This is a genomic window from Polynucleobacter sp. HIN7 (assembly GCF_030297595.1).
Classification (GTDB): Bacteria; Pseudomonadota; Gammaproteobacteria; order Burkholderiales; family Burkholderiaceae; genus Polynucleobacter.
In genome coordinates, this window is record NZ_AP028138.1 from 740987 (window position 1) to 795957 (window position 54971).

Sequence of the window (54971 nt, forward strand, 5' to 3'; positions counted from 1 at the left end):
TGATTCCCATGCTGTTCTCCGGCGGCCCGGGATCGGAGGTCACAAGACCTCTTGCTATTGTGGTTATTTCAGGTCTAATTACTTCAACGGGCTTAACATTATTGGTATTGCCGGTTTTATACGGTTGGTTTGAAGAGAAAAAGGTTGAAGCGTGATTGAAATAAAGGCAGTGATTCGTCCGAATAAATTACCCATGGTGCGGGCCGCACTGATGGACACCCCCGGTTTTCCTGGAATGACAGTAACAAAAGTCGAGGGTTGCAGCGCACCGAACCGAGTCGAAAAAACCACCATTAAAGATGAGTTAACCGATTACTCAGCAAAAGTTCGGATTGAGATCGTTTGCAATGATGAAGTGGCTGATACGATCATGGATCGCTTAGTCCAAGCGTGCCAGACTGGGCAGGTGGGCGATGGGATTGTCTGGAAGGTGAATGTTGAGCGTGCCTTCTTTATTGCGAAGAACTATCCAAACCCAATTAGTTAAGCGCGCGGCTACTAATGGCTTTGCCTTGGGAATTCACTTTCACAAGCAGCATTTGACCTACGCCAACTGACATACCTGTATAGGCATAGGTATTGACCTGATGGGTCACCAAAATCAGCGGTAACTTATTGGATTTAGAAAGTTGCTGTCGCACAAATGCCTCAAGCTCTCTAGTCTGTTTGCCGCTCTCGCTCATTTCATTAAAGAAGGAACCGAGTGAACGCTCCGTTGTAACTGGACCTTTATTAAGTAACACTGCCGTATCGAGACAGCGGCACCAGGGGCTACTGAACATACGAGCCTCACTAATGCCTTGCTTACTTAGCCATGTACCAATCTCTTTGGCTTGCTGACGTCCATACTCACCCAGATTACGCTGGGTCGAACAATCGCCAATGCGATAACCTGGGGGATCGCCGATCCCAGGGGCATCGGCATGACGCATGATGATGAGACTTGAGCCTGATTGAAGTTCAGAGAGCAGGTTGGCATTTGCCAATGGCATGAACACCAGCCACGCCCAGAGTGCAACAAGGATTCGGATCAAGGTAATACCTTACCTGGGTTCATGATGTTCTTGGGGTCTAGAGCGGATTTAATAGAGCGCATCAGTTGGTGCGCCACCGATCCACGATGAGCCTCTAGGTCGGGGAGTTTGAGTTGCCCAATGCCATGCTCTGCCGAAATGGAGCCATGGTGTTTCTCGACCTGAGAATAGACCACATCATGAATGGCTGCTTCATGAGCGCGATTGAACTCGCTAGGATTTATCCCAAGTGGCGGAGCAATGTTGTAATGCAAATTACCGTCACCCAAATGCCCAAAATTGATAATACGCACCCCAGCAAATTGATCCCGAATCAGTCGATCAGTCTCAGTGATAAAGGCATCAAGACCTGAGATTGGTAGCGAGATATCGTGTTTTAGATTGGCGCCTTCTTGCGCTTGTGCCATCGTGATGTGCTCACGCATGGTCCAAAACGATTGGGCTTGCGAGAGATTGCTCGCAATCACCGCATCACTCGCAATACCTGCTTCAAAGGCAGACTCAAGAACCTGTTCCATCAAGTTACGCGCATGTTCTTCACCTTCATGATCCGATAACTCGACTAAGACCGTATAAAGAGGGTCATTGGCAAGAGGGTTTTTCATGTGGGGAAATTGCTTGGCAGTGAGGTCCAAGGAGTCCTTTGACATCATTTCAAAGCCAGTGAGTAGGGCGGCAGTGCGTTTCTGAAAAAGACTGAGCAACTCAATCGTCGCCGGAATATTTGGGACAGCTACTAAAGCAGTCCATTGGGTCACTGGCAAGGGATATAGCTTCATCACCGCGGCGGTAATGATGCCAAGACACCCCTCGGAACCAATATATAAATCACGCAGATCAAATCCGGTGTTGTCCTTGCGTAAGCTCCGCAGACCATGCAGGATCTCACCTTGGGCAGTGACTACTTCGAGGCCTAAACACAGTTCGCGGGCATTGCCATAGCGCAGCACATTAGTACCACCCGCATTGGTGGCCAGATTGCCACCAATTTGACAGCTTCCTTGAGCACCAAGACTGAGCGGAAACAAAAATCCCTGTGTCTTGGCAGCCTCTTGTAAGGTTTGCAAAATGCAACCTGACTCGACCACCATGGTTTGGTTGCTCGGATTAATTTCACGGATCGTATTCATCCGCTTGAGATTCAAAACTATTTGCTGGCCCGAGTCATTGGGGGTTGCCGCTCCGCACATACTGGTATTGCCGCCTTGCGGAACAATGGAAATCGACGCTTGATCGCACGCTTTGACGATCTTGGCAACCTCTTCGGTTGTTTTGGGAAGTAAAACAGCGAGTGCTTTGCCGTGATAGCGATTGCGCCAATCACTCAGATAGGGCGCTTGATCATTGGGGTCGACCAATACATAAGCATTTCCAACAATCGACTGACAGTGTGAAATGAATTCGGAGTGATTCATGGGATGATTCTAGTGCTTTGCTTCATCAGCCGCTTTTGCCTTAGCCGCCGCCTTAATGGGTTTGAGATACAACAGTAAGGCAATAAAAACCGTTACCGATAGGATGAGTTCCAGGATGGCCATCCACATATTCCAACCGGGTTCGGTAATCCGGGTTAAGGCTTCGGTGGTGTAAATCAGAATCGCCATGCTGCTCCATTGCATGGTGTACACATTCGCGCGCCATACCCCTGGCAACATGATGATTAAAGGTACTGCTTTTAGCACCAACCATGAGCCCCCGGGACGCAGCGGTGAAATGATCCATTCCCAAGCAACGCACAACACAATTAAATCAACGATTGCGGCACTGGCAATCAGCACATACTTATTTTTTTTCAGTAATCCACTCAGCATGATTTATTTGCCACCGTGAAGACGTAAAGCGACTTCAGCCAAACGCTTACCTTGGGCAATGGCTAAGCGAGATTCATCTGCACTAATCGGGGCGCTACCATCAGCGTGGGCAAGGTGCGATACACCATACGGTGTTCCACCACTCGTGGTGTTCATGAGTTCGGGATTGCTATAGGGTAGACCAAGCAACACCATGCCATGATGAAAAAGAGGAATCATCATGGAGAGGAGGGTGGTTTCCTGACCGCCATGCAAACTACCGGTACTGGTAAATACACAGGCGGGCTTCCCTTGCAGTGCGCCGCCTAACCATTGCGAGGTACTACCGTCCAAAAAATACTTGAGCGGTGCAGCCATATTGCCAAAGCGGGTCGGTGAACCCAGTGCTAGACCAATGCATTCCTCCAAATCAGAGTACTCGACATACGGAGGCCCATCCTTCGGTACGGGCGGTTCGCTAGCTTCACAAACGGTTGACACTGCAGGCACCGTTCGCAGACGTGCGCCAACTCCGGGCACGCTCTCAATTCCTTGGCCAATCAGTCGAGCAAGCTGCTCGGTCGCGCCGTAGCGGGAGTAGTACAACACCAAGATCTCGGATGAACGCATACGCTGCACTTTCTTTGGAATTTCAGTCAGATCCCCTATGATACGGTCATGCCATTATCTTTTCCGATCGAGCGTTGGTTGCCCTTAGGCAAAGAGCTCTGGGATCGCAATCAACATTTACGCTTGAGCCAGGTGTCGGCTAGCTTGGCCTTCACCACGATTTTGTCCTTGGTACCGATGCTCACCATTGGGTCGATCTTGCTGAGCCAATTCCCGGCCGTGATTAATCTACGTAATGCTTTTCAGACCTGGCTATTAAAAAACTATTTCCCAGGCGGCATCAGCCAACAAGTATTTAGTTACTTTAACCAGTTCTCTGCCAAAGCCAAGGGATTAACGATTGTGGGCTCGCTTGGGCTAGTGATTACGACGATTTTGACCATGGTGGTCATTGAGCGTGCCTTTAATGAGATCTGGAGGGTCAAAGAGCGTCGACCCTTCCTAAAAAAGCTCATCATCTATTTGGCAGCAACCGTGATCGGCCCCATCCTCTTAGGTCTGGGAATTTATCTCAGCGGTATATTGTTAGGTTCTGCTAGTGGCTGGTTCCCCACCTTATCGGCAGGATTTAAATTCATCAGCACGATTATTCCTAGCGTATTGGCACTCATTGTTTTTGCTCTGGCCTACCGAATCCTGCCTTATGCCCCAGTGACCTGGCGTGATGCATTTGTGGGGGCTGCTTTTGTGGCCGTTGCTTACGAGATCACCAAGTTTGGTTTTGCCTATTTCGTGACCCAGGCGGCCTTTTATAAAACCGTTTATGGAACCTTTGCGATCGTGCCCCTCATGTTGATTTGGATCTATATCACCTGGTGGCTTACCCTTGCCGGTGCAGTGATTGTGGCGAACTTGCCAACCATTCGGCAAAACCGTCAGCGGGAACAGGCGCCTGCCTAATGCCATAATGATGGTATGTCTGGAAATACGTTAGGTCTTCTATTTACTGTAACCACCTTTGGTGAGTCGCACGGTCCTGCAATTGGTGCGGTGGTGGATGGTTGTCCCCCAGGAATGGAACTATCGGTCGATGATATTCAGGTGGATCTGGATCGTCGCAAGCCAGGTACCTCGCGCCATGTAACCCAACGCAAAGAAGAGGACAAGGTCGAGATTTTGTCTGGCGTCTTTGAAGGCAAAACCACGGGTACCCCCATTTGTTTGTTGATTCGCAATACCGATCAACGCAGCCAAGATTACAGCGAGATTTTGCAGACCTTTCGTCCAGGTCACGCTGATTACACCTATCACTATAAATATGGCTTTCGAGACCCGCGCGGTGGCGGGCGCTCCTCAGCACGTTTAACCGCCCCCGTGGTTGCAGCCGCAGCAATCGCAAAAAAATGGTTGCGGGAACACTACGGTACTCAAATCGTGGCACATATGAGCCAACTGGGTGAAATTGCCATTCCATTCGAAGATGCAAAAGAAATTGCTCGCAATCCATTCTTTGCCCCGAATGCCAGCATCATTCCGAAGCTCGAAGAGTATATGGATCAACTCCGTAAAGCCGGGGATTCGTGTGGAGCCAAAATTGAGGTTGTGGCTCACCAAGTACCCATTGGTTTGGGCGAGCCGCTTTTTGATAAGTTAGACGCCGATATTGCCCATGTGATGATGGGTATTAATGCCGTTAAGGGCGTGCAGATTGGCGAAGGATTTGGGGTGGTGGCCCAAAAGGGGAGTGCACACGGTGACGAGATGCATCCGGATGGCTTTGCTAGTAATAATGCCGGTGGTGTTCTGGGTGGTATTAGTACTGGGCAAGATATTCGTGTATCAATTGCGATCAAGCCAACCTCAAGCATCATGAGTCCCAAAGAGACCATTGACTTGCACGGTAAGCCCGCAACGATTCAGACCAAAGGGCGTCATGATCCCTGCGTCGGAATTCGTGCTGCGCCAATTGCTGAAGCGATGTTGGCATTGGTGCTGATGGATCATGCCTTGCGTCATCGTGCTCAGTGCGGTGATGTCGCGGTAAGCCCCCCCGCTATTGCTGGCTCTCGTAGCACTTAAGGATTCATGACAGCGTCTTCGCGTTGGGCCTTCGGGGCCTTTTTCTTTTTGTACTTCGCCTACATTGGCCTCATGTCGCCGTATGCAAGCTTGTACTTCTCGGAACTGGGGTTTGGGGCAATCGAAATTGCTGCTTTGATGTCGATGTTGCAGGTAACCCGCATCTTGGGGCCGTTCTCTTGGGGATGGCTCTCGGATTATTTATCCAACCGGGTGGGCATCATGCGCTTTTGCGGAGTCCTGGCGGTTCTGTGTTTCTTGGTCATTTTCTATTTGGAGCAGTACATCCCATTTTTAATCTGGATGTTTATTCTGCACACTATTCTCAGTAGCATGGTGCCCTTAGGGGAGGCGGCAACTGTACACGCCTTATTTAAAGATAACTCGTTTGACCATCGCTATGGACGGCTGCGCCTATGGGGATCGATTGGCTTTATTGCCATGGTCTTACTCGCTGGTGAAGTATTTCAATGGTGGGGTATCGAAGTCTTCCCTTGGTTAGGCTTAGGTGTATTAATTGCACTGGCGATCGACACCTTTTTAATTCGAGAGCCTAAGATTGAGCGTCAACCCTTGGTGCGTGGTGAGCTCCGTACGGTATTGCGGCGGGTAGAGGTGCGCTGGTTTTTAGTCTCCGCATTTGCCATGATCTTTGGCCATGCTGCACTCTATGTGTTTTATTCCCTTTACCTTGCAGATCTAGGTTACAGCAAATCCGAGATCGGGTTTTTCTGGACATTGGGAGTGACCGCAGAAGTAATGTTCTTTTATTTTCAAAGTAAGGTCATGTCACGATACTCACCAACGAGTGTGTTGCAAGCAACATTCATGATTGCGGTGATCCGCTTTGTATTAATCGGCTACTTTGCCAGTACTAGTCTATTAATCTTAGCGCAGCTAATGCACGCCGCGACCTTTGCAGCACACCATAGTGCGAGTACCAAATTAATTCAGGGTTGGTTCAGCGGTCCCTTGCAAGCGCGTGGTCAGGCACTCTTTACGACGGTTGCTTATGGTTTTGGTGGAACCTTGGGTGGCTTATGCGCAGGCTGGATTTGGGATCATTGGGGCCCCAATCAAGTGTTTGGTATGGCAGCGGTGGCGTGCGCCTTGGCCGGTGTTGCGATTGCGCAGGTTAAAACCAAACAAACTGCTTTACATTCCTGAGTAATTCGGACCACCGCCTCCTTCAGGGGTGACCCATACAATATTCTGGGTAGGATCTTTGATGTCACAGGTTTTGCAATGCACGCAATTTTGGGCATTGATTTGGAGCTTGGGCTTACCTTCCACTTCGATGTATTCGTAAACACCGGCAGGGCAGTAGCGTTGCTCAGGGCCCGCATAGATATCCAAATTAATGGCTACTGGCACACTTTCATCCTTGAGGGTTAAGTGAGCTGGTTGATTCTCCTCATGATTGGTATTGGAGATAAATACCGAGGAGAGTCGATCAAAAGTAATTTTGCCATCGGGTTTTGGATATTCAATAACCTGATGAAGGCGCGCCGGTTCAAGATATTCGTAGTCAGCTTTTTTCTGATGAATGGTCCATGGCACATTTCCACCAAACACTTTTTGTTCAATACCAACCATGAGGGTGCCGAGATATAAACCTTTAGACATCCATGCTTTAAAGTTACGCGCCTGCTTGAGTTCGGTATACAGCCAACTATTTTTAAAGGCACTGGGGTAAGCGCTCAAAATATCATTGGCCCGATTTTCAGAGAGCGCAGACATGGCTGCCTGGGCCGCTAACATGCCGGATTTAATCGCTGCATGACTGCCTTTAATGCGGGATGCGTTGAGGTAGCCCGCATCGCAGCCAATCAGGGCGCCGCCAGGGAACACCGTTTGCGGCAAACTATTTAAGCCGCCAGCGGTAATGGCACGTGCACCATAGGCCAAGCGCTTACCACCCTCAAACGTCGGACGAATCGCAGGATGCAATTTATAGCGTTGGAACTCATCAAAGGGACTAAGATAAGGGTTGCGGTAGGAGAGGCCAACCACCATGCCGACGGCTACCTTGTTTTCACCAAAGTGATACAAAAAAGATCCGCCATAGGTCTGACGATCTAAGGGCCATCCTGCCGTATGAATCACTAAACCCGGGCGATGGTTCTGGGGCGTTACTTCCCAGAGTTCTTTAATGCCAATACCGTAACTCTGTGGATCGGACTCACGATCGAGTTGGTATTTAGTGATCAGTTGTCTGCCGAGATGACCGCGTGAGCCTTCAGCAAATAAGGTGTATTTGGCTCGCAATTCCATGCCAAGCTGAAACTGTTCTGAGATCTGCCCATCTTTATGAATTCCTAAATTACCGGTAGCGACTCCGCAAACCGCACCCTGGGCATTAAACAAAATTTCTGCCGCAGCAAACCCTGGAAAAATATCAACGCCCAGTTGCTCTGCTTGGCCACCGAGCCAGCGCGTGAAATTACTTAAACTCAAAATGTAATTACCGCGGTTGTTAAAGCACTCTGGTAGCAAAAGATGGGGTACCGTGAACGAGCTCGATTCGGTCAAAAAGATGAATTCATCTTTACTAACTGGTGTCTCGAGCGGAGCCCCCAGTGCTTGCCAATCAGGAAATAATTCCGTGAGGGCGCGTGGATCCATGATGGCGCCCGACAAAATATGAGCGCCGACCTCAGAACCCTTTTCTAATACGCAAACGGAGATCTCACGACCCTCGCGTTGGGCAATTTGTTTGGCGTGGATTGCTGCCGATAGCCCAGCGGGGCCACCCCCGACGATCACGAGGTCATAGTCCATGGCCTCGCGCGGGCCGTATTGAGCAAGTAATTCCTCGGTATTCATCACTCTAGTTTAGTGCTTTTAAGCCATGAATCGGTCATGCAGAGCGGTTATCATTTAGGTGATATCCGGTATTGATTAAAGAACGTGAAAGAAAGTTAGGCGAATGAACAAGATATTTCCCAATGCCCGCGCTGCTCTTGAGGACATTATGAAAGATGGGCAAACCATCGCGGTTGGCGGTTTTGGTTTGTGTGGCATTCCAGAGGCACTGATTGCTGCGGTTAAAGACTTGGGTACCAAAAATCTCACAGCAATATCTAATAATGCTGGAGTAGATGATTTTGGCTTGGGGATTTTGCTGGCGACTCGGCAGATCAAAAAAATGATTGCCTCTTATGTTGGAGAAAACAAAGAGTTTGAGCGTCAATATTTAGCTGGTGAACTCGAATTGGAATTTACCCCTCAAGGTACGTTAGCAGAGAAGTTGCGAGCAGGCGGTTGCGGTATCCCAGCGTTTTATACCAAGACCGGCGTTGGAACGATTGTGGCTGAAGGTAAGGATGAGCGTGAATTTGATGGAGAAAAGTACATCCTAGAGCGCTCATTGGTTGCCGATGTCTCGCTCGTTAAAGCATGGAAAGCGGATAAAGCAGGTAACTTGCTTTATCGCTTAACAGCACGCAACTTTAATCCAGTTGTCGCGATGGCAGGAAAGATCACTGTGGTGGAAGTCGAAGAGATCGTGGAAAACGGAGATCTCATTCCAGATCAAATTCATACCCCTGGTATTTATGCCCATCGGATTGTGCTCAACCCTCAACCGGAAAAACGGATTGAGCAACGCACGCTATCTAAATAAGCATTTATTTGAAAAGATTACACAGAGGAAATTGCAATGCCTTGGAATCGTGATGAAATGGCAGCCCGTGCTGCAAAAGAGTTAAAAGATGGTTACTACGTCAATTTAGGTATTGGCATGCCCACCTTGGTGGCAAACCATGTTCCCGCTGGGATGGAGGTTTGGTTGCAGTCTGAGAATGGCTTGTTGGGGATTGGACCATTTCCCACCGAAGCACAAGTGGATGCCGATATGATTAATGCCGGCAAGCAAACCGTGACCACTTTGCCAGGGTCCGCTATTTTTTCATCGGCGGACTCCTTTGGAATGATTCGGGGTGGCAAGATCAATATTGCGATCTTGGGCGCAATGCAGGTCAGCGAGCATGGCGATTTAGCCAACTGGATGATTCCCGGAAAAATGGTGAAGGGCATGGGTGGTGCCATGGATTTGGTTGCCGGCGTGAAACACGTCGTGGTATTGATGGAACACGTGGCCAAGAAAAAAGACGGTACCGAAGAAATCAAAATTCTGCCCAAGTGCACCTTGCCATTAACCGGATTAGGTGTGATTGATCGCATCATCACCGATTTGGGTGTACTCGACATCACACCCAAAGGATTGAAGTTGGTGGAATTAGCGCCTGGTGTAACCAAAGAAGAGATTCAGGCGAAGACCGGCGCCCCTATTGATACTAGTGCAGTTCATTGAATAGCGCCCCATTACATGCTCATAAACGTGGGGATGCAAGCCATACCCACGCGGTAGCTGATCGAAAGCAATCCTTTTTGTGGATTGCTATGCTCTTTACACTTGGATTTGCATGCGTTGAGTTCTTTGCTGGTCTAATTTCAGGTTCCTTAGCACTGATGTCCGATGCCGGACATATGGTGACTGACTCTGCTGCACTGGGTCTTGCTATTCTGGCGCAATACATTGCCAGACGTCCGCCATCTGCCAAGCATTCCTTTGGATTTGGTCGTGCCGAAGCACTTGCAGCTTTTGTGAACAGCTTGGTGATGGTTGGTCTAGTCATATGGATTGTGATTGAGGCCGTGAGTCGCATTCAGGATCCGCACCCAGTGGCTGGGATGACCGTGACGATTGTGGCTGCTCTGGGTCTTGCTGTAAATCTGATCGTTGCTTGGGTGCTGTCACGCGATCAAAAGAGCGTCAATACCCGCGCCGCACTGGTGCATGTGATGGGCGATCTCTTGGGATCGATTGCTGCCTTGGTAGCGGGAGTGGTGATTCAGCTCACAGGGTGGATGCCGATTGACCCTATCTTATCGATCTTTGTAGCACTCTTGATCTTAAAGTCCACGGCAGCCATTCTCAAGGAGTCGTATCACTTCTTGATGGAAGGTGTGCCGCTGCATATTGACTATGTAAAGGTCGGTGAAGACTTATCCCGTATTGAAGGGGTTATGGCAATTCACGATCTGCATGTATGGGAGATGAGCCCTGGTCACCCTGCATTAATCGCCCATGTGGAGATCAAACAATTCAAGCAATGGCCGCGGATCCTCGCAAATTTAACCACCATGTTGCGAGAGTCATACGGTATTGACCACATTACGCTACAACCCGAAGAAGCTGGCAAACAAGAACTTGAATCGCCTCCAGTCAGCGTTGAGCAGGCGCGTCATACCGCTTTACTCAATCGTGACCATCATGGCCACACGGATTATGTGCAATGCACCAGTCCAGCTGGATCGCACCGTATGGCGTTTCATACTTGGGGGGATCCACAAAATCCGAGCGTGCTGTATTGCGTGCATGGCCTATCGCGCCGGGGTAGTGATTTTCGGGCAATGGCTGAGGCTTTGTGTGATCGCCATTTTGTGGTTTGCCCAGACATCGTTGGGCGAGGAGATTCTGACTACTTAAGTAATCCGATGTTCTACACAGTCCCTCAATATGTGACTGATATGACCGCCCTAAGCGCCAAATTGAAAGTTCAAACGGCCAATTGGTTTGGAACCTCGATGGGCGGCTTAATTGGCATGGTGTATGCAGCTATTCCTGGTAATGGCGTTAAGCGACTATTACTCAATGATGTCGGACCACGAATCGAGCCGGCCGCATTGATTCGGTTGGCGAGTTATGTTGGTAAACCGTTTTCTTATGTCAATCGTGTTGTAGCGATGGATAAACTCAAATCGATTTGCGCTCCCTTCGGAAAACATACAGATGCCGAATGGGAGCTTCTCAATGGACCGATGCTGATTCAGAAAGATCAGCAGTGGGTCTTGCACTATGACCCAGCCATCTCGGTGCCATTTGCCTCAGTGACGCCGGCCCTAGCTCAAGCAGGTGAGCTAGCGATGTGGCAAAGTTTTCAGCAAATCGAATGCCCCATTTTGATTGTGCGGGGTGCGGATTCGGATTTACTTTCTCCGCAAACGGTCGATGAGATGTGCCAATTAAATCCGCATGCAAAGAGTATTGAGATCCCGAATACCGGACATGCCCCGGCCTTTATCAAAAAAGAGCAAATTGACATTGCGCGCCAATTTTTTCTATAGTGGCTTATCCGCTAATCAGGATTGATTGCTGTGAGTCCTCACGAGTCGGTATTGCCGCTGTCGACAAATCCCATGCAAGCGCTGGAGGGCGATGCCTGGTTTGGCGAGCCTGAGGAGGCTCACTCTCATGCTGTCGCAGAGATTTTACAAACACTACGTTTGGATGAGGCAAGTATCGTTGCTGCTCGTCATTTACACAGCACCTTAGGTAAAGAAGCTTTAGTCAAGCAACTCGGGCAAGATGCCACCACCTTATTGATTGGTTACCGCGGTCTGCGTCAGGCTCAAGCAAAGCTCACTAAGCACGACGGAAAGTTGCGGGTAGCAGGCCAAGAAGAGATCTTGCGCAAAATGCTGTTGGCATTCGGTAACGATCTACGCGTGGTACTCATTTATCTAGCATCGCGCTTACAGACCCTTCGATGGATTGGAAAGAATCGCGTCAAAGTAAATCCGTCTTGGGCTCAAGAGATTTTAGATATCGATGCAAGCTTAGCTAATCGCCTGGGTATCTGGCAAATGAAGTGGGAGATGGAGGATCTGGCGTTTCGGGTTGTTGCGTCTGATACCTATAAAGAAATTGCGGGCCTATTGGATGCCAAACGCGTAGAGCGTGAGCAATTCATTGCCGATGTTATCAAGCGCCTCAATCACGAGCTATCGCTTGCCCAGATTACAGCTGATGTCCAAGGAAGACCCAAGCACATCTACAGCATTTGGAAAAAAATGCAGGGCAAATCATTGGAGTTTGCCAATCTCTATGATGTGCGGGCATTTCGGGTGTTGGTTAATGATGTCAAGGCCTGTTATGCGACTCTGGGCTTAGTGCACAACATTTGGCAACCGGTGCCAAAAGAGTTTGATGACTATATTGCTAGGCCCAAACCAAACGGTTATCAATCCCTGCATACTGTTGTGATTGATGAGAATGGGATTGCATTTGAGATTCAGATTCGCACGCAAGAAATGCATCGTCAGGCGGAGTATGGCTTAGCAGCACATTGGCGCTATAAAGAGGGCGCGTATGCCGCGCAAGCAAAGGATCTCGGAACCCATAGTGCCGCAGTAGCTTATGAGCGCCAAATCGCTTGGGCGCGGCAATTAATCTCATGGAAAGAGGATGCTTGGGAACAGCTCAAACATCATGAGATTGATGATCATATTTATGTTCTCACTCCACTAGGAAAAGTAATCGCTTTGGAGAAGGGTTCGTCGCCGATCGACTTTGCGTATGCAGTGCATACCGATCTTGGCCATCACTGTCGTGGTGCTCGAATTGATGGAGCTATGGTGCCGCTCGATACCCCCTTACTCAATGGCCAGACCGTAGAAATCATTTCGGTGAAGCAAGGTGGGCCCTCAAGGGACTGGCTAAACCCTGAGCGTGGCTATTTGCGTTCACAGCGCGCGCGGGCGCGGGTACGTGCGTGGTTCAATGCACTTGATGATGAGGCGAGTCAAGCTCCGAGTAAGGCAAGTGATAGCAAGCTCGATAAGAGTGTTGATAAGTCACTTGATAAGAAGGAAGAGATTCAGATTCGCACGCGCGCGAGTGCAGCCAATCAGCGCGGAGATGTATTGGTCGTGGGAGTGGATTCTTTACTGACGCAATTGGCCAAATGCTGTCGACCGGTTCCCCCCGATCCAATCGCTGGATTTGTGACCCAAGGCCGTGGGGTATCGATTCATCGACGCAGTTGCAGAACTTTTCGAGGGCTCCTAGAGCGCGCACCAGAGCGTGTGATCCAAACGGCGTGGAGTGCCAAGTTAGATCCAGAGCAGGGCAGTAATAAAGAACGAGTTTTCCCTGCCGATTTATCAATCATTGCCCTTGATCGACCTGAGCTGATGCGGGAACTCTTTGAGATTACTTCCAAGATTGGCGTCCATGTGATTGATCTCAAAAAATCGGTTCGCAAAGGCGTGGCGCATATTCAATTAACCGTTGAAATCTCGAATGCGGAGGCACTCCGTTTAGTACAAACGGGGCTTGAGGGATTGCGCGGCGTCACCGAAGTACGCCGGCGGTGATAAACTCTTGATAAATATAGGCTCGTAGCTCAGCTGGTTAGAGCACCACCTTGACATGGTGGGGGTCGTTGGTTCGAGTCCAATCGAGCCTACCAACGAAACAGATCGGATGCGCGTTGTGTTCATAGTGTTTGGGACGAACGCGCATTCTCTTTTATGCATGGAGTGTGTATGGTTGCGGTTACTCTTCCTGATGGTTCGAAGCGCGAGTTTGCTGCGTCGGTGACCATTGCTGAAGTTGCGCAATCGATTGGGAGCGGTTTAGCCAAAGCTGCCCTCGCCGGCTCTGTGGATGGCCGTCTAGTGGACCTGAGTCACACGATCGACCATGATGTGCAATTGTCCATCATTACCGATAAAAACCCCGAAGGCCTGGACATCATTCGTCATTCCACTGCCCATCTACTTGCATACGCTGTTAAAGAATTGTTCCCCGATGCGCAGGTCACGATTGGCCCAGTCATTGAGAACGGCTTCTATTACGACTTTTCGTATCATCGACCCTTCACTCCAGATGATCTCGCTGCGCTTGAGAAAAAAATGCTGGAGTTAGCCAAGAAGGATGAGCCAGTCGTTCGTCAAGTGATGCCCCGAGATCAAGCGGTTGAGTTCTTCAAAAAGCAAGGCGAAATTTACAAAGCCGAGATTATTGCGAGCATTCCGCAAAATGAAGAGGTCTCGCTTTACACCGAGGGCAAATTTACCGACCTCTGCCGCGGCCCTCACGTGCCCTCGACTGGAAAACTCAAGGTATTCAAACTCATGAAGCTCGCCGGTGCGTATTGGCGCGGTGATAGCAAGAATGAGATGTTGCAACGGATTTATGGCACCGCTTGGACCAAGAAGGAAGATCAAGACGCCTACTTACATATGTTGGAAGAGGCTGAGAAGCGCGATCATCGCCGCCTAGGCAAACAGCTTGATTTATTTCATTTCCAGGATGAGGCGCCAGGCCTCGTGTTCTGGCACCCCAAAGGTTGGGCCATTTGGCAAGAGGTGGAGCAGTACATGCGCGGCGTTTATCAGCAAGAGGGCTATCAGGAGGTCAAAGCTCCGCAAATCCTCGATCGCGGTCTTTGGGAAAAATCCGGCCACTGGGATAACTACAAAGAGAACATGTTCACGACCGAGTCGGAAAACCGGGCCTACGCATTAAAGCCCATGAACTGCCCAGGCCATGTGCAAATCTTTAATTCAGGCTTGCATAGTTATCGTGAGTTACCGCTGCGCTTTGGTGAGTTTGGACAATGCCATCGCAATGAACCCTCAGGCGCACTTCACGGATTGATGCGGGTACGCGGATTTACCCAAGACGATGGTCACATTTTTTGTACCGAAGATCAGATTCAGGCAGAGGTTGCCGCATTTGACCAAGCAGTTCGAGCGGTCTATCGCGATTTTGGTTTTACAGAAGTGGCTGTGAAATTAGCCCTGCGTCCTGCTAAGCGGGTAGGGGATGATGCCATTTGGGATAAGGCCGAGGCATCACTGAGGGGGGCACTCAAAGCCTCCGGTCAAACGTGGGAAGAGCTGCCTGGTGAGGGTGCTTTCTACGGGCCCAAGATTGAATACCACCTCAAGGATTCGATTGGGCGTTCTTGGCAGTGCGGCACCATGCAGGTCGACTTTTCTATGCCAGCCCGCCTAGGGGCTGAGTATGTAGCCGAAGATAACAGTCGTAAGGTCCCAGTCATGCTGCACCGAGCGATAGTGGGCTCCTTGGAGCGTTTTATCGGGATTTTGATCGAAAATCATGCCGGCGCCATGCCGGTTTGGCTCGCTCCAACCCAGGCAATTGTGTTGAATATTTCTGAAAATTCCGCCGAATATGCCCAAAAAATCCAGCAAATGCTGAAAAAACAAGGGTTTAGGGTGGAATCTGATTTGCGAAACGAGAAAATTACGTATAAAATACGCGAGCACGCATTACAAAAACTGCCTTATTTGCTTGTTGTTGGCGATAAAGAGCGTGAAAGTAATACGGTGGCCGTTCGTGCCCGTGGCGGAATTGATTTAGGGGTTATGCCCGTAGATGCCTTCGTCACCCGACTCCAGCAGGATATTGCCCAGAAAGTCGGACCCGAGCCTAGCTAGGGGGTGTGATGGCTTTTGATTGTTTTTGAGAGAGGAATTAGAAGATCGCTACTGAAAAATTGCAACGCATCAATCAGGAAATTACTGCCCCTGTAGTGCGTTTGATCGGATCCGACGGCAATGTGGTCGGTGTAGTTAAGTTGAACGAAGCCTTACGGTTGGCTGAGGAAGAAGATACCGACTTAGTCGAGATTGCTCCTAATGCTGATCCACCTGTAGTCCGAGTGATGGACTTTGGTAAGTTCAAATACCAAGAAGCCAAGCGTCAGCACGAAGCTAAGCTGAAGCAAAAGGTGATTCAGGTAAAGGAAGTGAAATTCCGGCCTGGTACCGATGATGGTGATTATGGTGTGAAGCTACGGAATCTGATTCGCTTTTTAGAAGACGGCGATAAAACAAAAATTACGCTTCGGTTTCGGGGTCGCGAAATGGCCCATCAAGAAATCGGTGCAAAGATGTTGGATCGACTGAAGGTGGATTTAGAGCCTTATGGTCAAGTCGAGCAGTTTCCCAAGATGGAAGGCCGACAAATGGTGATGGTCTTAGCGCCCGCCAAAAAGAAGTAAGAGTTTGTAGTTGCAGTAGGTAGCACTAAGTAGCGAATCATCGGTACAGGAAGAGCAGCCGTCGGTTGCCACCGTAATCGCACAGAGAAGAAAAGGGAGCAGTCATGCCCAAAATGAAGACCAAAAGTGGCGCAGCCAAGCGCTTCAAGGTCCGCGCGAGCGGATCGATCAAGCGAGGACAGGCGTTTAAGCGTCACATCCTCACCAAGAAAACCACCAAGAACAAGCGTCAGTTGCGGGGTTCCGCTCCGGTCGCGAAATCGGATGTCAAGTCGATTCGCGCCATGATGCCTTACGCATAAATCTTAGGAGAGCACAATGCCAAGAGTAAAACGTGGGGTTACAGCGAGAGCCCGTCATAAGAAAGTCACCGATGCCGCAACCGGCTATCGTGGACGTCGTAAAAACGTATTCCGAATCGCTAAAGAAGCGGTTATGCGCGCTGGGCAATACGCCTATCGCGATCGTCGTAACAAGAAGCGCGTATTCCGTGCTTTATGGATTGCCAGGATCAACGCTGCTGTGCGTGAACACGATATGACCTATAGCGTATTCATGAATGGCATGAAGAAAGCGTCGATCGAACTCGATCGTAAAGTTCTATCGGATATGGCTGTGTTTGACAAGGACGCGTTTGCTGCCTTGGTCACACGTGTCAAATCAGCCGTAGCACACGCTTAAGTTCCTGCAGCCATGGTTTCTCTCGACCAACTTGTCGAGGATGCCAAACGCGATTTCTCCAAAGCCAGCGACTCTGCTGCTTTGGAGGATGCAAAAGCTCGGTATCTCGGTAAATCAGGACTTTTAACTGAGCGCTTAAAGGCGCTCGGTGGAATGTCGCCTGAAGAGCGCAAAAGCGCAGGCGCGGAGATTAACCGAGCCAAAACAGCCGTTGAGGACGCCTTAAACGCCCGTCGTCAAGCCTTAGCTGATCAAGTATTACAAGCCCGACTTGCCGCCGAAGCAATTGATGTCTCATTACCAGGTCGTGGACAGGCATTTGGTAGTCTGCACCCTGTGATGCGAACCTGGGAGCGGGTTGAAACCATCTTTCATTCGATTGGTTTTGATGTCGCCGATGGCCCAGAGATTGAAACCGATTGGTTTAATTTCACGGCCCTCAATAGCCCTGAGAATCACCCTGCACGTTCCATGCAAGACACCTTTTATGTTGACGGCAAGGATGCGCAAGGCAAACCGCTTTTGCTCAGAACGCATACCAGTCCGATTCAAGTGCGTTATGCAAGTGAGCACGTAAAGCGTTATGGTCAAGACAATATGCCGCCAATCAAAGTGATTGCGCCGGGCCGGACCTACCGCGTCGATAGTGACGCAACGCATTCACCCATGTTCCATCAGGTGGAGGGTTTATGGATTGCGAAGGATGTTTCCTTTGCTGATCTCAAAGGCGTTTACACCGATTTCTTGCGGACCTTTTTTGAAACCGATGCCTTGCAAGTACGCTTTCGGCCATCGTATTTTCCATTTACCGAGCCCTCAGCTGAGATTGATATGGCCTTTGCGAGCGGTAAATTAGCGGGTCGATGGTTGGAGATTTCGGGGGCGGGCCAAGTTCATCCTAATGTATTGCGTAATATGGGCATCGATCCTGAGCGGTATATGGGCTTTGCCTTTGGATCGGGGCTCGAGCGTCTAACCATGTTACGTTATGGTATCGACGATCTGCGTCTTTTCTTTGATAACGATCTGCGCTTTCTTGCGCAATTTCCGGCCTAGTTCCCATCATGCAATTTTCTGAATCCTGGTTACGCCAGTTCGTTAATCCACCCATTGATAGTGAGGCACTGTCGCATGCTCTGACCATGGCCGGTCTTGAGGTTGAGGAGCGACGCTCACTAGCACCGCCATTCACTAAGATCGTGGTTGCTGAAATTATTTCAGCAGAACAGCACCCCGATGCTGATCGCTTACGGGTATGCCGCGTGAATGCAGGACCCGATCATCCCAACTTGCAAATTGTGTGTGGCGCACCGAATGCACGTGCTGGCATCAAAATTCCCTGCGCCTTGGTTGGGGCTGAGTTGCCGCCGAGTGAAGTTGGTGGAAAACCATTTCAGATCAAGGTTGGCAAGTTACGTGGTGTGGAAAGTAATGGCATGTTATGTTCGGGACGCGAGTTGGGTCTCGGCGAAGATCATGCCGGGATTTTGGAGCTGCCCAGTGATGCGCCGATCGGGCAAGATCTGCGAACCTATTTGCACCTAGACGATCAACTTTTTACGATCAAATTAACTCCCAATAAGGCCGACTGTTTATCCATCATCGGGATTGCGAGAGAAGTTGCTGCGATTACAGGCGCTGCTCTTTGTGTTCCAAAGCGCGAGCCACTTGCGTCAACAATTAACGACCGTGTGTCGGTCAAAATAATGGATTCAGATCTATGCGGTCGCTTTGCCGGTCGCGTGATCCGTGGAGTGAACGTCAGGGTAGAGACGCCAGCTTGGATTAAAGACCGCCTAGCGAGCGCGGGTCAGCGTAGTATTTCGCCATTGGTAGATATCTCCAATTATGTGATGCTCGAGATCGGTCAGCCTAATCACATATTCGATCTTGATCAACTCAAGGATCCGATTGAAGTCCGCTGGGGTAAGCCCGGCGAGTCATTGAAGTTGCTCAATGATCAAACCGTGGAAGCGTATTTAGAAGGACTACGCGTTGGAGTGGTTGCGGATCAAGAAGGCCCCATCAGTCTTGCTGGCATCATGGGCGGGGATCGTACCGCAGTGAGTGATGCAACTCAGAACATTTATGTTGAGGCAGCCTTTTGGTGGCCTGCTGCAATAGCAGGTCGCGCTCGACGCTATCACTTTACAACCGATGCGGGGCACCGCTTTGAGCGGGGTGTTGATCCACAATTAACCATTTCTGCATTGGACTACCTTAGTCAGCTCATTGTGGAGATCTGTGGCGGTCAATTGGGGCCGATCGATGATCAAATTACACAATTGCCAGAACGCAAAGCAGTAGCGATGCGCCTCGAGCGAGCTCAACGTGTGATTGGTATTCCATTAAGCATCGAGCAAGTGAGTGATGTATTCAAACGCTTGGGTCTCGAGTTCACTGTTTCAGGGCAGGGAGAGGCTAGTGTGTTTACTGTCAAGGCCCCAAGTTATCGCTTTGATCTCGATATTGAGGAAGATCTCATCGAAGAAGTAGCGCGTTTATATGGATTCGAGAACATTCCGGATTCTCCACCAAAAGCCGAGCTGAAGATGAGTGCACCGCAGGAGCGCCAACGACCAGTGCACGCGTTGCGCCATCGCTTAGCACATGAGGGCTATCAAGAGGTCTTGAACTTTGGATTTATTGATCCCCAATCCGAACTGCAGATGGGACAGAACAGCCCTATCACCGTACTCAATCCGATAGCGAGCCAGTATGGTGTGATGCGCAGCAATTTATGGGGCGGCCTATTACAGAACCTGCGCAGCAATCTGAATCGCGGTGCCGGACGGATTCGTATTTTTGAGATCGGTCGAGTATTTACTAGAGATGCGAGTCAACCAGAGGCTCCTGGCATCGTCGCAGGTTTTATCCAAACCAAACAAGTGGGCGGCTTGGCCTATGGTTATGTAAATCCTGAGCAATGGGCATCGCCCAATCGTTTGGTGGATTTCTTTGATGTGAAGGGTGATCTGCAGCGCTTACTAAGCCCATTACAGATCGAGACCAAAGCTGACAAAGAAACCCATCCCGCTTTGCATCCGGGCCGCAGCGCCCATATTTATTTGGGCGATCATGTAATTGGTTGGATTGGTGAGTTGCATCCAGCCTTACAGCAAACCTATGAGCTGAGTTCGGCCCCAGTATTGTTTTCTCTTAATTGGGATTCAATTTGTAATGTGGGCTTACCAGCACCGACGGAGATTAGTAAGTTTCCTGCAGTGCAACGTGATCTGGCTGTTGTGGTAGATCAATCAGTTCCAGCGCAGTCCTTACTGGATGTGATGCTGGCACAACGCCAACCATTCGTTCACAAAATCGAGCTCTTTGATGAGTTTCGTCCTCAAAAAGAGAGCAGCTCGATGGCGCTTCATGAGAAAAGCCTTGCGTTTCGGGTCACCCTAGTGAATGATCAAGATACACTGCAAGATAAAGAAGTGGAAACCTGCATGACCGCCTTATTGGACGCCTTAAAAAATCACTGCAAAGCGCGATTGCGCTAGCGACAATCCGGATTTGCTATATTAGTTACTGAAAACCAATTTATTAGAATCAGAAAAGAGTGTCGCTATGACTGCAAATAATCAAACCGTGACCAAAAATGAACTCTCGGAAGCCTTATTTGATCAAGTTGGTCTCAATAAGCGCGAAGCAAAAGACATGATTGACGCCTTTTTTAATCGAATTGGCGAGACTCTGGAATCTGGGGTTGAGGTCAAGATCTCAGGGTTTGGTAATTTTCAGTTGCGCAATAAAACTGCGCGCCCAGGGCGTAATCCAAAGACGGGTGAGATGATCCCGATTGCGGCGCGACGTGTCGTTACTTTTCATGCTAGTCAGAAGCTAAAGGACGCGGTCGAGTCCCATGCTCAGAACCAAAACAGAGCTTGATTCCAAAGCGAATACGGTTTCGCTGCTTCCCCCAATCCCGAGTAAGCGGTATTTCACGATTGGCGAAGTGGGGGAGTTGTGCGGGGTAAAGCCCCATGTATTGCGTTATTGGGAGCAAGAATTCGTTCAACTGCGACCGCAAAAGCGTCGTGGTAATCGCCGCTACTACCAGCATCATGAGGTGGTCTTAATCCGTCAAATTCGTACATTATTGTACGAAGAGGGATTTACGATCAGCGGTGCAAAAAACCGTTTAGACGAGAGTAAATCGACCTTGCGATTACGCGAAGAGCTTCAAGAGGTCCTTCAGGTCTTAAGCCGCTGAGATACAATATTCGTTTCGTCGGGGCGTAGCGCAGCCTGGTAGCGTACTTGCATGGGGTGCAAGTGGTCGGAGGTTCAAATCCTCTCGCCCCGACCATCTGCGTTGAGGAAAAAACCATGCATCCATTTCACTTAGCTTTCCCGGTTGATAACTTACAAGATGCTCGCGCATTTTATGGCGGCTTACTCGGTTGTCCTGAAGGGCGAAGTTCGGATGAGTGGATTGACTTCAATTTATTTGGGCATCAAATTGTGGCGCACTTGGCTGATGGTGAAGCAAAAAACGATGCGCACTCGGATGTGGATGGTAAAAAAGTACCTGTTCGCCATTTTGGTATTGTGCTGTCCATGCCTGAGTGGGAAGCGATGGCCGATAAATTAAAAAAGGCTGGTATTGAGTTTGTGATTGAGCCTTATATTCGGTTTAAGGGTGAAGTCGGGGAGCAGGCCACCATGTTTTTCCTAGACCCCTCAGGGAATGCGATTGAGTTTAAGGCGATGGCGCATCCTGATCGCTTGTTTGCTAAATAATGAGTCAAGATTATTTTGGTTTAACCATCCCATTCTTGGATGTCTTAGGCGTCGAGCCAGAGTTTGCCAAGGATGGTCATTCCCGGATTCGCTTAAATCTTCGACCCGAGCTATTAAATAGCTTTCATGTGGCCCATGGCGGGGTGGTGATGACTATCTTAGATTTTGCAATGGCTGCTGCCGCACGTAGTTCGCATGAGCACATTCTTGGCGTCATCACGATTGATATGACCACCAGTTTCTTGAGACCCTCAAAAGGCATGCTCATTGCAGAAGGCAAAGTCTTAAAAGTTGGTAGCACCGTCAACTATTGTGAGGGTAGTATTTTTAATGAAGCCGGCCAATTGACCGCTAAATCCACAGGCAGTTTCATGCTGCGCCGAGCTAAAAATCAAGCCAGTTAAATCAAATTAGTTAAATTAATTATTCAATTAATTATTATATTTTTTAGTACTTAATAATCATAAGTAACTGATTATTATAATAAATAGTTAATTTAAATCACGAATTTATTATTCACTCTAGGGTGAATAATCCAAAATAAATTATTTCTTGATTCATATATAATCGATTCGTAGTAATAATGAATAATTAAAAAAGATTAATCAATAAATGATTTATTCCTTCTAAATTTTTTATTTATTACCCCTCACCATTATTTTAAAATTCAAGGGAATTATTTAATATGTCATCGTATAAAGAGTTACTTGCGCAGCGTGAGAAGTTGGACAGTCAGATCCAGAGCCTGATGCAGCGTGAAAAGTCTGAGGGAATTGCAAAGGCCAAAAAGATCATTGATGAATTTGGCTTAACTGCGAGTGACTTATTTGGTCGCAAGGCTACCGGTGCCGGCAAGCGTGGACGTCCAGCCAAAAAAGCAGCCGCTAAAAAGCGGGTAGGTAAAAAGCGCGGTAAGGTCGCCCCCAAGTATAAAAATCCAGCAACTGGAGAAACTTGGACCGGACGCGGTAAGGCCCCTAAATGGATCGCAGGGAAGGATCGCAGTAAATTTGCGATTAAATAATCTGAGTCATTTACACTAAAAAGCCAGTTCATTGAACTGGCTTTTTCTTTACTCAAACACGGTATTGACTGCTTCGATAAATAATTTCTCTAATTCCTGATAGGGCTGTTTATCGCCACTCGCACTATAGGTCATGACATTCGTCTTTTCAGGTAAGGCATTGAGTTCCTGGCTAAGTGCTTCCGTATCGCTCGTTTGCGGTTTTAAATGAACTCCATTCTCTTTGGCCATTTCCAATACGCCAGGATGAAGTTGTACAAAGGCTTCGTCCACCAATAGGGGAATGCGACGTGTCTGAATATTCTTACTCAGATAATGAATTAAATGCAATTGTTCGACTGGCGGGATTAAAGAATCTAAATAAATTACATCGGGATAATGCGACACGGCCTGCATCAGGCCCTCAAGACTATCGAGGGAATGGATTAATTGAAAGGGGATTCCCCACTTTTGAATCGCTTTTTGCATTTCATCAAGATTCTCTTGACGCTTAAAGACCCCCAGGGCGATATGTTGATGGTGTTTAGCGCGCTGCTGCATTCCTACTTTTCGGCGGCGTAGCTGCTGATTGAGTGAGCTCGTGAGAATACGGCGGTGCCCACCCCGAGTTTTCCAGGCTGTTAATTCACCAAGCTCCACCATTTTTTGAACGGTTCCTAACGAGACCTGTAGAACCTTGGCACTCTGTCGAGTGCTCAAGTAGGGCTGATTCAGATTAATGGGTTTCATGCTTTCTCCTTTTGTAAATTGGGATAGAAAGAGCATAAAAATCAATTCGATAGAGATCTGTCAGGCAGGGATGAAATGTGGGTAGGAAATTTCCTATAAAGGGGTAGGGATAGGTAAGTTACCTAGTGAGCAATCCCCTAGGACTTTCACTAATTCATTGATCTTGGGGTGTTTTTTCCTCTAACCCATGCTATCCTTACGAAACATAAGGCATTTGCTTTGCGTTCTGCTAATCGGTTAAGCCGTGTCGCAGATGGTTAAAACCACAGTTTTTTTCGGGTTACCCGATGAAAGGTGAGCATCATGATGCAGTCCTATAGAGGTTCCTCATACCTCTTCGGGGGTAATGCCCCCTACGTAGAAGAACTCTACGAGTCATATTTATTAGATCCCACATCCGTAGCGCAGCATTGGCGCGATTACTTTGATAATGTCGTTCAAGTTCCAGCCGTTGATGGTTCCAATGGACGCGATATTGCGCACGCCCCAATCGTGGCGTCATTTGCCGAACGCGCTAAGCAGGGCCCCATCAAAACCATTCAGGATTCAGCCGATTCCGAGATGGGTCGTAAACGGGTGGCAGTTCAGCAGCTCATTGCTGCTTATCGTAACGTCGGTAATCGCTGGGCAAATTTAGATCCCTTGAAGCGCACCGAGCGCCCCGATATTCCGGAACTCAATCCATCGTTTTATGGATTTACCGATGGCGATATGGATATCGTCTTCAATACCAGCAATACCTTCTTTGGTAAAAACCAAATGACCTTGCGCGATTTGCTGCAAGCCTTGCGTGAGACCTATTGCGGCACTTTGGGTGCTGAGTTTATGTACATCGCTGATCAAAAGATCAAAAAATGGTGGCAAGAGAAATTAGAGTCGATCCGCTCAACGCCGAAGTTCACCAATGAGCAACGTCGTCAGATCTTGGATCGCTTAACTGCTGCTGAGGGGCTGGAGCGTTATCTACAAGCAAAGTATGTAGGTCAAAAGCGTTTCTCACTCGAGGGTGGCGACAGTTTTATTCCCTCCATGGATGAGTTGATTCAAGGGGCAGGGAAACGAGGTGTGCAAGAGATAGTGATCGGTATGGCCCATCGTGGCCGCTTAAATGTGCTGGTCAACGTTCTAGGTAAATCTCCCAAAGATCTCTTCGCTGAATTCGATCACACAGCCCCGGAGGATTTGCCAGCGGGTGATGTGAAGTATCACCAAGGATTCTCAAGCGATATCTCGACCCCTGGTGGCCCAGTGCATCTATCGCTCGCCTTTAATCCATCCCACTTAGAAATTGTGAACCCTGTGGTAGAGGGTTCAGCCCGTGCACGAATGGAGCGCCGCAATGATCTCTCCGGCAGTCAAGTTTTGCCGGTCCTGGTTCATGGCGACGCTGCGATTGCAGGTCAGGGTGTGATGCAAGAGACTTTAGCCCTATCGGAAGTGCGCGGTTATTCCACGGGCGGCACGGTGCATATCGTGATTAATAACCAAATTGGTTTTACAACCTCCGACCCGCGTGATTTACGCTCGAGTCTGTATTGCACCGACATCATGAAAACAATTGACGCACCGGTATTGCATGTCAATGGTGATGATCCGGAGGCGGTGGTATTGGCGACTCAACTTGCGCTTGAGTTCAGAACCCAGTTTAAGAAAGATGTTGCTGTCGACATTATTTGCTTCCGTAAATTAGGCCACAATGAGCAAGATACGCCAGCGATGACCCAACCCCTGATGTACAGCATTATTGCGAAGCATCCTGGAACGCGTAAGTTGTATGCAGACCGGCTTGAAGCGCAAGGTGTGATTGCTCCTGGAGCTGGTGACGAGATGGTGAAAGCCTATCGTGCCGCAATGGATGCGGGCAAGCAAACGCTTGATCCAGTATTGAGCAATTTCAAAGGAAAGTTTGCGGTTGATTGGTCGCCGTTCTTAAATAAGAAATGGACTGATCAAGCCGATACCGCTATTCCACTCACCGAGTGGAAGCGCTTAGCTGAAAAACTCTCCACCATTCCTGAAGACTTTAAGGCGCACCCCTTGGTTCAAAAGGTCTATGCAGACCGAGCTGCGATGGGTCGCGGTGAAATCAATGTGGACTGGGGGATGGGCGAGGCGATGGCCTTTGCTTCTTTGCTTGCGAGTGGTTATCCGATTCGTTTATCGGGTGAAGACAGCGGTCGCGGTACCTTTAGCCATCGTCATTCCGTATTGCATGATCAAAATCGCGAGAAGTGGGATATCGGCACGTATATCCCCTTGCAACATGTCAGCAAGGACCAGGCACCCTTTACGGTCATTGATTCCATCCTATCTGAAGAGGCAGTATTGGGATTTGAATATGGTTATGCAGCAGCTGAGCCCAATACACTCACGATCTGGGAAGCCCAGTTTGGTGACTTTGTGAATGGCGCCCAGGTTGTCATCGATCAGTTCATTGCTTCTGGTGAGGTGAAATGGGGTCGAGTGAACGGCTTGGTGATGATGTTGCCACATGGTTACGAAGGTCAGGGCCCAGAGCACTCCTCGGCGCGTCTGGAGCGCTTTATGCAGTTGTGCGCTGATACCAATATGCAAGTGGTTCAACCCACGACCGCATCGCAAATCTTCCACCTCTTGCGTCGTCAGATGATTCGGCAATTTAGAAAGCCACTGATCATCATGACGCCTAAATCCTTACTGCGTCATAAAGATGCTGCCTCACCGCTCATTGAGTTCACCAAAGGTGATTTTCAGACGGTGATTCCAGAGCAAGACGATTCGCTCGATCCCAAAAAGGTGGAGCGTTTGATCGTTTGTTCGGGTAAGGTTTATTTCGACTTGGTCAAGCAGCGCACCGATAAGAAGATTGATAACGTGGCGATTGTTCGCATTGAGCAGCTGTATCCATTCCCCCATAAGGCGGTTGCAAATATCATCAAGTCTTACCCCAATCTCACTGAGCTGGTGTGGTGTCAAGACGAGCCACAAAATCAGGGTGCTTGGTTCTTCGTGCAACATAATTTGCTCGAGAACATGGGTGAAGGTATGCGCCTTGGTTATGCCGGTCGACCTGCATCGGCCTCGCCAGCTGTCGGATATGCCCATTTGCACCAGAGTCAGCAAAAGGCATTACTCACCGCAGCGTTTGCCAAGCTCAAAGGATTTGTGGCCACCAAATAGGTGGTATGTACAGAACAGCGATTTAATCTAACTTATTCATAGGACATATCATGGCTTTATTTGACGTAAAGGTTCCACAACTCTCCGAATCCGTTGCTGAAGCAACTCTCTTGCAGTGGAAGAAAAAACCGGGCGATGCCGTAGCCCAAGACGAGATCTTGATTGAGATCGAAACCGACAAGGTGGTGTTGGAAGTACCCGCTCCATCCGCAGGGGTGATGGCTGAGATTTTGGTTGCCGATGGTGGAACCGTGGTGGCAGATCAGGTGATCGCCAAGATTGATAGCGAAGGCAGGGCGACTGCAGCACCCGCACCAGCCACAGCAGCAGCTCCCGCTAAAGCCCCAGCTGCTGCAGCTTCTGCAGACAAGGGCTCAATCGCGGCACCCTCTGCAGCCAAACTCATGGCTGAAAATAATCTAACGGCCAATCAAGTTGCTGGTACCGGTCGTGATGGTCGTGTAACGAAGGGTGATGTACAAAATGCGATCGCAGGCGGTGCTAAGCCCGCAATGAGTGCTGCACCATTGCCGATGTCGAGTGTCTCATTAGGCGAGCGGACTGAAGAGCGAGTTCCGATGACTCGTCTGCGTGCGCGCATTGCCGAGCGCCTCCTCGAATCTCAAGCCAATAATGCGATCTTGACCACCTTCAATGAGGTCAATATGGCTCCTGTGATTGCCATGCGCTCCCGCTACAAAGACGTCTTTGAAAAAACCCATGGTGTGAAGTTAGGGTTTATGTCTTTCTTTGTGAAAGCTGCTACCTATGCGTTGAAGAAGTACCCGATTCTGAATGCATCGGTTGATGGTAACGACATCGTCTACCACGGTTACTTTGATATTGGCATTGCGGTAAGCTCGCCACGAGGTCTCGTGGTGCCCATCTTGCGTAATGTTGATCAAATGACCTTAGCTGAGATTGAAAAGCAAATTGCGGAGTATGGCAATAAAGCGCGCGAGGGTAAGTTAAGCATTGAAGAGCTTACCGGTGGAACTTTCTCTATCTCCAATGGCGGCGTATTTGGTTCGATGCTCTCAACCCCCATTATTAATCCACCACAATCAGCCATCCTCGGAATCCACGCTACCAAGGAGCGCGCTGTCGTGGAGGACGGACAAATCGTGATTCGTCCGATTAACTATCTGGCCCTCTCGTATGACCATCGGATTATTGATGGTCGCGAGGCAGTTCTCGGTCTAGTGGCAATGAAGGAGCTATTAGAAGACCCAGCTCGTTTACTACTTGATCTGTAAGGAGTAAACCATGAGCCAAGTATTTGATGTGCTAGTAATTGGAGCTGGCCCCGGTGGTTACATCGCGGCGATTCGGGCTGCGCAGTTGGGATTTAAGGTGGCGTGTGCAGAGTCGAATCCATACGCAGATCCCAAAGGGGAGCCTCGACTGGGCGGCACTTGTTTGAACGTAGGCTGTATTCCTTCGAAAGCCTTGTTAGCATCCTCTGAAGAGTTTGAGAAGATTGGCCATCATGTGGCTAATCACGGTATCCAAGTGGGTAGCGTGAGCATTGATATCAAAAAAATGCTGGCCCGCAAGGATGAGATCGTCAACAAAATGACCGGCGGCATTAGTTTTCTGTTTCGCAAAAATAAAGTCACCAGTATCAAAGGGCACGCTTCCTTTGTTGGTAAAACCGCAGATGGTTATCAAATCAAGATTACCGGTAAAGACGCCGGAACCATTAGCGCTAAGAATGTCATTATTGCGACGGGCTCAAAGGCCAGACATCTTCCCAACATCCCAGTGGATAACGTACTGGTTTGCGATAACGAGGGTGCGCTTAAATTTGACTCTCTACCCAAACGCTTGGGCGTGATTGGCGCTGGTGTGATTGGTCTTGAGCTTGGTTCAGTGTGGCGCCGCGTTGGCTCCCAGGTCACGGTCCTCGAAGCCTTGCCAAGCTTCTTGGGCGCTTGTGATGACGGAATTGCAAAAGAAGCTAAAAAGATTTTCACTAAGCAAGGTCTTGATATTCATATGGGCGTCAAGATTGATGGTGTGAAGGCCGACAAGAAGGGCGTGGTGGTTTCCTATCAGGACAGCACAGGTAAACCCCAAAAGCTGGAATGCGATCGCTTGATTGTTTCAGTCGGCCGTGTGCCCAATACTGAAGGACTCAATCTAGAGGCCATCCAGGTCAAAACTGATGAGCGGGGATTTATCCCCATCAATGACCATACCTGTGCTACTACAGCACCTGGGGTCTATGCGATTGGTGACGTGGTCCGTGGACCAATGCTTGCTCATAAGGCCGAGGATGAAGGGGTGCTTGTGGCCGAGTTACTGGCTGGTCAAAAACCACATATTGATTACAACTGTATTCCATGGGTGATTTACACCGACCCAGAGATTGCATGGGTTGGTAAAACTGAGCAACAACTCAAAGCCGAAGGACGTCCCTATAAGGCGGGCCAGTTCCCGTTCATGGCTAATGGCCGTGCACTTGGGATGGATCGTGCTGATGGCTTCGTCAAAATCCTAGCGGATGCCAAAACGGATGAGGTTCTGGGGGTACATATTATTGGCCCCAATGCTTCGGATCTAATTGCGGAAGCCGCGCTCGCGATGGAGTTCAAAGCAGCTGCTGAAGACATTGCTCGTGTTTGCCATCCACATCCTAGCTTATCGGAGGTTATGCGCGAAGCAGCTTTAGCAACGGATCAACGCGCACTCAATATGTAAGTTGAAAGTCGCTGACTTTTACTACCAAGAGTGTAAAGCGCGCGGTTATCAGCCAGATCCTGCGCAGGAGCGAGCCATTGCTCGGTTGCAGCAATGCGAAGATCAGTGGGTCGCTTATAAAGAGATTCGGAGTAACGCGCTTACTAAAAAACTCTTTCACCCCGAGTTACCCCGTGGGGTTTACTTATGGGGTGGGGTGGGCCGCGGTAAATCCTTTTTGATGGATTGTTTCTACGAGGCATCTCCCGTTCAAAAGAAAATCCGGATTCATTTTCATGAGTTCATGCGCGAGGTTCATCGTGAACTCCATGAGCTTTCAGGATTAGCCGATCCTCTCGATGAGTTAGCCAAACGCATCTCCGATCGATATCGCTTAATTTGCTTTGATGAGTTTCATATTAACGATATTGCCGATGCCATGATCATGTATCGCCTCTTAAAGGCTTTATTCATTGATCGAGTGCAGTTCATCATGACCTCCAACTATCGACCGGATCAGCTCTATCCCAATGGTCTGCATCGTGATCGACTATTACCCGCCATTAAGCTCTTGGAGGAAAAACTGGATATCTTGAATGTCGATGCAGGCAGTGATTACCGACAAATTCAGATGACGCGGATTCAGGCTTACTTAACCCCTTTAAATGAAACAACCCATCGGCAGATGGAAGATTATTTTCATGAGCTAATCGGCAAACAAATCGAGGCCACGAACCGCACCCTCAAAATTGAGTCCCGCGAGATCCGAGCTTTGCATTTGGCTGAAGGCGTCGTTTGGTTTGACTTCCAAACCCTCTGCGTGGGCCCGCGGTCTCAAAATGATTATTTGGAGATTGCCAATACGTTTCACACGGTGATGGTCTCTGAGGTGCCGTATATGCCCCCGCGTTTAACCAATGAGGCCAGACGCTTTATTTGGCTGATTGATGTGCTGTATGACCATCGGGTGAAATTAATTATGTCTGCTGAGGTGCCCCCCGATCAGCTCTACACCGAGGGGCAGGTTGCCAGTGAATTTGCTCGAACCGTATCGCGTTTAATGGAGATGCAGTCTCGGGAATACATTGAGGCACCGCGTCGCCTGATTAATGCTCAACTGACCTAAAATAGGGTCATGAGTATGCCAATTCCTATTAATGCCGATTTGCATTGCCACTCGGTGGTCTCCGATGGCACCTTAACGCCAGAGGAATTGGCCTTGCGTGCCCATCAAAATGGGGTGCATCTGTGGTCATTGACCGATCATGATGTCCTAGGCGGTCAGGAGCGTGCCCGTCAAGCCGCTCTTAATTTGGGCATGGACTATTTATCGGGAGTCGAGATCTCCATTAGTTGGATGGGGCAAACCGTCCATATTGTTGGTTTGGGATTTGATGCCAGTAACTCAATCTTGCAAGAGGGCTTGCGTGCTACGCGCGATGGTCGAGAAGAGCGAGCTCGTCAAATGGCAGCCCAACTTGCGCAAATTGGGATTGAAAATAGCTATGAGGGCGCCCTCAAGTTTGCAGGCAACCCAGAGCTTATTGCCCGCACCCACTTTGCACGCTTTTTGGTGGAGCAAAATGTCTGTCGTGATATGGATGAGGTATTCAGAAAATACTTGGTCGCCGGTAAACCCGGTTATGTCTCGCATCGTTGGGCAAGCTTGGATCAGGCGGTCGAGTGGATTAGGGGTGCTGGTGGCGAAGCGGTTATTGCACACCCCGGTCGCTATCGCCTAAATGCGATGCAAATGGATGAGCTCTATGCCCGCTTTAAGGATCTTGGGGGTGCTGGTATTGAAGTGGTGACCGGTAGCCATAGCCCCAATCAATACCAAACCTATGCGAAGGTTGCCGAGCGCTATGGCTTTATGGCCTCACGTGGCTCTGATTTTCATGATCCGCAGGAGAGCGATATTGATTTGGGGAATCTTCCTCATCTTCCTGAGCACCTCAAGCCCATTTGGTCGGCCTTTCATTAAATAAGCGACAATCCACTTTATGTTTGCAGAACGCGTTTTATCCGGCATGCGTCCCACGGGCGCCTTGCATTTAGGTCATTACCATGGCGTCCTTAAAAATTGGGTTCGCCTTCAGGCTGAATACCCCTGTTTCTTCTTTGTCGCTGACTGGCATGCATTGACAACCCACTATGAGACCCCTGAGGTGATTCAGGAGTCGGTCTGGGAGATGGTGATCGATTGGTTAGCGGCGGGAGTGGATCCCAATCAAGCCACATTATTTATTCAGAGTCGGGTCCCAGAGCATTCAGAGTTATTTCTACTGCTAGCGATGGGCACACCCTTGGGCTGGTTAGAACGTGTGCCCACCTATAAAGACCAGATCGAGAAACTCAAAGAAAAAGATCTGCAGACCTATGGCTTTCTGGGCTATCCCTTGCTGCAAGCAGCCGATATTTTGATCTATCGAGCACTCTACGTTCCAGTGGGTGAGGACCAAGTTCCTCATGTGGAGATGACCCGTGAAGTCGCGCGGCGCTTTAACCATTTGTATGGTCGAGAACTAGGCTTTGAAGAGAAAGCCCTTGAGGCGGTCAAGAAATTAGGCAGCAAGCGCGCCAAACTCTACCTAGAGCTGCGTAATGCCTATCAGGAGCGAGGTGAAGATGAGGCACTCATGCAAGCCCAAGCGCTCTTGCAAGAGGCGCAAAGTCTATCGATGGGTGACCGTGAGCGTTTATTTGGATACCTCGAGGGTGCGCGCAAGATCATTTTGGTCGAGCCCCAGGCTTTGTTAACCGAAGCGGCGCGGATGCCAGGTCTTGATGGGCAAAAGATGTCGAAGTCCTACGCCAATACGATTGCCATTCGGGAGGCGCCTGAGGAGGTGATCCGCTTGGTGCGGACCATGCCAACTGATCCTGCTAGGGTACGACGCACTGACCCCGGTAACCCAGCCAATTGCCCCCTATGGCAGTTTCATCAGGTGTATTCGGACCAAACGACGAAAGACTGGGCTCAGAAGGGCTGTCAATCCGCAAGCATTGGCTGCCTAGACTGTAAACAACCCGTGATTGATGCCATTTTGCGAGAGCAACAACCCATGTTTGAACGAGCACAGCAATATCTAGACGATCCTAGCCTATTGCGCTCCATCATTGCCGATGGTTCGGACAAGGCGCGTAAGGTTGCCCAAGAAACCATGCGGGATGTGCGTGAGGCCATGGGACTAGACGTTGATTGATCACGAATCACGTGCACGCCACTCTAGAAACTGCTTCCCCTTGGATTGCTCAGTACGCTGACCTGATTGTTCCTGGGGGTAAGGTCTTGGATCTTGCCAGTGGTGGTGGACGTCATGCCATCTACCTCGCTAATAAGGGTTTCATGGTGTTGGCAGTTGATCGTGATCAGGAGTCTCTGGCGCGCATTCAGCATGATTTTGTAATGACCCAGCCAATGGATCTTGAAGGGGAGGCATGGCCTTTGCCCGAATCCGAGTTTGGTAAGTGGAATGCCATCGTGGTGAGCAACTATCTTTACCGTCCTTACTTGGATCAATTGCCACATCTTTTGGAAGAGGGCGGCATCTTGCTTTATGAGACCTTTGCAATTGGTAATGAAGAATTTGGCAAACCCTCAAACCCAAACTTTTTACTCCAGCATGGCGAATTATTGGATCTCGCCAGGCGACATGATCTGCATGTGGTCGCCTATCAGGATGGCTATCGTGAGATGCCCAAGCCAGCCATGGTTCAAAGCCTATGCGCTAGTCGGGGACTGCCCAAAATACGCCATCCGTTACAATTCAATGCGACAGTCGCTTAATCCATAAAGCCCTATGAAATCAGCCATGATGACCGGAAGTATGGTTGCAATTGCAACCCCAATGCACGAAGACGGTAGTCTTGATTACCCCGCATTGCGCTCCTTGCTCGACTGGCATGTGAGCGAGGGTACCGATGCGATTGTGATCGTTGGCACCAGTGGTGAGTCACCTACGGTCTCGGTTGAGGAACACTGTGAGTTGATCCGGATTACTGTTGAACATATCAATGGGCGTATCGCAGTCATTGCTGGAACTGGCGGCAACTCCACCCGAGAAGCGATTGAATTAACCGAATACGCTAAGAAGGTGGGTGCGGATGCTAGCTTGCAAGTGGTGCCGTATTACAACAAGCCTACGCAAGAGGGAATGTACGCCCACTTTAAAACGATCGCCGAGCGCGTCGATCTGCCGGTCATTTTGTATAACGTTCCTGGACGCACGGTCGCTGATCTTGCCAACGAGACCACCGTACGGTTGGCACAAGTGCCGGGCGTGATTGGGATTAAAGATGCGACAGGTAATCTAGAGCGCGGCTCGCTCCTACTGGCCGAGCTTAAAAGTAAACAACTGAACCAGTTTGCGGTTTATTCTGGGGATGATCTAACCGCGATATTCTTAATGCTGATGGGTGGGCATGGCAATATCTCGGTCACTGCCAATGTGGCACCTCGTTTGATGAGCGAACTTTGCAAAGCAGCGATCGCAGGGGATGCCAAGCGCGCGCGAGAGATTCAGTATCAATTGTTGGCAGTTCACAAGATGATGTTTATCGAGGCTAATCCCATACCCGTGAAATGGGCCTTGCATCAGATGGGTAAGATTCCAGCCGGAATTCGGTTACCATTGACGCCACTTAGCGAGCCATTGCGTGAGCCATTGCGTCAGGCACTAGGCCAAGCCGGCTTGCTGTAATTTCTTTAGGATCGAATGCGTTCAGTTCTTCACACCATCTCGTTGACCTGTGCAATTGTTACGCTTACTGCATGCAGTAGCTTTAGTAGTATGACCGCCAGTGATAAGGTGGACTACAAAAAATCCGGAGATGTACGCGGCCCCAATCTGGCATTACCCCCGGATTTAATCACGGCTCAAGCGGATCGTCGCTATGTCGTTCAGGATGGCACGGCGACCATGTCGGAGTACAACCAGGCGGTCAAGAAGTCCTCCCAAACACGCTCGAATGTGTTGACCGGTATTCCGGGGATGAAGATTGAGCGTGACGGGGATCGGCGTTGGTTGGTGGTCGATAAGTCGGCAACCGAGCTTTACCCTCAAGTAAAAGATTTTTGGCAAGAGAATGGTTTCTTACTAGTAATTGATTCACCATCAACTGGGATTATGGAAACCGACTGGGCAGAAAATCGTGCCAAGATTCCGCAAGATATTATTCGAAGAACCTTAGGGCGTGTATTGGATTCTGCCTATGATTCTGGGGAGCGCGATAAATTCCGGACCCGTCTTGAAGTACAAAAACCCGATGTCACTGAGATCTACATTACTCACAAAGGGGCAATCGAGACTCCAGTAAAAGATAGCTCAGGCGCCATGATTACCACCCAATGGACTGTGCGACCAACCGACCCTGAGTTGGAAGCCATTTTCTTGACCCGCTTGATGGAGCGTCTTGGTATGACCCAAGACCAGGCGAGGGCCCAAGTTGCGGCAACTGCGACGGCTCCCAAGACCCCAAGAGCAAAGTTGGTGGAAGAGGGGCCCGCTACCCGTATCGAAATGAGCTCCAGCTTTGATCGTGCTTGGCGCGATGTTGGCCTTGCCTTAGATCGCTCTAACTTTACGGTGGAAGACCGCGATCGCTCACGAGGGATTTACTTTGTCCGTTACGTTAATCCAAAAGATCTAGGTGATGGTCGCAGTTGGTTTGGTCGTACCTTTGGCAGAAGCAATGATTCAGATAAGAAAGCAAAACTCTATCGGGTCGTGGTTCAAGCAAGGGGTGAGAATCAAGTCGTGATTTTGGTGCAAGACTCCGAAGGTAAGCCTGAGAACACCGCCACTGGCAATCAGTTACTCACCACGCTAGATCGACAGCTCATTAAATAATCACAGCACTCTTCCAAAGAAAAAAGGCGCTCAATGAGCGCCTTTCTTCATGCAGCTTCAGAATTACTTCTTGGCTGGAGCAGCAGGTGCAGCTGGAGCAGCAGGAGCAGCTGGAGCAGCGCCGGCAGGTGCAGCAGCTGGAGCAGCGCCGTCAGCTGGTTTTGCATCAGCGGCAGGAGCAGCAGCAGGAGCGGCTGGAGCAGCAGCTGGCTTAGCTTCTTCTTTCTTACCGCAAGCAGACAAAGCAACGGCCAACATTGCGGCCAAGAGGAGTGACTTCTTCATTGATTTATTTCCTTTAAATTTAAGACGATTTACATCAATTACCGGTAATTGTTGTAAGACCTTGAGTGCATATTGCGGATGCAATACAACTCAGATCCACTCATAATTATAGCAATTGCACCATCATTTGCTCAACGCCATTGGGCTAAATTGCTGCCTACTCAAGTAAGAGCCAACCGTCAGAATAGGCTTCATACAGCGAGTTATTTTTCGTTAAAGACGGGAGACTCAATTGCCGATCGATCTTCTTCGAATTCGCTCTTGATAAACCCTTATTTTTACTGGATTTTTGTATTCGCCCTTGGGTGAGGAAATGCTGCTGCGCTAGTATTTGCCATGCTTTGATGGTGGCAAGATCCTGCCCTTCAGTCACTGCATCCCCATTGCAAAAAACGGTCTCACCTCGGATCAATAGGCGGGTTTGGGGGTGAGGTACCAAGGCCATTTTCTGAAGACCGGCTCGAAGTGCGCTGGGACTCAAGACGGGGTCGGGTGAAGTAAAGATCGCCTGCGGTTTTGGCTCGCTCAGATAAGCAGCAATGCCGTTGATGAATGTCGGGGTTTGATCTAAAGCTAGAGCCGCAATGCGTTGGCGGATTTCATCTTCGAGTTGTGCAGGTAAACGTGCTGGATCAAGGCAGGCTTTTTGATTGGGATCCGCATAAATTGCGGCGAGGGAAGGATCGGACTCCAAGGATTCAGCAAGGCGCCACAACCCCTCAGCGATGAGTTCTCGATACGACGGCGACCGAAAGCCCACCGACCAGGTTTGGCAGCCCGCATCGAGCGCCACTCCCTCGTGGGCAATATTGGGTGGTAGATAGAGTAAATCGCCGGGTTCCAAGATCCACTCTTGCTCAGGCTTAAAGCGTGCCAGGATCTTGAGTGGTAAATCAGGCCGCAGGCTTAGATCGGCCTGCCCAGAAATCTTCCAGCGGCGTCGACCTTCCATCTGGATTAAAAATACATCGTAGGAGTCGACATGCGGCCCTACGCCACCCCCAACACCCGCGATGCTAATCATTAGATCATCTAGGCGCGCATCTGGAATAAACCGAAACCAGGATAAAACATGGGCGGCCGCCGAATGCCGTGCCTCCATCCCTTGGATTAATAGCGTCCAATCTTGCGCGCTATTTGCGGGGATCTCTTTTTTTCGTAAAGGGCCGTGTTGCAGACGCCATGGTTTAGCCTCAACCAAACGCGCTTCACTAAGACCATCGCATGCATATCCAAACAGGGTTTTATCTGGGATTGGGCTTAATAGAGGCAAGCCAGCCTCTTTGCTCAGTGCAAAAGCGGGAATGGCTTGGCGGACCAGGAGTGGGCATTTATGCCAATACCGTTGCATAAATGTTTGGGGGCTCAGATTGCCCAAAAGCGGCCACGGCAGATCTAGCGGTAGTATGGCTGGGGCTTTGGGGGGTTCGTAGCGAGCGCGAGTCTTAGTCAAGTAAAATGGCCTTATTAAGGAAACACATCGCTATGAAGATTGAAAAAAATACCATCGTATCTCTTCGTTACAAACTTAGCGATGCTCAAAACAATATTATCGAAGAACCCGATACCCCGATGGTTTATCTGCACGGGGGATACGCAGGAACCTTCCCAAAAATTGAGAGTGTATTGGATGGCAAGGATATTGGCTTTGAGACCACGGTTCAACTTGAACCTCATGATGCCTTTGGAGAATACGATCCCAATCTTCTCAAAATAGAACCGCGTGAGCGCTTTCCCGAGCCGCTAGAGATCGGTATGCAGTTTGAGGGCGTACCTGAAGAACAAAGTCCTGAAGAGATCGAGGCTGCCGATGTGGAGGAGATCGACGATGATGAGGATGATCAAGAATCAGATACGTTGATCTATACCGTGACCGACCTGGCTGATCAACAAGTCGTACTCGATGGTAATCATCCACTTGCTGGAATGGCGCTGCGGTTCTGGTTGCAGGTTGAGGATGTTCGTCAGGCTACGGAAGATGAGATTGCCAATCAGCATCCACAAAGTGAAGACGGCTTTGGGATGGATCTAGCCGATGATGATCTAGATGATCTCGATTTATCAGCAACGGGGCAGCGCGACCAAGGTCCACGAACCCTGCATTAATGGGTACACCCCCAAAGAAGCGCTTTATTCTTTTAGAAGATTTTTGATGGCATCGAGCTCACGCTGAGTTTCCTCATGCGCTTGCGTGTCGCTAGCTTTTCCACCCAACTTCGCCAGAGCCTCTTCAAGGGCTTTGATCTTATGTTCTTGCTCGATGGTAGCGTCGATCAAACTTTTCAATGCCAACGAAACAGGGTCATCTGCATTCGGTGTAATGCCATAGGCTGAGAAACTCGCTTTACTGGCATCGCTTGCATGTTTGGGTAGATCGGGATGCAGGATGCGGGCTGGCACACCGACTGCCGTTGCGCCCGCAGGAATCTCTTTGAGGACCACTGCATTGGATCCAATTCGAGCACCATCACCCACAGTAAATCCACCCAAGACCTTGGCGCCCGCACTCACAACCACGCCTTTGCCAAGTGTGGGATGGCGTTTGACCCCTTTGTAGAGCGAGGTACCTCCCAAGGTCACCCCTTGATAAATCGTGGTGTCATCACCAATCTCTGCGGTCTCGCCAATGACAATGCCAAGGCCATGATCTAAAAATACCCGACGCCCGATCTGTGCGCCCGGATGAATCTCAATATTGGTCAAAAAACGCGCGAGCGACGCCAGAAAGCGGGCAGGCCATTTAAGACCGAGATTCCATAGGGCATGATTGAGACGATGCAGCCAAATCGCATGTAAACCTGGATAGCAGGTAATTACCTCCAACCGGTGTCGGGCAGCAGGATCGCGCGCAATAATAGCGTCTACATCTTCCAATAGAGAACTCAACATAGAGATAGTGTAATCCGTGCGCCTTATTTTCTCAGGAGCATCTGTTTGGCAATGCCACGCAAGAGATCAATCTCCTCTTTGCGTAAGCGAGTTCTAGCAAACAGCGCTTGCAGACGCGGCATGAGTTTCTTGGGATTTTTGGGGTCCAAATAACCAATCGCCTCTAAGCCTGCTTGCCAATGGTCGAGCATGGCAGCAACTGCTGCTGGATCTGCAAGTTCTGAGAGCTCCTCATTTACCACCGATGGCGATGGATCTTTCAGAAGGGCTTGGCGTAAGCCAAACGCACAGACCATGATGGCCTGGGCCAGGTTTAATGAGGGATAGGCGGGATTGGCCGGTAAAAAGACCCGATGCGTGCAATAGGCAAGATCTTCGTTCTCGAGCCCAGTCCGCTCAGGACCAAATACCAATGCAACTGAGCGTTTCGATTGCAATGCATCGGTGAGCAAATGCAGACCATCTGCCCAAGATAGTGGGGGCGGACCAAACTCTCGATCGCGACTGGTTAGGCCCAGTACCACAGCACACCCTTGAATACTGGAAGAGAGCATATCGTGAGTATTCGACTGAGCCAATACATCACTAGCACCACTGGCTAATGCCATCGCATCGGGGTGGGTATGCATCGCCAGTTCGCGGGGCCGCACCAGATGAAGCGCATCAAACCCCATGGTTTTAAGGGCGCGCGCTGCTGAACCAATATTACCCGCATGACTGGTTTCCACCATGATCCAGCGGACCTGGTCGCTGTATTGAGTAAAGGGAGTCTGAGCCATGAATGAATTCGTTTAGAATATTGCTATTGCGCTAGAGACCTTGTCGACTAGTTTGTTCTTATTTAATTTGTCCACTCATTATGCACCCCATGTTAAACGTGGCTGTGAAAGCCGCTCGCCGTGCCGCAACGATTATTAATCGTGCATCACTCAATTTAGAGCGTTTGCAAATCGATCGCAAGCAACATAATGATTATGTAACCGAAGTGGACAAAGCTGCCGAAGAGGCGATTATCGAGACCCTAAGCGAAGCCTATCCGGGCCATGGTTTTTTGGCAGAGGAAACGGGCGAGGCCACGAATGGCTCCGATCACATTTGGATCATTGACCCATTGGATGGGACCACCAACTTTATTCATGGATTTCCACAATACGCGGTATCGATTGCTCTGTCGGTCAACGGTGTTGTAACTCAAGGCGTGGTCTATGACCCCAATCGTGATGAGCTGTTCACTGCCACCAAGGGTGGTGGAGCCTACGTGGATCGCCGTCGCCTTCGAGTGGCCGAGCAAACCAAATTAGAGAATGCATTGCTGGGTACGGGATTTCCGTATCGACACGATCAAGATGTGGATCTCTACCTGAAAATCTTTGCTGACATGACTCGCCAATGCGCGGGTCTGCGACGTCCTGGTGCAGCCTCCCTAGATCTTGTCTATGTAGCAGCGGGCCGCTATGACGGATTCTTTGAGAGTGAACTCAAGCCATGGGATATGGCAGCAGGGGCTTTGATTGTGACCGAGGCGGGTGGCCTCGTGGGAAACTACCGCGGCGAAGAAGGCTTTATGGACAGCGGTGAGATTATGGCTGCGAACCCAAGGATCTTTGCCCAAATGGCAAATATTCTTAGCAAGTACTCCAGAACGGCTACGTAGACTTCACCAAATCAATGTAGCGCACGCCATTGAGGTCAATGCGCAAGGCACTTGCTTTTGGTAACACGGTCTCAGGATGATCTAGATCCCAGTCGGAGAGTACATAGCGTTGCCATTCTTTATTACCCATACTTTCATGGTGCCGTGCTGGTAAATGGGTATGCCCATGAATCAAGCGTTCGGAGCCGAAGGCTCCCATCAGGTTGGCGCACGCCACCAAAGTGACATCGCTCTTGTAGCGAGCGACATCCGGGGTATAACGCGCTGCTTGCTCATACTTTGCGGTGCTGTTACTTCGCAAGGTTCGAGCAATCCCACGTCGCCACTCCAGAGGGAGTCGCAAAAATAATTTTTGGAGCCAGGGCTTACGAACCCATCTACGAAACACCTGATAACTCAGATCATTGGTGCACAGCGCATCACCATGACTAATAACCCATTCATCTCCAGCAATCATGACCCTCGATGGATCAGGCAGCAAATGCATCCCAGATTTCTTGAGAAAGTCTGGGCCGATTAAAAAGTCACGGTTGCCATGGATGTAATAGGTTTTGGTCTTGCTGGATAAAGCAAAGAGCGCGCGCAAGACCTCTTGCTGAAATGGTGAACGCGCGCCAGCATCATCGCCCACCCAGTATTCAAAGAGATCACCCAAAATAAATACCGACTCGACATCGTTCGTTTCTTTTTCAATAAAGTCAAAGAAACGCTGCGCCGTTAAGGGCATCGACGGCGTAAGATGAAGATCGGAGATCAGCAGGGCGCTGGCGTGCTCTTGCATGCTTAAATCAAGGGATTAATCAGCAATGACCGAGGCTTTCTCAATCACCACATCTTCAGTCGGAACATCCTGGTGGTACCCAGCATTGCCAGTCTTAACTTTCTTGATCTTATCAACCACATCCATGCCGTTGGTCACTTTGCCAAACACGGCATAGCCCCAACCCTGTGGAGTGGGAGCGGTGTGATTGAGAAAATCATTGTCATTGACGTTAATAAAAAACTGGGCGGTGGCTGAATGGGGATCGCTAGTACGTGCCATCGCAATCGTGCCCCGATCATTCTTTAAGCCATTATTCGCCTCGTTCTCAATTTGATCCAGGGTTGACTTCTGCTTCATGCCCGCGGTCATGCCGCCACCTTGAATCATGAAGTTATCAATCACCCGATGAAAAATCGTGCCATCGTAATGACCACTCTTTACGTAGGCCAAAAAGTTAGCAACGGATTTTGGTGCTTTGGCAGCATCAAGCTCGAGGGTGATATCACCGTGATTAGTTTTTAGAAGAACGCTTGGCATAAATAACTCTCTTATGGTTTAGAAATCGGGGGATTGGGTCGGTTACTGGGTTTGGGCGGCGGTGGGTTCAAGATCTCTTTAATGGCCCGAGCGCGCTGCCCATACTCACGTTGACTGGGTTGCAGTTTACTCGCACTGGAGTAATAGCGATCGGCTAGGCGCAAGTACACATCCGCTAGATTGCCCTGGGCTAAGGCATAGTCAGGCCTTAATTTGAGGGCGAGCTCTAAATAATCGCGGGCCTCAATCCATTGCCCTTGATTGGCTGCTAATGCGGCTAGATTGTTATAAGGTTCAGGTAACTCCGGAAATTGCTGAGTAATCTCGATCCAGGTTGCGCGGGCTGCATTGACATCACGTAATTCCACTTGCAGGCGCGCCTTGATAAATCGTAGTTGTACATTGCGTGGCGTTTTGACTAAAGCGGCATCAATCGCTTTGATCGCCTCTGGATATTTGCGTTCCTTGATCAATTTCTCAATATGCGTAGGAATCGCATTTTTCATGACCGGATCGGGCTCGATAATCAAAAAAGAGAGAAACGGCACCGCAATGGACTCCGAGAGTTGGTTATTGCCGGTTTCTGGATTGGGGTTGGTGCTCATGCGTGGTGGGTCTGTTGGACCATAGCCACCAAGATAGGGCGCAGGCGCATTACCCGAAGTAGTGGGTGGCGGGGCGGTGCTGCAGCCAATTACAAGAGCGCAAAATGACACCCCCAAAAATCGTGAGATCCAAGCAATGGAACTGTGGTTTGGGTGCTGGGCTGTCATGGCAAGAAGATCACTCAGAAGGCGCGTCATTCGATATACTCATCAGTCTAACAAATTCGTGTGCCGTTCACTAAACACCATTTAAGCCCCGTCATCCCCAACTGCTAATCATGCTGTCGATTTACAACACCCTATCGAGAACCAAAGAGGTCTTTAAGCCGATTGAGCCCGGTAAGGTAAAGATGTATGTATGCGGCATGACCGTGTATGACTTTTGCCATTTAGGCCATGCACGGGTGATGATTGTGTTTGATATGGTGGTGCGTTGGTTGCGGGCTAGCGGCTATGAAGTGAACTACGTTCGTAACATCACCGATATTGATGACAAGATCATTACGCGAGCGCTTGAGAACCAAGAGCCGATTGCGGCACTCACTCAGCGTTTTATTGATGCAATGCATGCGGATGCTAAAACCCTAAATCTCCTATCACCCGATCATGAGCCCCGGGCTACTCACTACATTACTCAGATGCAAGGATTGATTGGTCGCCTTATTGAGCGTGAGATGGCTTATCAAGGTGATGATGGTGATGTGAACTATGCCGTTCGCCAGTTTCCCAGCTATGGCAAGTTATCTGGCAAATCGATTGATGAACTCCAGGCCGGTGAACGGGTTGCCATTGGCGGTGGTAAGCGCGACCCCCTGGATTTTGTGCTCTGGAAATCCGCCAAGCTTGAAGAGCCTGCTGATACCCGCTGGGCTTCTCCATGGGGCGAGGGACGCCCAGGTTGGCATATTGAGTGCTCGGCGATGTCCTGCGAGTTACTCGGTCAGCATTTTGATATTCATGGTGGTGGGGCCGATTTGCAGTTTCCTCATCATGAGAACGAGATCGCGCAAAGTGAAGGCGCGATCTATGGATCGGGCAGTATTGATCAACCCTTTGTGCGTTACTGGATGCACAACGGCCATATCCGTGTGAACCACGAGAAGATGTCAAAATCCTTGGGTAATTTTTTCTTGATCAAAGATGTGTTGGCCCAGTTTGATCCCGAGGTAGTGCGCTTCTTTATGCTCAAGGCCCACTATCGCAGCCCCATTAATTACTCGGATCATCAGCTTGAAGAAGCGCGCACTGGATTAACCCGTTTGTATACCGCCCTAAGTGAACAAGCAGCTATTCCAAGCAGCAAGCTTGATCCGATCTGGAGAGACCGCTTTGCGCAAGTAATGAACGATGATTTCAACACCCCTGAGGCCATAGCAGTGTTATTTGAGTTGGTGACTGAGAGTCATAAAACCCAGGATGTCGAGCGCAAGCAAGAACTTCTCAACACACTTCATCACTTAGGAAACACGATCGGACTTTTGTATCAGTCGCCGCAACAGTTCTTGCAAAGCGGTACGCCTAAAGCTGGCTTAAGCCAGAAGCAGATTGAAGAGCGGATTGCGGCCCGCCAAGCGGCCAAGCAGGCGAAGGACTTTGCCAGCGCGGATGCGATTCGCCAGCAGTTGCTGGACGAGGGAGTCATTTTGGAAGATAAGCCTGGTGGTCAAACCATCTGGCGACGAGCCTAATGCCAAAACCACGCACCAAAAAGCCAAGCTATTGGCAAGACGCCTGTGCGGACCTGATGAAGCAAGATCGGATCCTGCGCAAACTGATTCCCAAGTACGGTGATGGAATGCTGGGAAGTCGGGGCGATGCATTCACGACTCTGGCACGCTCGATCGTTGGCCAGCAAATTTCAGTGGCTGCTGCACAATCGGTGTGGAACCGAACTTTGGAGACCTTAAGTCACGAGGTAACACCGAAGCGCGTACTCGATACCAAGCATGATGCCCTACGAGCTTCCGGTTTATCCATGCGCAAGGTGGAGTACATCCGTGACCTAGCCGATCACTTTCATCATGGACGACTGCAAACCGAGCGCTGGCCCAAAATGGACGATGAGGAGCTCATTAAGGAGTTGAGTGCGATTCGGGGGATTGGGCGCTGGACTGCCGAGATGTTTCTGATCTTCAATTTAATGCGTCCCAATGTATTGCCGCTTGACGATATTGGGCTGATTCGGGCGATCTCGATTAATTATTTCAGTGGCGAGCCCGTCACCCGTCATGAGGCCCGCGAGGTGGCAGCCAATTGGGCGCCGTGGCGCACCGTAGCCACTTGGTATATGTGGCGTAGCATTGACCCCATTCCTGTCGAGTACTAATTTTGGGGTAAACCCAAAAAGCACATAAAATTAGGCCATGAAGACCACCTTCCTAGACTTTGAGCAAGCGGTAGCCGAGCTTGAGACCAAAATCGAAGAACTCCGCTATGTGCAAGACGAGTCTTCGGTGGATATCTCAAGCGAGATCAAGACACTTTCAGAAAAAAGCCAACAGCTCACCAAAGAGATCTACGAAAAATTAACGCCTTGGCAGGTCTCTCAAGTCGCCCGTCATCCACAGCGTCCTTACACGCTCGATTACATTCAAGCCTTATTCACCGACTTTCATGAGTTGCATGGCGATCGAGTCTTTGCTGATGATCAATCGATTATTGGTGGCCTTGCACGCTTCAATGGCAAGCCTTGCATGGTGATCGGTCACCAAAAGGGTCGGGACACGAAAGAGCGTGCCATGCGTAATTTTGGAATGAGTCGCCCCGAGGGGTATCGCAAGGCGATGCGTCTCATGCGCTTAGCTGAGAAGTTTGGCTTGCCGGTTTTTACCTTCGTGGATACCCCTGGCGCATTCCCAGGGATTGATGCCGAGGAGCGTAACCAATCTGAAGCGATTGGTCATAATCTCTACACCCAGGCCGAACTCAAAGTGCCCATCATCACCACCATTATTGGTGAGGGTGGTTCGGGCGGCGCGCTCGCCATTGCCATGGGTGATGTGGTGATGATGTTGCAATACTCGACGTATTCCGTCATTTCACCGGAGGGATGTGCTTCGATCTTATGGAAGACTGCTGAGAAGGCCCCTGATGCAGCCGAGCAATTAGCGCTTACTGCACAGCGTTTAAAAGACCTTCAATTGATTGATACGATCGTGCCAGAACCTGTGGGTGCTGCTCATCGAGATTACGAAGCCATGATGGCCAATATGAATAAAGCACTTGCCCGCGCTCTTTCGGAGGTCGAGGACCTGTCCGAAAAGGAACTGCTCGAGCGCCGGCATCAACGGTTTATGAGTTATGGCCAGTTCAAAGAAGTCAAAGCCAAAGACCCAAGCTAAACGAATTGGTGTGGCCTTCAGTGGGGGTCTCGATTCAGTCGTATTGCTCGATGCTGTTAGTAAGGCCTATCCCAACGATGTGGTGTACGCGCTCCATGTGCATCATGGACTCCAAGCTCAGGCAGATGAGTGGTTGCTGTTCTGCGAGCGTCTAGCCAAATACTATAAGATTGCCTTTGATTTCCGATTACTGCATTTGCCAATCACTGCGAACATTGAAGCCCATGCTCGCCATGCGCGCTATGAGGCATTACTGCAGCTTTGTGATCAACATCAACTCGATCATTTATTGTTTGCTCACCATCAGCACGATCAAGCCGAGACCGTGCTCTTGCAACTCTTGCGCGGTGCAGGACCCGCAGGCCTTGCAGGAATGCCCGCCCACAAAGAGCTGCAAAGCCCTAATGGCAGAACGGTGCAATTATGGCGACCATTACTAGAGCAAGACCGCACCCAATTACAAACCTATGCTAAGCAACACAAATTGTCTTGGGTGGAGGATCCCAGTAATCAAAACACGCGCTATCGCCGCAATGCGATCCGTAAAAAAATTCTGCCAGAGTTAGAACAGATTCAGGGTGGGGCAATTGCCAATCTAGCGCGTAGTGCGCAATGGCTTGCCCAGTCGCAAGTCCTCATGGACCAACTGGCGCAGCACGATGCGCATACCTGGATCGATCGCAATCAACTCAGCATTGCGCGATTGATGACGCTCCATCGCCAAGACCCTGCGCGTGCGACCAATGTGATGCGCTATTGGCTCAAGCGTAATCAACTATCGATGCCCTCAACGGAGCGCTTGCAATCCTGGTGGCGTGATCTACAGTCCTTGCGCACCGGTGCTAAGTTGGAGTGGTTGCATGATCGGCATTCGATCCGAGCATGGCGCAATACCTTGCGGATTGAATCTGCGCAAAGATCCAAGCATGGCCAATGGATTTTTGTACCAATCCCCGAACGCTCCACTCAAGCGGGCCTATCATGGGAATACTGTCAACAAGCCAAATTGATTGAGAGTAGACCTCGCGCTGGAGGCGAGCGCTTAAAGATCAAGCCCAATACCCCCAGCAAAAGCCTGAAAAACTTGTATCAAGAAGCGGGGGTTCCCCCTTGGCAGCGCCAAATCCCGCTCTTATTTATCGATGGCACCCTCATTGCGGCCGAGGGCTTAGGGGTCAGCATTACCCACTTAACGACCAAGGGCCCGCGCGTTTGGCCCGAGTGGTCCTATTTGGATTAAGAAAAACAAAACCCTGTAAAATCATCGATTTTGCAATTCAGTTAAACGGATATGTCTTTAATAGTTCATAAGTACGGCGGCACTTCGATGGGATCCATCGAACGCATCCAAAATGTGGCCAAACGGGTTGCGAAATGGATGCGGGCTGGTCACCAAGTGGTGGTAGTGCCATCAGCCATGTCAGGTGAGACCAATCGTCTTTTGGGGCTCGCAAAAGAACTAAGCACTTCCCCAAACCCTAGAGAACTCGATCAAATTGCCGCAACCGGTGAGCAGGTCAGCTCCGGTCTGCTTGCGATCGCTCTCCAAGAGCAAGGAATTGATGCGATTAGTTACTCAGGTTGGCAGGTCACGGTGCATACCGATTCGGCCTACACCAAGGCTCGCATCATGGGCATTGATGATGCCAAGATCAAAAAAGATTTAGATGCTGGCAGGGCCGTGGTCATTACCGGATTTCAAGGGGTTGATCCTCAAGGTAACGTGACCACACTAGGTCGTGGCGGTTCAGACACCTCAGCAGTTGCTGTTGCCGCTGCTCTAAAAGCTGATGAGTGCTTAATCTATACCGATGTGGATGGTGTATATACCACTGACCCTCGTGTTTGTGAGGACGCGCGTCGCCTCGATCAGATTACCTTTGAAGAGATGCTGGAAATGGCAAGCCTTGGCTCCAAGGTCTTGCAAATACGCTCAGTGGAGTTTGCTGGTAAGTACAAAGTGAAGACCCGTGTGTTGTCATCGCTGACTGATCCACTAATTCCCCTTGATCAAGAAATGAAGTCGGGTACTTTAATTACCTTTGAAGAGGACACCACCATGGAAGCCGCCGTTATCTCAGGAATCGCATTTGCACGCGATGAGGCCAAGATCACTGTGATTGATGTACCAGATCGCCCTGGTATCGCCTATCAAATCTTGGGCCCCATTGCTGAAGCCAATATTGATGTGGACATGATTATTCAGAACCAATCGGTTGAGGGTAAGACCGATTTCACTTTTACAGTGCCGCGTGCTGATTATCAAAAAGCCCTCGATCTGCTAAAAAAGAGTGTGCAAGCGCATATTGGCGCCAAAGACATTATTGGCGATCCCAAGGTGTCGAAAGTATCCGTGGTGGGCGTTGGAATGCGTTCCCACGTTGGTGTAGCCAGTAAGATGTTCAGAACCTTATCGGAGGAGGGCATCAATATTTTGATGATCTCAACCAGTGAGATTAAGATCTCAGTCGTGATTGATGAGAAATACATGGAACTCGCAGTCAGAGCTCTCCATAAAGCCTTTGAATTGGATCAGAAGTAAACTAGTGGTATTGAAGTAATACGGAGACGTGGCCGAGCTGGTCGAAGGCACTCCCCTGCTAAGGGAGCATCTGTGCTAAAACACGGATCGGAGGTTCGAATCCTCTCGTCTCCGCCAATCACTGGAAGGAAGAATTCAATGCAACTTCCTCTTATTTGTCGGCTCGCTTTAGCCTCAATTCTTTTTTGCTCGACAAGTCTTGTTCAGGCCGCCACTAAGGACTGTGTATTTGTTTTGATGCATGGCAAGTGGGGCGGCCCGCAATCTCCCTATCTTAAGGAATTAGCCAAGCAAGTAAGTACAGTATGCGAGGTCGAGCTCCGCGAAATGCCATGGTCTCGAAACCGTAACTACGATGAAACCTACGAGAGTGCCCTCAATCAATTAGCAGGAAGTGTTAAAGGGTATCGAACAAAAGGTTATCGGCTAGTTTTTATTGGCGGACAGAGTTTTGGTGCGAATGCTGCCATGGCATATCAAGCCTATATTGGTGATGCCGATGCCATTATTGCTTTAGCGCCAGGACATTCCCCAAGTCTGATGTATGAGCGTGGCATGACCGGATCCGACTTGGAGCGTGCTCAAAAGGCTATTGCCGATGGAAAACCAGATACCCTAATTTCATTTACGGATCTGAATCAAGGTCGACAGAGAGATTTTAAAATTCGGGCTGATGTATTTTGGAGTTACTTTAGTCCTAATGGACTTGGTAACATGACCTTAACCGCTTCGCAATTCAAGAAAAGCACACCTTTTATGTGGGTGATCGGACGCCTAGATCCTCTCTATTCATCAGGGCCTGCTTATGCATTTGATCGTGTGCCACCAAACCCCAATAATGCCTATGTAGTGGTTGGCGCCGATCACGCTACAACCCCAGAGGAGGCTGCTCCGCAAGTATTGAATTGGGTTCAAAAAGTAAGCGCTACGAAGCTGTGAAGCAATCTTTTAAAGGCAATAAAAGCTATTTACCCAGTAAGCCTTGTGCGGTATGCGGCCGCACCATGACCTGGCGTAAGTCATGGGCGAAGAATTGGGAAAGCGTGTTGTACTGCTCTGAAGCTTGTCGCAAAAAGGGCAAGTAGTTAATTTGTCAGGCGCTTACAGACTGCGTCGGTAAACTCCTTAGTCGTTGCCTTACCCTTGAGATCCCCTGTGCGGATTTGATCAATATTCAGTGTATCGATGATGGCAGTACGCAAACGCGTTGCTAAATCCTGCTTGCCCACATGATCGAGCATCATGGCCGAGGCCAACAGAATGGAGATTGGATTAGCAATCCCTTTGCCAGCGATATCAGGGGCTGAGCCGTGCACGGCTTCAAAGATTGCAGTGTTGCTTCCAATATTCCCACCGGGCGCCATTCCAAGACCACCCACTAAGCCTGCAATTTGATCGGATAAAATGTCACCAAAGAGATTGGTACATAGCAACATGTCAAAACGCCAGGGGTTCATGACCAGCTGCATGGCGCATGCATCCACAATCATGTCGTCCATCTCAACTCGACCTTCATACTCTTTAGATACATCTCGTGCGGCATCCAGAAAGATACCAGTAAGGAGCTTCAGAATATTGGCTTTATGTACGACGGTAATCTTCTTACGACCATTCTTGAGGGCATACTCAAAGGCAAAGCGCGCAATCCGTTTACTACCTTCATAGGTGTTCATGCCGGTTGATACTGCTACGGCTTTGGGATTGTCACCAACTGGTATTAAGTATTCATGGGCTACATAAAAGCCGCCCAAGTTCTCCCGAATTAGAACGATATCGATGTCTTCATAGCGACCGGGGACCATTGTCTTAGCAGGGCGTACATTGGCATACAACTCAAACTCCTCGCGCAAACGCACATTGGAGGAACGAAAGCCGCCACCAACTGGCGTAGTCAGGGGACCCTTTAAGGCCAGATGATTCTTACAAATACTCTCGAGGGTTTGGGCAGGCAAAGGATCACCTAGCGCCTCAACGCCCGCAACCCCAGCTTGCTGAACATCCCAGGCAAACGGGCTGCCTAGAGTTTCAAAGATCTGGATGGTGGACTCGACGATCTCGGGGCCGATTCCATCTCCGGGGATGAGGGTGGCGGTCAAGGGTTTGGATGAGCTCATGGCGGATGCTTGGATTATGATCAGAATTCTCCATTTTAGATCCTTTGAGTGACACCAAAACAAAATGACCAAGCCCATACCGACTTCTGTCCAAGAGCAGCTCTTTACTGAGGCAAGAACCGTGCACGCCTTTGAATCACACCCCATCAGTGACGAACAAATTGGCCAGTTGTATGAGTTGATGAAATGGGGGCCGACCGCGTTTAATGCGCAGCCCGGACGCTATGTCTTTTTGCGAAGTGAAGCGGCAAAAGAGCGCTTATTGCCAGCGTTAAGCCCGGGAAACGTTGCTCAAGTGAAAAGTGCATCGGCAACTGTCATCATTGCCTACGACACACAATTTTATGAACACTTACCAAGCCTATATCCGGCCATGGACGCTAAATCCTTCTTTGAGGGAAAGCCAGCGGTAACCGAAGTAGCTGCTCTGCGTAATAGCTCCTTGCAAGGCGCTTACTTGCTATTCGCTGCGCGTAGCTTAGGTTGGGATTGTGGGCCGATGTCGGGATTTGATCCGGCTAAAGTCAATCAAGCATTTTTTCCGGATGGGCGCTATCACGCTAATTTCTTAATGAACATTGGTGTCGCCAATCCGAGCGGAATTTACCCACGAGGGCCTCGTTTAGCCTTTGGGGACGTTGCCCAAATCCTCTAAACTGAGAACTATTTAACAAAAGGAAGAACCATGGGCTATTTCCCAACCGATACACTGCGCCGCGTGATGATGGCGATCTTTGTGGTCCTCGCGATCATTGAGCTAAGCCGGGGATCATGGTTCTTTATTGTGGATGTCCTCTTTGCATTGTCACTTTCACCAAAAATCTTGGCTACTGTGATCGGTATCTTTAAACGCAAAGAATAAGTTCAGGATTGCGGGGGTATCGAGTAGGTTGCAGTCGCATGGGCAATTGGTTCAGGATCGGATCCTGAGTAAATGAAGACCTCCCCAACCACCAGGCTCTTACCCAATTTTAGAAGTCGAGACTGAGCACGAATTTCAGGGCTGGGTTGGGGTCGCCTTAAGAAATTGATATTCAAGCTAGTAGTGACAGTGAGTGGCACGATACCAATCTCACCCAGAATCGCCACATAAAGTGCAACATCGGCAAGCGCCATCATGGTGGGTCCTGAAACCGTTCCTCCTGGGCGAAGCTCACCGTGACCTACCGGATGAGTAACTAACGCCGCACGGTTACCCACTTCCAGAATCTGACACTTAGTTTGTGGAAAATCCTTCTTAAAGAAGGCAGCAATTTCATCTCGGGTAGCTGGCATACAAATGAATCCTAATTAATTTAATCAATCATTTTAGGTGAGCCCAAAGAGTGGTTTAATACGGGGATGCGCCTCTCTATTTCCCTCTCCAGTTTTCTGATATCAGCCGCCACCGCTAATCTAGCGCTTGCGCAAGTATCACCGCTACAGCCCAACGAGCTAAAAGCTATTAACGAGCAACCTTTAGTGCCCCCACAAGGTGTCATGGGCAAACCTAAGCCATTACCACCAGAGACTCCTCCGCAAGGCATCATTATTGGCCCCGATTATCAAAGCGACACTCGCGGCGAAGCGGAGGCGAAGTCTTTGGAAGATAATTCAGTGCAGCCCATGAACCCACGCGAGGGATTAATCACCATCCCATTTAATTAATCTGCGTTGCCAATGTTGTTTAGAACGCTTTGCAGTATTTTGCTTTGGGCATCTTGTTCCTTGGCATGGGCTTCTTCTAATCCTTACGACCTCAATCTTCAGGTCTACCCCAAAGGAGATCGGTTTCAGATCATTGCCAATTACAAAGTTGCCTTGACCCCATGCCAAGCCTTGCTATACCTCAAGGACTACGAGGGTGCGAAGTCGATACCAGGAATTAAAGAATCCAAGATTGTGAAGCGCAGTGGAAACCAAGTCATCGTAGAGCGCGTGGTGGAGGACCGTATCCTCTTAATCCCAATTGAGTTACGCTCCACGGTTCAGTACAAAGAGCTCTCAGATCAAATCATCGACTTTGAACAAATTAGTGGTGACGCCAAGTTATATCAAGGAACGTGGCGCATCGAGCCCGAAGGCAATGCAACCCGTTTCCAGTTTCGAGCCAATGTCGAGTTAGATTCCATCGTACCAAATTTCATTATTGAGTACTTTATTAAGAACCAAATGAGTAAGCGTTTTGAGATGATGGCAGCGAGCGCCAATCAGCGCGCCTCAACCCTGAAACTGAATTGCCCTTAGCAAAAAGCCCGACGGGTATGCCGCCGGGCCGTACCACTCTTCTGAGTGGTTATCGTCGCTACGGGAGTTTGCTGTCCCGTATTGAGAAGGGCACAAGAATGTACCCATTAAAGCTGGTATTGCTACCAGGCGGGTCACACAATGACTGCGACACCACGATTTCATCTTAGGATTGATGCGATATGCTGTCAAGCAAAGCAATCATGAAATTTATTTATCAATAATTGATTTAAGCAAATCGCCATAAGCCAATGTTTTTGCTCCTTTATTGCAACGAAGCAAATGATGAGGAGCGCGATTAATATCCCCAACTAAGCAGGGTAACTTTGAACCCAAACATCGTGCGTACTCAAGACCCGTTGCATCTGCAAAATCTTTCGATCCTTAGTCATTAATTGACTAGGGCGGTAGTGATATGCCAAATCAATAAAGGGTTGATCATCTGGATCATCGCAGCGATACGAGCAGCGCGGTGGCGTGGGTTTATGAATCGCCATCTGAGTCCAGGCACTCAGCATAGTTGATTGATCATTTGAGTTTTGAGCAAATTGTGGACGGGCGATGACGTCGGTGAGCTCAAGGAGCATCTCGGAGCTGTAAATAAGCTCAAACTGTCCCCGAGCAATGCCATCACGAATCCAATCGGCACGTGGATCTTGAAACACCAACAGATCAAGCACGATATTGGTGTCAAGAACCAGGGTCTTTATTGCCATCCGTTCAGCCAACGGGTTATATCCCTCAGTTCGGTCCAGATCAGAAGATAACGTCGCTTTGTAAGAACTGCCTCGAGCTCAACATAGTTTTTCGGAATCGTTTGGTCGCTCGGCAATTGCGGATCATGGACCCTGCTCACCAGAAAATGCTTCTCTCGATGTTGAGGGATGACCGCCGTCCACTTCGTGAGTAATAATTTTTTATTCGAGAGAGGGCGCTTTTGCGACTTGTCGGGTGGGGCCATGATTATTCCTTATACTCGATTCTAATCATTCCTATAAAGAGAAAACCATGACCTTATTCATGCTGACCTGGGCAATTACGTCCTTATCCCTATGGGCGGCGACCTATGTATTTGATGGTTTGCAATTTAATGATTCTGGAGCATTAATTATTTCTGCTCTTGTCTTGGGCCTTGCTAACGCCATCGTCCGTCCTTTATTGATCCTATTTACCTTACCGCTTACTATCCTAAGTCTTGGATTCTTCTTACTGGTGATTAATGCCTTGGTACTGATGCTGGTTGCTCAGGTGGTCAACGGTTTTATCCTCTCCGGATTTTGGACCGCCTTCTTTGCCAGCATCTTTATTGCCATTCTGAACGCCATCATCGGTTCCTTATTTAGCATCAATCGCATCAAAATTGAGCGCATCCGCTAAGCATCCTGCCTTCGTAGTTGAGGTGCCCTATACCACCTCGCCAAAGATGAGCCGGTATGCAGGCCCATTAATGGATGCTCATCCGGACCCTCGTTATTTAGAAGCTAAGAACCATGAGCTTGCTCTTCTTGGGTCTGAGTTATGTGCCCAGCAGGACGCCGAGCAAACGCGGGAACTGATTTCTAAAGCGGCATCAGATCTCAATTTGCCAGAAGCCAGAACTATTCGGAAGATTGAGGATTTGGCGCTATGCATCAATGAGGACGTTGCGCTGTTGGAGGACGATATCCTCACGGCCATTTGCTTTTGCTTTCCCAGTAGTTGGATACCCGCTAAACGTCTTGGCATGCCACTTGCACAAATTCATCATCCGGTTGCCGATGGGGAACGGTTGGTGCAGGCTAGCCCCAAAATAGCCCATGTCATGAGCGATCCTCAGCAAGGATCCTTTCGGCGTTTTGTCTGGACGATTAGCAATAGTCCCGAACTCAGTCAACATCCATCACGAAAGTCAAATGCAACACCACAAAGGATCGATGATCTGTATTACCGCTTAGAAACTCAAACCACCATGCCAATCAATACCTCTCAGGGAAGAGCCAGTCTATTTCTTGTGAAGGTTGAGGTTTGCCCATTGATGGTGTTTTGGCAAAACCCAGAACAACGCGCTCAAATCTGTGCGAGTATTCAATCGATGAGTGAAGCGGTATTGGAGTACAAAAATTTACACTCGATTAAAGCCTTACTACTTCAGAATGGGTGATTGAATAGGGTTATGAAATGGAAAGTTTTGGACCGATTATTCTGATTGAGGTCATCCTCGTATTTGGAGGGGTGCTACTCTTTGCATGTTGGCAATTGCGCGATCTCAAGAAAGAACGCGAGAAGGATCAAAAAAAGAGGGAAGAGGATAAATCCTAAGCATATTGCACTGCATCGATAGACATCATCTCAAATACTTGCTAAAACTTAGAATTACACTAAGATGAACTGACTGTGCCAAAACCAGCCACAAAATACTTCCCTGAAGAGAGCTACACCGAACTCGATATGGTCAGTCTGTCCTACGTCAGTGATGTAACCGAAGAGTTTGGCATTTTGGCATTGATGCAGCTAGTAGATAAGGCATCACGTCGCAATAAGAGCTTAAACATTACTGGTGTTTTATCCTTTGATAACGGTCGCTTTGGTCAAATATTGGAGGGTAAGCACAAGGATGTGGAATTGCTTTGGGAGGCTATCCAGCGTGATCCACGTCACTCGAATGTAGTATCGCTCGGCATGAAGCGCATCAATTCTAGGCGCTTTGCAAACTGGTCCATGCGTCTGTGTGGCCGAGAAGAAATTACTTCTGCTAATCCCGACATCAAGCTCTAATTATTTTTGTAACTCGCATTGCATGATGGGATATCCATCTTGCAAGCTTGCCTGCACATACTGATCGGTCTTTGATACATACACCTTCA

General features: G+C 49.4%; 64 protein-coding genes and 3 tRNA genes (2 of these 67 running past the window's edge). 49 read left to right on the forward strand and 18 right to left on the reverse strand.

Annotated features, from left to right (window positions below):
* Both QUE64_RS03880 and QUE64_RS03885 read left to right on the forward strand, forming a co-directional pair.
* A protein-coding gene (locus QUE64_RS03880) for an efflux RND transporter permease subunit (protein ID WP_286225996.1) crosses the window boundary here: on the forward strand, positions 1 to 155 show its 3' portion. Its footprint begins 2941 nt before the window's first position; 155 of the gene's 3096 nt are visible here — the last part of the coding sequence; its start codon lies beyond the left edge, outside the window; the stop codon is at positions 153 to 155.
* Positions 152 to 487, forward strand: coding sequence for a P-II family nitrogen regulator (locus tag QUE64_RS03885; protein ID WP_286225997.1), 336 nt, complete (start codon positions 152 to 154; stop codon positions 485 to 487). Before QUE64_RS03880 ends, QUE64_RS03885 begins: the two co-directional genes overlap by 4 nt.
* On the opposite strand, the gene QUE64_RS03890 is transcribed toward QUE64_RS03885, so the two are convergent.
* Genes QUE64_RS03890 through wrbA form a run of 4 tightly spaced genes read right to left on the reverse strand, consistent with a single transcriptional unit; the run spans position 480 to position 3454 of the window.
* Positions 480 to 1034, reverse strand: a complete 555-nt coding sequence (locus tag QUE64_RS03890) for a histidine phosphatase family protein (protein WP_286225998.1) — start codon at positions 1032 to 1034, stop codon at positions 480 to 482. The genes QUE64_RS03885 and QUE64_RS03890 overlap by 8 nt on opposite strands.
* Positions 1031 to 2449 carry an FAD-binding oxidoreductase gene (locus QUE64_RS03895; protein ID WP_286224521.1) on the reverse strand — a complete coding sequence of 473 codons (1419 nt, stop codon included), beginning with the start codon at positions 2447 to 2449 and terminating at the stop codon, positions 1031 to 1033. The genes QUE64_RS03890 and QUE64_RS03895 overlap by 4 nt, the downstream gene beginning before the upstream one ends.
* A 9-nt stretch (positions 2450 to 2458) precedes the next feature.
* Positions 2459 to 2845 carry a DUF2069 domain-containing protein gene (locus tag QUE64_RS03900; RefSeq protein WP_286225999.1) on the reverse strand — a complete coding sequence of 129 codons (387 nt, stop codon included), beginning with the start codon at positions 2843 to 2845 and terminating at the stop codon, positions 2459 to 2461.
* A 3-nt stretch (positions 2846 to 2848) separates the two neighbouring features.
* Positions 2849 to 3454 carry an NAD(P)H:quinone oxidoreductase gene (wrbA, locus tag QUE64_RS03905; RefSeq protein ID WP_286226000.1) on the reverse strand — a complete coding sequence of 202 codons (606 nt, stop codon included), beginning with the start codon at positions 3452 to 3454 and terminating at the stop codon, positions 2849 to 2851.
* A 48-nt stretch (positions 3455 to 3502) separates the two neighbouring features.
* On the opposite strand from wrbA, the gene QUE64_RS03910 reads away from it, so the two are divergent.
* The 3 genes from QUE64_RS03910 to QUE64_RS03920 are packed head-to-tail and all read left to right on the forward strand — an operon-like array spanning position 3503 to position 6640.
* A complete protein-coding gene (locus QUE64_RS03910) occupies positions 3503 to 4354 on the forward strand; it encodes a YihY family inner membrane protein (RefSeq protein ID WP_286226001.1) in 852 nt (283 codons plus the stop codon).
* Between the two features lie 15 nt (positions 4355 to 4369).
* Entirely contained in the window at positions 4370 to 5473 is a 1104-nt protein-coding gene (aroC, locus tag QUE64_RS03915; protein ID WP_286226002.1) for a chorismate synthase, read from the forward strand.
* Positions 5474 to 5479: 6 nt separating this feature from the next.
* Positions 5480 to 6640, forward strand: coding sequence for an MFS transporter (locus QUE64_RS03920; RefSeq protein WP_286226003.1), 1161 nt, complete (start codon positions 5480 to 5482; stop codon positions 6638 to 6640).
* Here the strand turns inward: QUE64_RS03920 and QUE64_RS03925 are convergent.
* Positions 6629 to 8299: an electron transfer flavoprotein-ubiquinone oxidoreductase gene (locus tag QUE64_RS03925; RefSeq protein WP_286226004.1), complete on the reverse strand. Its 1671-nt coding sequence runs from the start codon at positions 8297 to 8299 to the stop codon at positions 6629 to 6631. The two genes, QUE64_RS03920 and QUE64_RS03925, sit on opposite strands and share 12 nt — an antisense overlap.
* A 103-nt stretch (positions 8300 to 8402) precedes the next feature.
* Between QUE64_RS03925 and QUE64_RS03930 the strand changes: the two genes are divergently transcribed.
* The 17 genes from QUE64_RS03930 (at position 8403) to QUE64_RS04010 (ending at position 22750) form a co-directional block, all read left to right on the forward strand.
* Complete coding sequence (locus tag QUE64_RS03930) at positions 8403 to 9098, forward strand: CoA transferase subunit A (protein ID WP_286224528.1); 696 nt, start codon at positions 8403 to 8405, stop codon at positions 9096 to 9098.
* Between the two features lie 36 nt (positions 9099 to 9134).
* Positions 9135 to 9788: a CoA transferase subunit B gene (locus QUE64_RS03935; protein WP_108508268.1), complete on the forward strand. Its 654-nt coding sequence runs from the start codon at positions 9135 to 9137 to the stop codon at positions 9786 to 9788.
* Entirely contained in the window at positions 9785 to 11605 is a 1821-nt protein-coding gene (locus tag QUE64_RS03940; RefSeq protein ID WP_286226005.1) for an alpha/beta fold hydrolase, read from the forward strand. Before QUE64_RS03935 ends, QUE64_RS03940 begins: the two co-directional genes overlap by 4 nt.
* A gap of 72 nt (positions 11606 to 11677) precedes the next feature.
* Complete coding sequence (locus QUE64_RS03945; RefSeq protein ID WP_458574698.1) at positions 11678 to 13636, forward strand: RelA/SpoT family protein; 1959 nt, start codon at positions 11678 to 11680, stop codon at positions 13634 to 13636.
* Positions 13637 to 13654: 18 nt separating this feature from the next.
* A tRNA-Val gene (locus QUE64_RS03950) sits at positions 13655 to 13731 on the forward strand.
* 76 nt (positions 13732 to 13807) lie between these two features.
* On the forward strand, positions 13808 to 15730 hold the full coding sequence (gene thrS / locus QUE64_RS03955) for a threonine--tRNA ligase (protein WP_286226007.1): 1923 nt from the start codon (positions 13808 to 13810) through the stop codon (positions 15728 to 15730).
* Positions 15731 to 15774: 44 nt separating this feature from the next.
* Positions 15775 to 16296 carry a translation initiation factor IF-3 gene (gene infC, locus QUE64_RS03960; protein ID WP_215372542.1) on the forward strand — a complete coding sequence of 174 codons (522 nt, stop codon included), beginning with the start codon at positions 15775 to 15777 and terminating at the stop codon, positions 16294 to 16296.
* A 104-nt stretch (positions 16297 to 16400) separates the two neighbouring features.
* Complete coding sequence (gene rpmI, locus QUE64_RS03965) at positions 16401 to 16598, forward strand: 50S ribosomal protein L35 (protein ID WP_108508271.1); 198 nt, start codon at positions 16401 to 16403, stop codon at positions 16596 to 16598.
* A gap of 16 nt (positions 16599 to 16614) precedes the next feature.
* A complete protein-coding gene (gene rplT, locus QUE64_RS03970; protein ID WP_108508272.1) occupies positions 16615 to 16977 on the forward strand; it encodes a 50S ribosomal protein L20 in 363 nt (120 codons plus the stop codon).
* Positions 16978 to 16989: 12 nt separating this feature from the next.
* Positions 16990 to 18033, forward strand: coding sequence for a phenylalanine--tRNA ligase subunit alpha (pheS, locus tag QUE64_RS03975; protein WP_286226008.1), 1044 nt, complete (start codon positions 16990 to 16992; stop codon positions 18031 to 18033).
* An 8-nt stretch (positions 18034 to 18041) separates the two neighbouring features.
* Entirely contained in the window at positions 18042 to 20483 is a 2442-nt protein-coding gene (gene pheT, locus QUE64_RS03980; RefSeq protein ID WP_286226009.1) for a phenylalanine--tRNA ligase subunit beta, read from the forward strand.
* Positions 20484 to 20550: 67 nt separating this feature from the next.
* Positions 20551 to 20871: an integration host factor subunit alpha gene (locus QUE64_RS03985; protein ID WP_108508274.1), complete on the forward strand. Its 321-nt coding sequence runs from the start codon at positions 20551 to 20553 to the stop codon at positions 20869 to 20871.
* The gene (locus tag QUE64_RS03990) at positions 20846 to 21196 is read left to right on the forward strand and encodes a MerR family transcriptional regulator (protein ID WP_108508275.1); all 351 of its coding nucleotides are present in this window, start codon (positions 20846 to 20848) and stop codon (positions 21194 to 21196) included. Before QUE64_RS03985 ends, QUE64_RS03990 begins: the two co-directional genes overlap by 26 nt.
* Positions 21197 to 21215: 19 nt before the next feature.
* A tRNA-Pro gene (locus QUE64_RS03995) sits at positions 21216 to 21292 on the forward strand.
* A 20-nt stretch (positions 21293 to 21312) separates the two neighbouring features.
* Positions 21313 to 21726 carry a VOC family protein gene (locus QUE64_RS04000; protein ID WP_108508276.1) on the forward strand — a complete coding sequence of 138 codons (414 nt, stop codon included), beginning with the start codon at positions 21313 to 21315 and terminating at the stop codon, positions 21724 to 21726.
* Positions 21726 to 22130, forward strand: a complete 405-nt coding sequence (locus tag QUE64_RS04005) for a PaaI family thioesterase (protein WP_286226010.1) — start codon at positions 21726 to 21728, stop codon at positions 22128 to 22130. Before QUE64_RS04000 ends, QUE64_RS04005 begins: the two co-directional genes overlap by 1 nt.
* Before the next feature lie 281 nt (positions 22131 to 22411).
* A complete protein-coding gene (locus QUE64_RS04010) occupies positions 22412 to 22750 on the forward strand; it encodes an H-NS histone family protein (protein WP_286226011.1) in 339 nt (112 codons plus the stop codon).
* Between the two features lie 48 nt (positions 22751 to 22798).
* Here the strand turns inward: QUE64_RS04010 and QUE64_RS04015 are convergent, their stop codons facing one another.
* Positions 22799 to 23479, reverse strand: coding sequence for a helix-turn-helix domain-containing protein (locus QUE64_RS04015; protein ID WP_286226012.1), 681 nt, complete (start codon positions 23477 to 23479; stop codon positions 22799 to 22801).
* Positions 23480 to 23782: 303 nt separating this feature from the next.
* On the opposite strand from QUE64_RS04015, the gene QUE64_RS04020 reads away from it, so the two are divergent.
* Genes QUE64_RS04020 through bamC form a run of 9 tightly spaced genes read left to right on the forward strand, consistent with a single transcriptional unit; the run spans position 23783 to position 35172 of the window.
* Positions 23783 to 26638: a 2-oxoglutarate dehydrogenase E1 component gene (locus QUE64_RS04020; protein WP_286226013.1), complete on the forward strand. Its 2856-nt coding sequence runs from the start codon at positions 23783 to 23785 to the stop codon at positions 26636 to 26638.
* Positions 26639 to 26688: 50 nt separating this feature from the next.
* Positions 26689 to 27894, forward strand: coding sequence for a 2-oxoglutarate dehydrogenase complex dihydrolipoyllysine-residue succinyltransferase (gene odhB / locus QUE64_RS04025; protein WP_286226014.1), 1206 nt, complete (start codon positions 26689 to 26691; stop codon positions 27892 to 27894).
* 10 nt (positions 27895 to 27904) lie between these two features.
* Positions 27905 to 29341 carry a dihydrolipoyl dehydrogenase gene (gene lpdA / locus QUE64_RS04030; protein WP_286224540.1) on the forward strand — a complete coding sequence of 479 codons (1437 nt, stop codon included), beginning with the start codon at positions 27905 to 27907 and terminating at the stop codon, positions 29339 to 29341.
* A 1-nt stretch (position 29342) separates the two neighbouring features.
* Positions 29343 to 30446: a cell division protein ZapE gene (gene zapE, locus QUE64_RS04035; protein WP_286226015.1), complete on the forward strand. Its 1104-nt coding sequence runs from the start codon at positions 29343 to 29345 to the stop codon at positions 30444 to 30446.
* Between the two features lie 15 nt (positions 30447 to 30461).
* On the forward strand, positions 30462 to 31304 hold the full coding sequence (locus QUE64_RS04040) for a 3',5'-nucleoside bisphosphate phosphatase (RefSeq protein ID WP_286226159.1): 843 nt from the start codon (positions 30462 to 30464) through the stop codon (positions 31302 to 31304).
* 19 nt (positions 31305 to 31323) lie between these two features.
* A complete protein-coding gene (locus tag QUE64_RS04045; protein ID WP_286226016.1) occupies positions 31324 to 32526 on the forward strand; it encodes a tryptophan--tRNA ligase in 1203 nt (400 codons plus the stop codon).
* Complete coding sequence (locus QUE64_RS04050) at positions 32523 to 33110, forward strand: class I SAM-dependent methyltransferase (protein ID WP_286226017.1); 588 nt, start codon at positions 32523 to 32525, stop codon at positions 33108 to 33110. The genes QUE64_RS04045 and QUE64_RS04050 overlap by 4 nt, the downstream gene beginning before the upstream one ends.
* Positions 33111 to 33135: 25 nt before the next feature.
* Positions 33136 to 34023 (forward strand): 4-hydroxy-tetrahydrodipicolinate synthase, encoded by an 888-nt coding sequence (gene dapA / locus QUE64_RS04055; RefSeq protein ID WP_286226018.1) that lies wholly within the window; start codon positions 33136 to 33138, stop codon positions 34021 to 34023.
* A gap of 15 nt (positions 34024 to 34038) precedes the next feature.
* Entirely contained in the window at positions 34039 to 35172 is a 1134-nt protein-coding gene (gene bamC / locus QUE64_RS04060) for an outer membrane protein assembly factor BamC (RefSeq protein WP_286226019.1), read from the forward strand.
* 63 nt (positions 35173 to 35235) lie between these two features.
* Here bamC and QUE64_RS04065 read toward each other — a convergent pair whose 3' ends face one another.
* Positions 35236 to 35457, reverse strand: a complete 222-nt coding sequence (locus QUE64_RS04065) for a hypothetical protein (RefSeq protein ID WP_286226020.1) — start codon at positions 35455 to 35457, stop codon at positions 35236 to 35238.
* 157 nt (positions 35458 to 35614) lie between these two features.
* Entirely contained in the window at positions 35615 to 36910 is a 1296-nt protein-coding gene (locus QUE64_RS04070; protein ID WP_286226021.1) for a cupin domain-containing protein, read from the reverse strand.
* 32 nt (positions 36911 to 36942) lie between these two features.
* Here QUE64_RS04070 and QUE64_RS04075 point away from each other — a divergent pair, with 32 nt between their 5' ends.
* Positions 36943 to 37563 carry an FKBP-type peptidyl-prolyl cis-trans isomerase gene (locus tag QUE64_RS04075; RefSeq protein WP_286226022.1) on the forward strand — a complete coding sequence of 207 codons (621 nt, stop codon included), beginning with the start codon at positions 36943 to 36945 and terminating at the stop codon, positions 37561 to 37563.
* 24 nt (positions 37564 to 37587) lie between these two features.
* Here the strand turns inward: QUE64_RS04075 and cysE are convergent, their stop codons facing one another.
* Together cysE and QUE64_RS04085 are read right to left on the reverse strand one after the other, a co-directional pair.
* On the reverse strand, positions 37588 to 38346 hold the full coding sequence (cysE, locus tag QUE64_RS04080; RefSeq protein ID WP_286224547.1) for a serine O-acetyltransferase: 759 nt from the start codon (positions 38344 to 38346) through the stop codon (positions 37588 to 37590).
* Positions 38347 to 38369: 23 nt separating this feature from the next.
* The gene (locus QUE64_RS04085) at positions 38370 to 39125 is read right to left on the reverse strand and encodes an RNA methyltransferase (RefSeq protein ID WP_286226023.1); all 756 of its coding nucleotides are present in this window, start codon (positions 39123 to 39125) and stop codon (positions 38370 to 38372) included.
* Positions 39126 to 39205: 80 nt separating this feature from the next.
* On the opposite strand from QUE64_RS04085, the gene QUE64_RS04090 reads away from it, so the two are divergent.
* Positions 39206 to 40000, forward strand: coding sequence for an inositol monophosphatase family protein (locus QUE64_RS04090; RefSeq protein ID WP_286226024.1), 795 nt, complete (start codon positions 39206 to 39208; stop codon positions 39998 to 40000).
* Here QUE64_RS04090 and QUE64_RS04095 read toward each other — a convergent pair.
* The 3 genes from QUE64_RS04095 to QUE64_RS04105 are packed head-to-tail and all read right to left on the reverse strand — an operon-like array spanning position 39993 to position 42103.
* Positions 39993 to 40781: a UDP-2,3-diacylglucosamine diphosphatase gene (locus QUE64_RS04095; RefSeq protein ID WP_286226025.1), complete on the reverse strand. Its 789-nt coding sequence runs from the start codon at positions 40779 to 40781 to the stop codon at positions 39993 to 39995. The genes QUE64_RS04090 and QUE64_RS04095 overlap by 8 nt on opposite strands.
* A gap of 15 nt (positions 40782 to 40796) precedes the next feature.
* A complete protein-coding gene (locus QUE64_RS04100; RefSeq protein WP_286224552.1) occupies positions 40797 to 41300 on the reverse strand; it encodes a peptidylprolyl isomerase in 504 nt (167 codons plus the stop codon).
* Positions 41301 to 41311: 11 nt separating this feature from the next.
* Positions 41312 to 42103, reverse strand: coding sequence for a tetratricopeptide repeat protein (locus tag QUE64_RS04105; protein ID WP_286226026.1), 792 nt, complete (start codon positions 42101 to 42103; stop codon positions 41312 to 41314).
* Between the two features lie 80 nt (positions 42104 to 42183).
* On the opposite strand from QUE64_RS04105, the gene cysS reads away from it, so the two are divergent.
* The 8 genes from cysS to QUE64_RS04145 all read left to right on the forward strand — a co-directional run bounded on the left by cysS (position 42184) and on the right by QUE64_RS04145 (position 48873).
* The gene (gene cysS, locus QUE64_RS04110; protein ID WP_286226027.1) at positions 42184 to 43593 is read left to right on the forward strand and encodes a cysteine--tRNA ligase; all 1410 of its coding nucleotides are present in this window, start codon (positions 42184 to 42186) and stop codon (positions 43591 to 43593) included.
* A complete protein-coding gene (locus QUE64_RS04115; RefSeq protein WP_286226028.1) occupies positions 43593 to 44231 on the forward strand; it encodes a DNA-3-methyladenine glycosylase family protein in 639 nt (212 codons plus the stop codon). Before cysS ends, QUE64_RS04115 begins: the two co-directional genes overlap by 1 nt.
* Before the next feature lie 37 nt (positions 44232 to 44268).
* Entirely contained in the window at positions 44269 to 45246 is a 978-nt protein-coding gene (locus QUE64_RS04120) for an acetyl-CoA carboxylase carboxyltransferase subunit alpha (RefSeq protein WP_286226029.1), read from the forward strand.
* Entirely contained in the window at positions 45206 to 46486 is a 1281-nt protein-coding gene (gene tilS, locus QUE64_RS04125; RefSeq protein ID WP_286226030.1) for a tRNA lysidine(34) synthetase TilS, read from the forward strand. The genes QUE64_RS04120 and tilS overlap by 41 nt, the downstream gene beginning before the upstream one ends.
* A gap of 51 nt (positions 46487 to 46537) precedes the next feature.
* Entirely contained in the window at positions 46538 to 47788 is a 1251-nt protein-coding gene (locus tag QUE64_RS04130) for an aspartate kinase (protein WP_286224557.1), read from the forward strand.
* Between the two features lie 22 nt (positions 47789 to 47810).
* Positions 47811 to 47905 (forward strand) — tRNA-Ser (locus QUE64_RS04135).
* A gap of 21 nt (positions 47906 to 47926) precedes the next feature.
* The gene (locus QUE64_RS04140) at positions 47927 to 48727 is read left to right on the forward strand and encodes an alpha/beta hydrolase (protein WP_286226031.1); all 801 of its coding nucleotides are present in this window, start codon (positions 47927 to 47929) and stop codon (positions 48725 to 48727) included.
* Positions 48724 to 48873, forward strand: coding sequence for a DUF2256 domain-containing protein (locus QUE64_RS04145; RefSeq protein ID WP_286224577.1), 150 nt, complete (start codon positions 48724 to 48726; stop codon positions 48871 to 48873). Before QUE64_RS04140 ends, QUE64_RS04145 begins: the two co-directional genes overlap by 4 nt.
* Here QUE64_RS04145 and QUE64_RS04150 read toward each other — a convergent pair whose 3' ends face one another.
* Positions 48874 to 49902, reverse strand: coding sequence for an isocitrate/isopropylmalate dehydrogenase family protein (locus QUE64_RS04150; protein WP_286226032.1), 1029 nt, complete (start codon positions 49900 to 49902; stop codon positions 48874 to 48876). It lies immediately after the preceding gene.
* Positions 49903 to 49966: 64 nt separating this feature from the next.
* On the opposite strand from QUE64_RS04150, the gene QUE64_RS04155 reads away from it, so the two are divergent.
* Positions 49967 to 50557, forward strand: coding sequence for a malonic semialdehyde reductase (locus QUE64_RS04155; protein ID WP_286224579.1), 591 nt, complete (start codon positions 49967 to 49969; stop codon positions 50555 to 50557).
* 30 nt (positions 50558 to 50587) lie between these two features.
* Positions 50588 to 50764: a hypothetical protein gene (locus tag QUE64_RS04160; protein ID WP_286226033.1), complete on the forward strand. Its 177-nt coding sequence runs from the start codon at positions 50588 to 50590 to the stop codon at positions 50762 to 50764.
* A 2-nt stretch (positions 50765 to 50766) separates the two neighbouring features.
* Here QUE64_RS04160 and QUE64_RS04165 read toward each other — a convergent pair whose 3' ends face one another.
* Positions 50767 to 51177, reverse strand: coding sequence for a PaaI family thioesterase (locus QUE64_RS04165; RefSeq protein ID WP_286226034.1), 411 nt, complete (start codon positions 51175 to 51177; stop codon positions 50767 to 50769).
* A 66-nt stretch (positions 51178 to 51243) separates the two neighbouring features.
* Between QUE64_RS04165 and QUE64_RS04170 the strand changes: the two genes are divergently transcribed.
* Positions 51244 to 51549 carry a hypothetical protein gene (locus tag QUE64_RS04170; protein ID WP_286226035.1) on the forward strand — a complete coding sequence of 102 codons (306 nt, stop codon included), beginning with the start codon at positions 51244 to 51246 and terminating at the stop codon, positions 51547 to 51549.
* Positions 51550 to 51561: 12 nt separating this feature from the next.
* Positions 51562 to 52128 carry an SRPBCC family protein gene (locus tag QUE64_RS04175; RefSeq protein ID WP_286226160.1) on the forward strand — a complete coding sequence of 189 codons (567 nt, stop codon included), beginning with the start codon at positions 51562 to 51564 and terminating at the stop codon, positions 52126 to 52128.
* A 311-nt stretch (positions 52129 to 52439) separates the two neighbouring features.
* Here the strand turns inward: QUE64_RS04175 and QUE64_RS04180 are convergent, their stop codons facing one another.
* Together QUE64_RS04180 and QUE64_RS04185 are read right to left on the reverse strand one after the other, a co-directional pair.
* The gene (locus QUE64_RS04180; RefSeq protein WP_286226036.1) at positions 52440 to 52844 is read right to left on the reverse strand and encodes a PIN domain-containing protein; all 405 of its coding nucleotides are present in this window, start codon (positions 52842 to 52844) and stop codon (positions 52440 to 52442) included.
* The gene (locus QUE64_RS04185; protein ID WP_286226037.1) at positions 52835 to 53089 is read right to left on the reverse strand and encodes a TIGR02450 family Trp-rich protein; all 255 of its coding nucleotides are present in this window, start codon (positions 53087 to 53089) and stop codon (positions 52835 to 52837) included. Before QUE64_RS04185 ends, QUE64_RS04180 begins: the two co-directional genes overlap by 10 nt.
* Positions 53090 to 53136: 47 nt before the next feature.
* Between QUE64_RS04185 and QUE64_RS04190 the strand changes: the two genes are divergently transcribed.
* From QUE64_RS04190 to QUE64_RS04205, 4 genes are all read left to right on the forward strand, one after another.
* The gene (locus tag QUE64_RS04190) at positions 53137 to 53505 is read left to right on the forward strand and encodes a phage holin family protein (RefSeq protein ID WP_286226038.1); all 369 of its coding nucleotides are present in this window, start codon (positions 53137 to 53139) and stop codon (positions 53503 to 53505) included.
* Positions 53489 to 54268, forward strand: a complete 780-nt coding sequence (locus tag QUE64_RS04195) for a heme-dependent oxidative N-demethylase subunit alpha family protein (RefSeq protein ID WP_286226039.1) — start codon at positions 53489 to 53491, stop codon at positions 54266 to 54268. The genes QUE64_RS04190 and QUE64_RS04195 overlap by 17 nt, the downstream gene beginning before the upstream one ends.
* A gap of 17 nt (positions 54269 to 54285) precedes the next feature.
* A complete protein-coding gene (locus QUE64_RS04200) occupies positions 54286 to 54426 on the forward strand; it encodes a hypothetical protein (protein ID WP_286226040.1) in 141 nt (46 codons plus the stop codon).
* A 75-nt stretch (positions 54427 to 54501) separates the two neighbouring features.
* On the forward strand, positions 54502 to 54882 hold the full coding sequence (locus QUE64_RS04205) for a BLUF domain-containing protein (protein ID WP_286226041.1): 381 nt from the start codon (positions 54502 to 54504) through the stop codon (positions 54880 to 54882).
* Here the strand turns inward: QUE64_RS04205 and QUE64_RS04210 are convergent, their stop codons facing one another.
* Positions 54883 to 54971 carry the end of a hypothetical protein gene (locus tag QUE64_RS04210; RefSeq protein ID WP_286224589.1) on the reverse strand. 301 nt of this gene lie beyond the right edge of the window, so the window shows 89 of its 390 coding nt (coding positions 302–390); its start codon lies off the right edge, out of view; the stop codon is at positions 54883 to 54885.

Excerpts from the sequence above, each read along its gene's own strand:
- bamC (WP_286226019.1), top strand. The coding sequence starts at position 34,039 with ATGCGTTCAGTTCTTCACACCATCTCGTTGACCTGTGCAATTGTTACG.
- QUE64_RS04085 (WP_286226023.1), bottom strand. The coding sequence starts at position 39,125 with ATGGCTCAGACTCCCTTTACTCAATACAGCGACCAGGTCCGCTGGATC.
- QUE64_RS04065 (WP_286226020.1), bottom strand. The coding sequence starts at position 35,457 with ATGAAGAAGTCACTCCTCTTGGCCGCAATGTTGGCCGTTGCTTTGTCT.
- QUE64_RS04170 (WP_286226035.1), top strand. The coding sequence starts at position 51,244 with ATGCGCCTCTCTATTTCCCTCTCCAGTTTTCTGATATCAGCCGCCACC.
- QUE64_RS04075 (WP_286226022.1), top strand. The coding sequence starts at position 36,943 with ATGAAGATTGAAAAAAATACCATCGTATCTCTTCGTTACAAACTTAGC.
- QUE64_RS04090 (WP_286226024.1), top strand. The coding sequence starts at position 39,206 with ATGCACCCCATGTTAAACGTGGCTGTGAAAGCCGCTCGCCGTGCCGCA.
- QUE64_RS04045 (WP_286226016.1), top strand. The coding sequence starts at position 31,324 with ATGTTTGCAGAACGCGTTTTATCCGGCATGCGTCCCACGGGCGCCTTG.
- QUE64_RS03920 (WP_286226003.1), top strand. The coding sequence starts at position 5,480 with ATGACAGCGTCTTCGCGTTGGGCCTTCGGGGCCTTTTTCTTTTTGTAC.
- QUE64_RS04115 (WP_286226028.1), top strand. The coding sequence starts at position 43,593 with ATGCCAAAACCACGCACCAAAAAGCCAAGCTATTGGCAAGACGCCTGT.
- aroC (WP_286226002.1), top strand. The coding sequence starts at position 4,370 with ATGTCTGGAAATACGTTAGGTCTTCTATTTACTGTAACCACCTTTGGT.
- QUE64_RS04175 (WP_286226160.1), top strand. The coding sequence starts at position 51,562 with ATGTTGTTTAGAACGCTTTGCAGTATTTTGCTTTGGGCATCTTGTTCC.
- QUE64_RS03895 (WP_286224521.1), bottom strand. The coding sequence starts at position 2,449 with ATGAATCACTCCGAATTCATTTCACACTGTCAGTCGATTGTTGGAAAT.
- pheS (WP_286226008.1), top strand. The coding sequence starts at position 16,990 with ATGGTTTCTCTCGACCAACTTGTCGAGGATGCCAAACGCGATTTCTCC.
- QUE64_RS03945 (WP_458574698.1), top strand. The coding sequence starts at position 11,678 with ATGCAAGCGCTGGAGGGCGATGCCTGGTTTGGCGAGCCTGAGGAGGCT.
- lpdA (WP_286224540.1), top strand. The coding sequence starts at position 27,905 with ATGAGCCAAGTATTTGATGTGCTAGTAATTGGAGCTGGCCCCGGTGGT.
- QUE64_RS04095 (WP_286226025.1), bottom strand. The coding sequence starts at position 40,781 with ATGCAAGAGCACGCCAGCGCCCTGCTGATCTCCGATCTTCATCTTACG.
- QUE64_RS04155 (WP_286224579.1), top strand. The coding sequence starts at position 49,967 with ATGACCAAGCCCATACCGACTTCTGTCCAAGAGCAGCTCTTTACTGAG.
- QUE64_RS04105 (WP_286226026.1), bottom strand. The coding sequence starts at position 42,103 with ATGACGCGCCTTCTGAGTGATCTTCTTGCCATGACAGCCCAGCACCCA.
- QUE64_RS03910 (WP_286226001.1), top strand. The coding sequence starts at position 3,503 with ATGCCATTATCTTTTCCGATCGAGCGTTGGTTGCCCTTAGGCAAAGAG.
- QUE64_RS04185 (WP_286226037.1), bottom strand. The coding sequence starts at position 53,089 with ATGGCCCCACCCGACAAGTCGCAAAAGCGCCCTCTCTCGAATAAAAAA.
- rplT (WP_108508272.1), top strand. The coding sequence starts at position 16,615 with ATGCCAAGAGTAAAACGTGGGGTTACAGCGAGAGCCCGTCATAAGAAA.
- thrS (WP_286226007.1), top strand. The coding sequence starts at position 13,808 with ATGGTTGCGGTTACTCTTCCTGATGGTTCGAAGCGCGAGTTTGCTGCG.
- QUE64_RS04130 (WP_286224557.1), top strand. The coding sequence starts at position 46,538 with ATGTCTTTAATAGTTCATAAGTACGGCGGCACTTCGATGGGATCCATC.
- QUE64_RS04200 (WP_286226040.1), top strand. The coding sequence starts at position 54,286 with ATGGAAAGTTTTGGACCGATTATTCTGATTGAGGTCATCCTCGTATTT.
- QUE64_RS03900 (WP_286225999.1), bottom strand. The coding sequence starts at position 2,845 with ATGCTGAGTGGATTACTGAAAAAAAATAAGTATGTGCTGATTGCCAGT.
- QUE64_RS04180 (WP_286226036.1), bottom strand. The coding sequence starts at position 52,844 with ATGGCAATAAAGACCCTGGTTCTTGACACCAATATCGTGCTTGATCTG.
- QUE64_RS04165 (WP_286226034.1), bottom strand. The coding sequence starts at position 51,177 with ATGCCAGCTACCCGAGATGAAATTGCTGCCTTCTTTAAGAAGGATTTT.
- QUE64_RS04150 (WP_286226032.1), bottom strand. The coding sequence starts at position 49,902 with ATGAGCTCATCCAAACCCTTGACCGCCACCCTCATCCCCGGAGATGGA.
- cysS (WP_286226027.1), top strand. The coding sequence starts at position 42,184 with ATGCTGTCGATTTACAACACCCTATCGAGAACCAAAGAGGTCTTTAAG.
- QUE64_RS03990 (WP_108508275.1), top strand. The coding sequence starts at position 20,846 with ATGCTCAGAACCAAAACAGAGCTTGATTCCAAAGCGAATACGGTTTCG.
- wrbA (WP_286226000.1), bottom strand. The coding sequence starts at position 3,454 with ATGCGTTCATCCGAGATCTTGGTGTTGTACTACTCCCGCTACGGCGCG.
- QUE64_RS04005 (WP_286226010.1), top strand. The coding sequence starts at position 21,726 with ATGAGTCAAGATTATTTTGGTTTAACCATCCCATTCTTGGATGTCTTA.
- QUE64_RS04120 (WP_286226029.1), top strand. The coding sequence starts at position 44,269 with ATGAAGACCACCTTCCTAGACTTTGAGCAAGCGGTAGCCGAGCTTGAG.
- odhB (WP_286226014.1), top strand. The coding sequence starts at position 26,689 with ATGGCTTTATTTGACGTAAAGGTTCCACAACTCTCCGAATCCGTTGCT.
- QUE64_RS03935 (WP_108508268.1), top strand. The coding sequence starts at position 9,135 with ATGCCTTGGAATCGTGATGAAATGGCAGCCCGTGCTGCAAAAGAGTTA.
- QUE64_RS03930 (WP_286224528.1), top strand. The coding sequence starts at position 8,403 with ATGAACAAGATATTTCCCAATGCCCGCGCTGCTCTTGAGGACATTATG.
- QUE64_RS03985 (WP_108508274.1), top strand. The coding sequence starts at position 20,551 with ATGACTGCAAATAATCAAACCGTGACCAAAAATGAACTCTCGGAAGCC.
- rpmI (WP_108508271.1), top strand. The coding sequence starts at position 16,401 with ATGCCCAAAATGAAGACCAAAAGTGGCGCAGCCAAGCGCTTCAAGGTC.
- QUE64_RS04020 (WP_286226013.1), top strand. The coding sequence starts at position 23,783 with ATGATGCAGTCCTATAGAGGTTCCTCATACCTCTTCGGGGGTAATGCC.
- pheT (WP_286226009.1), top strand. The coding sequence starts at position 18,042 with ATGCAATTTTCTGAATCCTGGTTACGCCAGTTCGTTAATCCACCCATT.
- dapA (WP_286226018.1), top strand. The coding sequence starts at position 33,136 with ATGATGACCGGAAGTATGGTTGCAATTGCAACCCCAATGCACGAAGAC.
- QUE64_RS04000 (WP_108508276.1), top strand. The coding sequence starts at position 21,313 with ATGCATCCATTTCACTTAGCTTTCCCGGTTGATAACTTACAAGATGCT.
- QUE64_RS04015 (WP_286226012.1), bottom strand. The coding sequence starts at position 23,479 with ATGAAACCCATTAATCTGAATCAGCCCTACTTGAGCACTCGACAGAGT.
- tilS (WP_286226030.1), top strand. The coding sequence starts at position 45,206 with ATGGCCAGTTCAAAGAAGTCAAAGCCAAAGACCCAAGCTAAACGAATT.
- QUE64_RS04100 (WP_286224552.1), bottom strand. The coding sequence starts at position 41,300 with ATGCCAAGCGTTCTTCTAAAAACTAATCACGGTGATATCACCCTCGAG.
- QUE64_RS03925 (WP_286226004.1), bottom strand. The coding sequence starts at position 8,299 with ATGAATACCGAGGAATTACTTGCTCAATACGGCCCGCGCGAGGCCATG.
- QUE64_RS04190 (WP_286226038.1), top strand. The coding sequence starts at position 53,137 with ATGACCTTATTCATGCTGACCTGGGCAATTACGTCCTTATCCCTATGG.
- QUE64_RS04010 (WP_286226011.1), top strand. The coding sequence starts at position 22,412 with ATGTCATCGTATAAAGAGTTACTTGCGCAGCGTGAGAAGTTGGACAGT.
- QUE64_RS04040 (WP_286226159.1), top strand. The coding sequence starts at position 30,462 with ATGCCAATTCCTATTAATGCCGATTTGCATTGCCACTCGGTGGTCTCC.
- QUE64_RS04160 (WP_286226033.1), top strand. The coding sequence starts at position 50,588 with ATGGGCTATTTCCCAACCGATACACTGCGCCGCGTGATGATGGCGATC.
- QUE64_RS04140 (WP_286226031.1), top strand. The coding sequence starts at position 47,927 with ATGCAACTTCCTCTTATTTGTCGGCTCGCTTTAGCCTCAATTCTTTTT.
- cysE (WP_286224547.1), bottom strand. The coding sequence starts at position 38,346 with ATGTTGAGTTCTCTATTGGAAGATGTAGACGCTATTATTGCGCGCGAT.